Raw genomic sequence first — 55288 nt, forward strand, 5'->3', positions numbered from 1 at the left:
TCGGTGTCTATCCAGGCACGTTCGATCCGATCACGAAAGGGCATGCCGATATCATCCGGCGCGGTGCCAAGCTGGTTGACCGGCTGATCATCGGCGTCACCACCAATCCGTCGAAAAACCCGCTGTTCACCCCGGCCGAACGCATCGCCATGGTCGAGCGCGAGGTTGCCGAAATGGGCATCGAAAACGTCGGCGTGGTCGGCTTCAACGCGCTGCTGATGAAGTTCGCGGAAAAGCAGGGCGCGAACGTGATCGTGCGCGGCCTGCGCGCGGTCGCGGACTTCGAATACGAATACCAGATGGCCGGCATGAACCAGCAGCTCAACCCCAAGATCGAGACCGTGTTCCTGATGGCCGACGTCAGCCTGCAGCCGATCGCGTCCAAGCTGGTCAAGGAAATCGCCATGTTCGGCGGCGATATCACCCGCTTCGTCAGCGCCGAGGTCCGCAAGGACGTGGTCGAGCGGGTGGAGGCCAACGGCCTGATGGGCGATTACTGAGCGGCGGCCTGCCGAAACACCTTAATGAATCCGTTCATTGTCACGTCAGCGCCTTGGCTCTATCTGCGCTGCGATCAAGATGCGCACCATGGTTGAGAGAAGCAGATGAAATTTCGCCTGATTGCCGCTGCTGCCCTGTTTGCCTCGACCGGTTTGATGGCCCCGGCGCTGGCCGCCAAGGACAAGACGCCGGCCCCGGTCACCCCCGCCGCGCCCGCCTTGCCGACGGTGGTGGACACGGACCAGTCGCACCAGCCCGAGAACGTGCTGATCCTCGATCTGTCGAACGGCGGCCGGGTGGCGATCCGGCTGATGCCGGAATGGGCCCCCCACCATGTCGAGCGGATCAAGACGCTGGTGTCGCAAGGGTTCTACAACGGCCAGATCTTCCACCGCGTGATCGACGGCTTCATGGCGCAGACCGGCGACCCCACCGGCACCGGGCAGGGCGGTTCGCCGCTGCCCGATCTCCAGGCCGAATTCAACGCCATGCCGCACTTGCGCGGCACGGTTTCGATGGCGCGCACGGCGGAACCGAACAGCGCGAACAGCCAGTTCTTCATCGTATTCTATCCGCGCTTCGCGCTCGATCACAAATATACCGTGTTCGGCCGGGTGATCGCGGGCATGCAATACGTCGATGCCATCCATCGCGGCGAACCGCCGGCGGACCCCACGAAGATCGTCCAGGCCTCGCTCGCTTCGCAGAACCTGGCGGCTCCCCCGGCGCAGACCGCTCCGGTCGCTCCGGCGGCTCCGGTCACCGCCAGCCAGCTCAGCAATTCCAGGTCGGACTGAACCGGACCTTCCGCTGATGCGGGTTGACCTGTTCGACTTCGACCTGCCGCCAGAGCGCATCGCCTTGCGCCCGGTGCGCCCGCGCGATGCCGCGCGCATGCTGGTGGCCGCCGGCGATGCCCCCTTGCGCGATGCCCACGTCCGCGATCTGCCCGCGCTGCTGCGCGCAGGCGATGTGCTGGTGTTCAACGATACTCGGGTCATCCCCGCCCAGCTTGAGGGCACGCGCGGCCAGGCGCGGATCGGGGCCACGCTACACAAGCGGCTGGACCTGCGCCGCTGGCAGGCATTCGTGCGCAACGCCAAGCGGCTGAAGGAGGGTGACGAGATCGCCTTTCCCGCCGGCGTCACCGCCACCGCCGAAGCGCGGCACGAAGACGGCAGCATCACCCTCGCGTTCCACGGTGAAGAGCCGGTCGAAGTCCTGCTCGAACGCGCCGGGCGCATGCCGCTGCCCCCCTACATCGCCGGCAAGCGCGCGACCGACGAGGCCGACCGCAGCGATTACCAGACCATGTTCGCCGCCCGCGACGGCGCGGTGGCCGCGCCCACCGCCTCGCTCCATTTCACCCCGGACCTCATCGCCGCGCTCGACGCGGCGGGCATCGGCCGCGAGACGCTGACCCTCCATGTCGGTGCCGGCACCTTCCTGCCGGTCAAGGCCGAGGATACCGCCGAACACAAAATGCACGCCGAATGGGGCCGGATCGACGCCGATACCGCCCAGCGCCTCAACGCCGCCCGCGCCGCCGGCGGCCGCATCATCGCCGCCGGCACCACCGCCCTGCGCCTCCTCGAAAGCGCCGCCACCCCGGACGGCACCATCGCCCCCTTCGAAGGCGACACCGCGATCTTCATCACCCCCGGCTACCGCTTCCGCGCGATCGACGGCCTAATGACCAACTTCCACCTGCCGAAATCGACGCTGTTCATGCTGGTGAGCGCGCTGATGGGGCTGGAGCGGATGCAGGCGGTCTATGCCCATGCGATCGGGGAGGGATATCGGTTCTACAGCTATGGGGACAGTTCGCTGCTGTTGCCGTGAAGGCGGAGCCGATAACGAACTTTGCTAAATATCGTTATCAGGGTACCATGGCTGGCGATCATGCCGGAGCTCTGCCGTGAATGTCAGCCTGACACCTGAACTCGAATCGCTGATCCACCAGAAGGTGAGTGCAGGGCGCTACACGTCGGCGAGCGAGGTCGTGCGCGAGGCGCTGCGGTTGATGGACGAGCGCGACCAGATGCAGGAACTCTACAAGGCATCGCTGCGCGACAAGATCGCGGCCGGAATGGCCTCGCTGCGCGCCGGGCAGGGCAGCGATGGCGAAGCCTTCATGGCGCGGCTCGACGCCGATCTGGCGGCGATCGAGGCGCAGGAGCGGGAGTGACCCGCCGCTATATTCTCTCGGCCGCATCATCGCCGCCGGCACCACCGCCCAGGGCCTCCTCGAAAGCGCCGCCGCCCCGGACGGCACGATCGAACCCTTCGAAGGCGACACCGCGATCTTCATCACCCCCCGCTACCGCTTCTGCGCGATCGACGGCCTGATGACCACTTCCGCCTGCCGAAATCGACGCTGTTCATGCTGGTGAGCGCGCTGATGGGGCTGGAACGGCTGCAGGCGGTTTACGCGCACGCGATCGGCGAGGGGTACCGGTTCTACAGCTATGGGGATTCGAATTTGTTGCGGCCGGAGGTATAATCCATATGCCTCCTAGGTAGCAGGATTGGCCTAGGCTGGTTTACAGGGTTTAATAATCAAGCCCGACTTTTCTAAGTTGCGAAGAGCAGCCTGACGATGATCTTGGGCAAGCCCTGAAGGGGGCGCTTCAACTGGCTTCACTGTTCCAGACGGCACCGAACGTGCTCCCCCAGGAATTGGTAACAGCATAGAAAACTGGCCAGAATTCTGACTTCTGAGTTTATTTTTTGCCATGCTATCCCTCTTGCAACTGGGTCAACTCCTGAATCACCAGTTCCTCGCTCGACATATATGAATCAAGTGGGTGGAGGAAGAGCGGTTCGGCATCACGACGACCTTTTTCGATGAACTTGCCTGCATCGTCCTTCCGCTCTCTCCCAAGGCTCGAAAATACCCGCATTGATGCACGAGGGGCGAAACCCTCATATTGTATGAAATGGACCTTCCTAGGTTCATCTGTCAGCGTGATGGAGTCCCAATGGAGATCGAGGGCCAAACTCTTGCTGTATGGTTCGATAAAAACAACCCGAGTGATGCCTGCCGCAACTATGTGTCGGGCACAATTATGGCAGGGGAAGGTAGTCGTATACAGCGTACTTTCAACAGTTGATCCTTTCCCGATTCTTGCAACTGATACTATTGCCTCCATCTCTGCGTGAACGGATCTTGAAAATTCAATAAGATTTCGAGCGTCAGAACCTGAAACTTTCGCTACTATATCACGCACGCCGCTTTCGTTAGAGCCATCCGATGTCAATGATTTTGCAATAGAGGTGGCTAGTTTATGCTTTCGAGCATCGTTATGACAAATTTTTCCGCCCCATTTATAGCATCTTTTATCGTCAGATTCTTCTAGATCAGAAGAATATAGGCCCCCACCGGAGCGAGGGACGTCATTCCATCCAACACCAATTAACTCATGCGACTTATTGTAGATTGACGCCCCAACTTGCCGTGACATGCAGGCTGACTTCGTGGCGGCGGAGGCAGCCTTCATCATACCTGTTTCGTCATGAGTTGGAGTGTGAAGTTTGGTTCCAAATATGACATCAAGGAAGCGTTTAATCGCTGGCTTAACATTATCAACGACGTCGGTATGATTTCTAATGAAATAATCTGCTAGGTGAGCGGTTTTGCTGACCTGCTGTCCATTTTTTGGCCCTTCATACTCATCCCGATTCATAATATACTTAACAGAATTTTGATCTATGGCCCCATCGACTAAGCGTTTTTCTCTAATATTTTCCGGAGCGAACACGGAAATATGCCAGAAAAGGTCGCCATATATTTGTCGAAGCCGCTTGACCTCAGCGGGATTCTTCAATGAATCCACTATATAGACAATTCTTTTTCTGACCGCAATATCGGGCGCATTTTCTTGAACCAAGACCCCGCCACTATCTCTACGAAATAAATTTATCGTTTCAATAACGCGATCTGCGAGGTAAGATATCTTTTTATTACGGAGTTTATTTCCTGCGCTCTGGTATTGGTCGACGCGTTCGGTGGGGCTATTAACGTCTGACAGATTCATCCCTATTTCGTGCGCATGATCCCTAATTATATCACTGACCTTGATATATTTTGTTTCGTATCCGAATTCGGAAATCAGCAAATTGCTCAATTGATCACATACTGTTGACACCCCCGACCCGACGGGCCCGCTAAACGCGATGACCAACTCCAAGCTTCCTCGATCATCCGCTCTAAAGGTCTTAAATTCCATCGAACCAGCTGATGCTTCATTGGCATGCTCGGGTGTGCCCACCGCCTTCGTAGCCATGCTTTTAATCTCTCATTGCTCCATGACGGCCTTATCTATAATCAATTTTCGGCGGTTCATACAACTGATCCGAGTAGTAAAATTTCTTTAATTCCTTTTCAGCCTTTTGGCTGTTGCGGGCTTGACTAATCATCGCTTTGTTTGACGCGTGGGCATGGACTTTGAGTTCAGATTTACGGCTGCAGTTTATCGAACCCCCTTATGACTTCCGCCCAAAAAGGGTGTCCGAGGTGAGTGCCGGGCTACGGTGGCAGTTTACTCAACCCCTAAACCGCCCGCCAACTTTCCTACACGCCCACCTTTGCGATATCGTGGCCTTGCGTCAAAGCAATGCTCTTTCCCATCGTCTTCCGCCCGATCACGTGAATTTCCACCGACAAGTGTAACTTTCGCAAAACCTTATCAAATCGTTGATTTTAAATCATAAATCGCCATTTTCGAAAGTTACACGGTGTAACCTTTGTAAACTTCGCCGCTCCGACACGCTTATACCGACATACGCTGAATGTGACTCATCTCCCCTCCCCGACGGCGGGGCAATCGCATAGGAAATTGCCTTTCCGTATTGGTCACCCTGAACTTGTTTCAGGGTCCATCGTGCCTCAGACCGGGACGTTGAAAGGCGCTGGACGCTGGGACCATGCCCTATTCGACGGTGGGGCAAACCGCGCCATGGATGCTGAAACAAAGTTCAGCATGACGAAGCTGCGGGTAAACTCGTCCTATGCGATTGCCCTGGCCCCGACGGGGGAGCGAGGCGAAGCTGAGCGTCTGCCTTGGCGTCGGTACACCCCCACCCGACCTCCCCCTCAAGGGGGAGGAGTAGGGCATGATCATTCCGGCTTGGTATCAGCGCGCCAGCAGTGAACGATAGGCTTCCAGCACGCTGTGCGAGGCGGCGTCCCAGGTGTAGCGGCGGCTCGTTGCCAGTGCCGCCTGCGCCATGGCGGCGCGGCGTGGCGGGTCGGTGATCAGCGCGGCGGTGGCGTCGGCGAAGGCTGCCGCGTCGCCGGCCGGGCAGATCAGGCCGTCGTGGCTCGGCGTCACTATCGCCCGCGCGCTTTGCGCTTCGGCGCAGACCGGGACCAGCCCGCAGGCCATCGCCTCGGTCACCACGTTGCCGAACGCTTCGGTGGTGCTGGGGTGGATCAGCAGGTCGGCGCTCGCCACCGCGCGGGCCAGCGGTTCGCCGTCGAGGTGGCCGGTCAGCACCGCGCCCGGCAGGTCGGCGAACAGCGCGCGCGCCGGTCCTTCGCCGATCGCCAGCGCGCGAACCTTGTGCCCGGCCCGCGTCAGCCGCGCGACAGTATCGACATACGTGGCGATGCCCTTTTCCAGCACCAGCCGCCCGAAGAACAGCGCCACCGTCTCGTCATCGGCGATCCCCAGTGCGCGGCGCCAGTCCATGTCGCGGCGACCGGGATGGAACAGCGCCGTGTCGATGCCCCGGCTCCACACCGAAACCCGGCGGTCGCCCCGCAGGTGCGCCATATCCTCGGCCAGCGCGGCGGTCGGCACCAGCACGTGGTCGCAGCGGCGGTAAAAGCGCCGCAGGTGCCTTTCCAGCAGCGGCCGCAAGGCCTCCAGCCGGTAGTAGGCGAGGTACGTCTCGAACCGGGTGTGCTGGCTGGCGACGACCGGGACGCCAAGGCCGAGCGCGAAGGTCTGGGCGCGGGTGCCGAGGATGTCGGGCGTGGAGAGGTGCACCAAGTCGGGCGCGAAGGCGCGCAGGTCCTGCCGGATCGCGCGGGGCAGGCCCAGCGCCAGCCGGAACTCGCTGCGCACCGGCAAGGGCACGGAAGCGACCGGGATCAGCGTCCCCGCCGGTTCGAACGCCGGGGTGGCGGTGACCGGCGAATAGACCCGGACCGTGCAGCCGCTATCCTCCAGATAGCGCACCAGCCGGTTCAGCGCCATGTTGGCACCTTCGCGCAGGTAGTTGTAATTGCCGGAAAACAGCGCGATCCGCATGATCGGTTCGGCTCAGACGCGGCGGAAGTTGACCGTGGCGTTGAGGAGGAACATGACCAGCCCCGCCACCACCGAAACCAGCACCCGCGCCACCAGGTAATTCACCCCCGCCCCTTCCACCATCAGCGCGAACAGCGCCAGCGTGATTGCCAGCCCGATGCCCGAATTGACGAGGAACAGCGCATACCCCGTATGCAGCGCGCGCTGGGTCCCGGCGAAGATCCAGCTCCGCCCCAGCGCATAGTGCAGGGTGTTGGCGGTGACGAAGCTGACCCCGGCTGAAACCACCTTGTCGGCCCGCGCCAGGTGAACCAGCACCCACAGCACGGCCAGACCGACGATGAAGGCAAAGGTGCTGACCACGGTGTTGCGGGCCAGCATCGCGCCGACCGGGCGGCTCCATACCCGGCGCAGCAGGCCGGCGGCCGGTTCTGCATCCCCCCCGTTGGCCATGGTCAGCCGGGAAAGGCCGCAGGCATCAGGTCTGCAGGCTGGGTTTCCCCGGCATCGGCCCAGTCCTCGCGCCGGGCGATCCACGGGTTGAGGAACAGGAACGGCAGCTTCAGGAACAGCAGTTCGGAATGGACGAACCCGTCGATCGCGCGCTCCCACCAGCGGGTAGGCCGCCGGCCGTGATCGCGCAGCCAGCCTTCATAAGGGGCCCAGTGGCTGGGTTCGTCGCGATGGATGACCTCGAAGATGCGGGTCAGCGTGCTGTCGGACCGGACCATGGCGTTGCCCAGAAGGATTTCTACCTGGCGATACCCGCGCTGCTCGGTCAGCGAGATGACGCGGCACAGGCGCTCGAAAAGATCGTCGCGATCGACCACCGCCTGCGTGTCGAGGCGGTCGATGGTGCGGCGGAACATGATCTCGATGAACCGGTCGATATGGCCGAAGGTGCGGTCAAGCTTCATCGGCATGGTCCCGCGCCGTTCAAACCAGCGCTTGAACATCACGTAATGCTTGCGTTCGTCGGCACGATGGCGGGCGATCAGGCCGATCAGGTGGGCATCGTCCGGCGACCGACGGCGCACGGCATCGAGCACGCGATCGAGCGCGGTATAGCCGCGATGTTCGTTATAGATGTAGATGCTGCCCAGGACGTCCAGGTAGCGGCTGCGAAACCAGCGAAGCATGCGTGTCTATCCCCGCGAGTTCAGCCTGCAAAGGCGCGTTGTCGTATGAACGGAAGCTGACGAAGGTGGTTGCGCCGATCAGCCGGTTGCCGGTGAAATTTCGTCCCACTGGCCGGGTGGGATCCCGTCCAGTGTCCAGTTGCCCACGCTCCAGCGGACCAGGCGCAGCGTCGGGTGGCCGATGGCGGCAGTCATCCGCCGGACCTGGCGGTTGCGGCCTTCGCTGATCGTCAGGCGCACCCAGCAATCGGGCACTGACTTGCGGAACCGCACCGGCGGCTGGCGCGGCCACAGCGCGGGCGGATCGATCCGTTCGGCGCGGGCAGGGCGTGTCAGGCCGTCGTTCAACCGGACGCCCTTGCGCAGCGCCGCCAGCGCAGCCTCGTCCGGCTCGCCTTCGACCTGGACAAGATAGCATTTCGGCAGTTTGAAGCGTGGATCGGCGATGCGCGCCTGCAGCCGCCCGTCATCGGTCAGGAGCAGGAGCCCTTCGCTGTCCCGGTCGAGCCGGCCGGCGGGGTAGACGCCGGGCCGGTCGATATAGTCGGATAACGTCGCGCGCGGGCTGGGCGAGCGGACGTCGGTGAACTGCGACAGGACGTCGTAGGGCTTGTTGAACAGGATGAGCGCCATCGCCTCATCCCTGCGCACAACATGGCCCGCCGGGCAAGCGCCTCGCGCCGGTCAGGCGGCTACCCGCAGTTCCATCCGGTCCCAGATTTCCACCAGCGCGCGCGTCAGGTCGCGCATCATCTCTTCGGTGTGGGCGGGACCGGGAGTGAAACGCAGACGCTCGGTCCCGCGCGGGACGGTGGGGAAGTTGATCGGCTGCACATAGGCACCGTATTCGGCGAGCAGAATGTCGCTGATCTTCTTCGCCTTGACCGGATCGCCCACCATCAGCGGCACGATATGCGTGGTCGAATCCATCACCGGCAGCCCGGCCTCGCGGAACAGGCGCTTGAGCAGGGCGGCGGAGGCCTGCTGGCCCTCACGTTCGACGCTGGATGCCTTAAGGTGCTTGACCGAGGCGAGCACGCCCGCGACCAGCACCGGCGAAAGCGAGGTGGTGAAGATGAAGCCGGGGGCATAGGACCGGATGCAGTCGATGATCCGGGTGTCGGCGGCGATGTACCCGCCCATCACCCCGAAAGCCTTGCCCAGCGTGCCTTCGATGATGTCGATGCGGTGGGCCGCTTCGTCACGATCGGTGATGCCGCCGCCGCGCGGGCCGTACATGCCGACCGCGTGGACTTCATCGATATAGGTCAGCGCGTTGTACTTGTCCGCCAGGTCGCAGATCGCATGGATCGGGGCGACATCGCCGTCCATCGAATAGACCGATTCGAATGCGATGAGCTTGGGCAGCGCCGGGTCTGCGGCCGCCAGCAGCTCTTCGAGATGGTCGAGATCGTTGTGGCGGAACACCAGCTTGTCGCAGCCCGAATTGCGGATGCCGGCAATCATCGAGGCGTGGTTGAGTTCGTCCGAGAAGATGATGCAGCCGGGCAGCAGCTTGGCCAGCGTCGACAGCGTGGCGTCGTTCGAGACATACCCGGAGGTGAACAGCAGCGCGCCATCCTTGCCGTGCAGATCGGCCAGTTCGCGTTCCAGTTCGAGGTGATAGTGCGTGTTGCCGCCGATATTGCGGGTGCCGCCCGAACCCGCGCCGACATCGTGCAACGCCGATTCCATCGCCTCGATCACCTTGGGATGCTGGCCCATCGCCAGGTAATCGTTCGAGCACCATACCGTGATCGGCTTCGGCCCGTTATGGCCGGCGAAGCAGCGCGCGTTAGGGTAGGCACCCTTGTTGCGCAGGATGTCGATGAATACGCGGTAGCGCCCTTCGGAATGAAGCCGCTCGATCGCCTGGTCAAATATCTGGTCGTACTTCACGAAAGGCTCTGTCCTGCGCTGCCTGTCCCGTATGGGGCCGGGTTGATCCAAACGTCTCGCCTTGCCCGAACCGGTCGGGGGGCCTCTACAGTATCAGGCGTTTCATTGCCAGCTACTAGTCATTGGTATGACTACGGAGCAAAGCCCCTTTACGGAGCAAAGCCTCTGGGTGCCTGGGGAATCACGCTGGGGTCGCGTCCTTCCACGATGGTCATGTGGGGGGCTTCGCGGTGCAGTGCATTGATCGTCATCAACCAACCGATCTGCGCATCACGATTGAAATCGTGCACGGTCGCGGTCGCATAGCGCGCCGGGGGCCGCAGATCGCGCCAGTTAGCCCGTACCGGCGCAACATCGCCGGTCAGCAGGAATTCGCGCTGATCGGCCATCCGCAGATAGACCATCGCCATGCCGGGCGCGACATCGTCGAGCGGGATCACCACCACGCCGGGCGCGATAGCCCGGGGGAAAGGGGCGTCGCGCGGTTCGTCCGGCCGGTCGCCCTCGCTTTCGGGGGCGGGGGAGAGCAGCAAGTGGATGCTGGCACGGCGGACCGCTTCATCCACCCGATGCTGTGCGTCGGGATCATAGCCGAGGAGATCGGTCTTGCGGGCGCGCTTGGCACCGATGCCGCGCCCGATGGCGATGGTCCGGCCATCGGTCAGCCTGACCTGGTACGCGCGCAGTGAGGTGCGCGTATCGCGGACGCCACCGCCGGCCTCGGTCAGGTTGCGCATCGTCAGCCGATAGCCGAGCATTTCGTGTCGCAGTTCCAGCGGCGGTTCGCCCGGCAGCGATGCCGCCAGTTCGCGCAACTGCGCCATGGTCAGCGGCCGCGGGTGTGCCGTGCCGAGGCCGTTGTCCAGGAAGTACCAGTAGAACGGAAATCCGATTGTCGCGATAAAGACCAGCAGCAGCAGATTAAGCCGTCGCGTCAAAACACCTCGCCCTTTGCAAAACCGTAACGCCGCAATGCTTTAGCGTAGGCGTCCGGTGCGTTCCCGGACCCGGTAAATAGCGCGAGGTCATCGCTCTGGCGAGCATATTCCTGTCCCGCTGTGAGACGGGCGATCTGGCGCGCGATCCCTGCCGCGCCGTGGACGAAGCGGACATCGGGCCCGAATGCCTGCGCCAGTTCCGGCTCCAGCAGCGGGAAGTGGGTGCAGGCGAGGACCACCGTGTCGATCCTGTCACCATCGGGCATCGAGCGCAGCGCTTCGGCGGCGCGGACCACGGCACCGGCATCGAACGGTTGGCCGCGCAGCTTCGCCTCCGCCGCTTCCACCAGTTCGGGCGCGCCGTGGCGCAGCAGGCGCTTGCCGGCGGCGAATTCGTGCTCCAGCCGATCGACATAGGCCTGGCGGATAGTTGCCTCGGTGCCGAGCAGGCCGATCACGCCGCTACGGGTCAGCGCCGCTGCCGGCTTGATAGCCGGGACGGTGCCGACGATAGGCACCTCCAGCACTTCGCGCACCATGCCCAGCGCGATGGTCGAGGCGGTGTTGCAGGCGATGCATACCAACCGGGGCCGATAGCGTTCGGTCAGCCGCCCCAGCAGCCCGGCAACCCGCGCGGCGATCTGCGCCTCGGTCTTGGCACCATAGGGCAGCCCGGCGGTGTCGGCGGCATAGAGGATCGGGGCATCGGGCAGAACCTTGCGCACTTCCTCCAGCACCGTGAACCCGCCCACGCCCGAATCGAATAGCAGGATCGGTGCCGCCGGATCGACTGCGTGAGCGAGGGTTTGGGCGGGGTCGGGGGCGCTGGTCATGCTCGAAATCCTGAACTGTCCTTGCGTTAGCGGGGGCGGCGGGGCTTGGGCAACCATCATCGGCGAGGAAAGGCGCGGAGATGGCGGTAAACGTGCTTCGCGTCGCTGCAGGAAGCCGCTAAGGCCTTTGGCGATGGACTGGATATTCGCCCTGATGGCCGGCTATGCGCTGGGTTCCGTGCCCTTCGGCATCATTCTTACCCGGATCGCCGGCGCGGGCGATCTGCGCACGATCGGCTCGGGCAATATCGGGGCCACCAATGTGCTGCGCACCGGGCGCAAGGGGCTCGCCGCCGCCACGCTGCTGCTCGATCTGGCCAAGGGCCTGGTCGCGGTGGTGCTGGCAGATGCGATCTGGCCCGGCCTTGGCGTCTATGGCGCGCTCGGTGCGGTGATCGGCCACTGCTACCCGGTGTGGCTCAAGTTTCGCGGCGGCAAGGGCGTGGCGACGCTGGCGGGGGTGTGCTTTGGCCTCGCCTGGCCGGTGGGGCTGGTCTACGCCGTATTGTGGATCGGCGTGCTGGCGATCAGCCGGATATCCTCGCTCGGCGGGATGAGCGCGGCGATCGGCGCGCCGCTGGCCGCCTTCGCCTTTGGCCTGCCGATCGAAGCAGTCGCGCTCACCATCCTCGCGGCGCTGGTCGTCTTCAAGCACCGTGAAAACATCGCCCGGCTGCGCAACGGTACGGAGCCGCGCATCGGCGGCAAGGGCTGAAGCGGCTCATGGGCAGCGGGGCAGCGGCAGACCTTTCGCAGGCGGAAGCCTTCGCCCGCATCCGCCTACTGCGCTCGCCGAACATCGGCCCGGTATCGTACCGCCAGTTGCTGGCCCGGTTCGGTACCGCAATTGCCGCGCTCGATGCGCTGCCCGATCTGGCCGGGCGGGGTGGCAAGCCTTACCGGATCGCCGCCGAAGGCCGCGTGCACGATGAAATCGCGGCGCTGCGCAAGACCGGCGCGCGTTACCTGTTTCACGATTCGGCAGACTATCCGGCCCTGCTGCGCGGCGCGGAAGGCGCACCGCCGATCCTGACGATGCGGGGCGATCCGGCGCTGGCGGTACGGCCGTGCCTCGCCATGGTCGGCGCGCGCAACGCCTCGGCAGCGGCGGTGCGGCTGGCGCGCGATTTCGCGCACGCACTGGCGGCAGAGGGCTACACCGTGGTCTCGGGCCTGGCGCGGGGGATCGACGGCGCGGCGCACGAAGGTGCGCTGGCGGGCGGTGGCGGCACGATCGGCGTGATCGCCAGCGGGATCGACATCGCCTATCCCCCCGAACACGCCGCCCTGCAGGAGCGCGTGGCGCAGGAGGGCCTGCTGTTCGCCGAACAGCCCCCCGGAACCGAGCCGCTGGCCCGCCACTTCCCGGCGCGCAACCGCATCATCGCCGGGCTGGCGGCCGGAACGCTGGTGGTCGAGGCAGCGCCGCGCTCCGGATCGCTGATCACCGCAAGGCTGGCGGGGGAGATGGGGCGCGAAGTCATGGCGGTCCCCGGCAGCCCGCTCGATCCGCGCTCGCACGGCTGCAATCAGTTGATCCGTGACGGTGCCGTGCTGGTGCAGAGCCCGGCCGATGTGATCGAACTGCTGTGCGGGTTTGACGGCGTTCCGCGATCCACCTTCCGCGAGGAAGCGCCGCTCTGGGATGCGGCGGAAATGGAGGAGGCCGAACCGGCCGATATCGCCGCGTTGCTCACCACCGCCCCGGTATCGGTGGACGAACTGATCCGCCAATCGGGCAGCGGCGCGGCGGCGGTGCAACTGGCCTTGCTGGAACTGGAACTGGCGGGCAGAGTGGTGCGCCATGCCGGGGGCAGGGTAAGCCTTTCGGGCTAGGGCAGCAGCAAAGGGGACGGGCATGGAAGACAACGCACGGCAGATCGAGATCGGCCCGCTGATCACGGATTTCATTGAACTGTTCGGCCGCTATGCGGGGATCGTGCTGGGCGCGGCGGCCGGTCTGGCCGTGGCCGGTGTCGGACTGGTCCTGATCTCGACCGATCGGGCCACGCAATCGGTCACCAACATCGCGGCGTTCTTTGTGACTTTCGCCGTACTGCGCCACATCCTACGGGGGGAGAACCTGATCGAGGAGGAAGGCACGCTTGGCGCTTATTTCCGCTCATCGATCCTCAACGGGCTGGGGGTGCTGCTGGGGCTTGTCTTGCTGATCGTGCCCGGACTGTTCCTCATGTCATGCTGGTCGATGGCGGGTTGTCTCGTCCTGACCCGCAACCTGCGCGCGCGCGAAGCCTTGGGCGCGAGCTGGGAAGCGACGCGCAAATGCGGCTGGATGCTGGTTCTGGTCTACACCCTGGCAATCCTCGCAGTGGTTCTTGCCGTAGTGGCACTTGGCGCTGTGGGAGGCGTCCTGTTCGGCACGGAATCGATCGCGCAGACGGTCATCACCGAATGCGTCGGCGATCTCGTCACGACCGTCTCGGCCGTACTTTCCGTCGCCATCTATCGCCAGTTGATCGGCTCCATGGGCCCATTGCGCACGATCTTCGCCTGAGCCGATCCCTCTTGACGCCATCCGCCGCTACCGCCCACCCTGTGCGTATGTGTATGCGTGCGTGCACGCGAGAGGACAGATTTTACACCAATGCAACTCGTCATCGTCGAATCTCCGGCCAAGGCCAAGACCATCGAGAAATACCTGGGCAAGGACTACAAGGTCCTCGCCAGCTATGGCCACGTGCGCGATCTGCCGCCCAAGGACGGGTCCGTCCGCCCGGACGAGGATTTCGCGATGGACTGGGAGCTGTACGGCGACAAGCAGCGCCAGGTGAAGGCGATCGCCGATGCCGCCAAGGATGCCGATCGCCTGATCCTCGCCACTGACCCTGATCGCGAGGGTGAGGCGATTTCGTGGCATGTGCAGGAACTGCTGCGCAAGCGCCGGGCGCTGCCCAAGGACGTCCAGCGGGTCACCTTCAACGCCATCACCAAGGATACGGTGACCAAGGCGATGCAGGCCCCGCGCGAGCTGGATCAGGACCTGATCGACGCCTATCTGGCGCGCCGCGCGCTCGATTACCTGTTCGGCTTTACGCTGTCGCCGGTGCTCTGGCGCAAGCTCCCAGGTGCCAAGTCGGCCGGACGGGTGCAGTCGGTGGCGCTGCGCCTGATCGTCGATCGCGAGCGTGAGATCGAAGCGTTCCGGCCGCAGGAATACTGGTCCGTGGCCGCCCAGATGGCGCATGACGGTACCGATTTCACCGCCCGCCTCGTCACCTTCGAAGGCTCCAAGCTCGATAAGCTGAGCCTGGGTGAGGAAGGCGTGGCCATGCGCGCCAAGGCGGCGGTGGAGCAGGGCGCGTTCCGGGTCGAAGGCGTCGAGACCAAGCCGCATCGCCGCAACCCGCAACCGCCGTTCACCACCTCGACCCTGCAGCAGGAAGCCGCGCGAAAGCTTGGTTTTTCCGCCAGCCAGACGATGCGCGTGGCGCAGACCCTGTATGAGGCGGGGGCGATCACCTACATGCGCACGGACGGCGTCCAGATGGACCCCAGCGCCGTCTCCGCCTGTCGCGTCGCGATCACCGAGCGGTTCTCGGGCCACTACCTGCCCGAAAAGCCCCGCCACTACGAAACCAAAGCGAAGAACGCGCAGGAAGCGCACGAGGCGATCCGGCCGACCGAGTTCAGCCGTGATCACTTCGGCTCGGGCGACGAGGCCCGGCTGTACGATCTGGTGTTCAAGCGGGCGATGGCCAGCCAGATGGCCTCTGCCGCGCTGGAGCGCACGACCGTGACTTTGCGCGATGCGACCGGGCGCAACGAACTGCGCGCCACCGGGCAGGTGGTGAAGTTCCCCGGCTTCCTCGCGGTCTATGAGGAAGGGCGGGATAACAAGGGCGATGAAGAGGACGGCGGCCTGCTGCCGGCGATGAAGGCGGGCGACATGCCTGCCAAGAAGGCGGTTACGGCTGAGCAGCACTTCACCCAGCCGCCGCCGCGCTATTCCGAGGCGAGTCTGGTCAAGCGGCTGGAGGAGCTGGGTATCGGCCGGCCTTCGACGTATGCCGCGACGATCCAGGTCCTGAAGGACCGCAACTATGTGCGGACGGAAAAAAATCGTTTTTTTGCAGAAGAATCTGGGCGGCTTTTGACATCGTTTCTGGAACGGTTCTTCGACCGCTATGTGGCTTACGAGTTCACCGCCGGGATGGAGGACGAGCTGGATGACGTCTCCGGCGGGCGGGCGGCTTGGAAGGCAGTGCTCGAGGCGTTCTGGCGCGATTTCAAGCCCAAGTCCGACGAGGTGATGGAGAAGAAGCCTTCGGAAGTGACCGAGGCGCTGGACGAATTCCTGTCTGATTACCTATTTCCGGCCAAGGCCGACGGCACCGATCCGCGCGTCTGCCCGAAGTGCCAGGCGGGGCGGCTGTCGCTGCGCGGCGGGCGCTATGGCGCGTTCGTGGCGTGTTCCAACTATCCCGAGTGCAAATACACCCGCAAGTTCGCGCAGCCCGGCGGCGAGAATGGCGAGGGCAGCGAGGACGAGGGACTGGGCAAGGACCCGGCCACCGGTCTGGAAATCACCCGCAAGGCCGGGCGTTTCGGCCCTTACGTGCAACTGGGCGAAGGCAAGGATGCCAAGCGCGCGTCGATCCCCAAGGACATCGGGGACCTGACGCTGGAATGGGCGATCAAGCTGCTAGGCCTGCCCCGGGCGGTTGGCGTCCACCCCGAAACCGGGCTTGAAATCGTATCGAACATCGGGCGTTACGGCCCGTACCTCATGCACGATGGCAAGTATGCGCGGCTGCGCACCACCGCGGACGTGTTCGAAACCGGCATGAACGCGGCGGTATCGCTGCTGGCCGAGGCGGCAAACGGCGGCGGGCGCGGGGCTCGGGCCAAGGCCGAGCCGATCAAGGTGCTGGGCGCGCATCCCACCAGCGGGGCGGAGATGAAGGTCATGGCCGGCCGGTTCGGCCCTTATGTGACTGACGGCACCACGAACGCCACCCTCCCGCGTGCGGTCAAGCCCGAGGACCTGAGCGCAGAGGAAGCGATCCGCCTGATCGACGAGAAGGCGGCCAAGGGCCCGGCAAAGGGCAAGAAGAAGGCTCCGGCCAAGAAGGCTCCGGTGAAGAAGGATGCCGCCCCGAAGAAGGCTGCGGCGAAGAAGCCTGCTGCGAAGAAAGCGGTGAAAGCCGCCGAAGTCAGCGAAGACGAGGTCCCGTTCTGATGAGCGACAAGGTCGCCAAGCACAAGCAGCCGTGGAAGTCCGACGAGCTGCAAAAGCTTCAGGCCCTTGCCGCCAAAGGCAAGGGGCTGAAGGAGATCGCCAAGGCGCTCAACCGCACCGAGGAATCCACCAAGGACGCGGCGCGCCAGCACGGGATGGCGATCGCCAAGGTCCGCTGAGACGCCGCAGCACTATCGCGCCCTGGCACCAGCGGCCCGCGCCCGTCAGTGGTAGCGGCGCAGGAGACCGGCCAGCTTGCCCTGAACTTCCACCTCGTCAGCGCCGTAGAACTGCGGTTCGTAAGCGGCGTTGGCGGGGTCCAGACGAATCATGCCGTCTTCGCGGCGCAGGTATTTTAGCGTGGCTTCCTCGCCGCGCACCAGCGCTACGACGATTTCGCCGTCGCGGGCGGTGCTGGTGCGTTTCACGAGGGCGAAATCGCCGTCCAGAATGCCCGCTTCGATCATCGAATCGCCGGAAACTTCGAGCGCATAGTGTTCGCCCGAGCCAAGCAGCGCAGCGGGAACGGGCAAAGTGGACTGGCCTTCCAGCGCTTCGATCGGGACGCCGGCGGCGATGCGGCCGTGGAGCGGCAGTTCGATCACGTCGTTCGCGGGGGCGGGCGGGGCACCGGCAGGGGCACGCAATGCGGCGGGGGCCGTTGCGGCGACGGCGGGCGCGGGCCGCGGGTCCGCATCTTCGGGCTGGCGCAACACTTCGAGTGCGCGCGCGCGGTTGGGCAGGCGGCGGATGAAGCCGCGTTCTTCCAGCGCCGAAATCAGCCGGTGGACGCCGGACTTGCTCTTGAGATCGAGCGCTTCCTTCATCTCTTCGAAACTGGGCGAGATGCCGCTGTCTTCAAGCCGGACCTGAATGAACCGGAGCAATTCGTGCTGCTTGCGCGTCAACATCTTCGCCGCCCTTCCTGGTACCGTTCGCCGCCATGTTCCATGTGGAGCGAACATTGCCAGAACAATTAGGCAACGAACAAGCTAAGGTCAAGCAATACCGCCATTTTGAAGCAGGAATATCCTGACCGGGTCTCCGACGAGGATGGCGGGGGCATGCGCCGGGCGATCGATCAGCGCATTGCTGGCCGAGAGCGCGGCCAGCGCGCCGCTGTCCTGGACGTTGACCGGGGTGGCGCTGTCCCCGTCCCAGACCGCACGAACAAATTCGCGGCGGCTGCCGGTTGCCGGCATCGGCGCGGCGGCGCGGGTGGCGATCGTGCGCGGCAGCGGTTGCGCCGCCCCCATCAGCTTGCGCAGTAGCGGCAGCAGGAACAGGTAGCCGGTGACGAAGCCGGACACCGGGTTGCCCGGCAGGCCCACCACAAGCTGCCGATGCCCGCCCACCGCGCGTTCGGCGACAAGGATCGGCTTGCCCGGCTTGATGCCGACCCGCCAGAAACCGAGCGTTGCGCCCCAGGCTTCAAGCGCGGGGCGGATAAGGTCGTGATCGCCCACTGAAGCACCGCCGCTGGTGACGATGACATCGACGTCCGCCGCCGCCTCGAACGCCGCGATCAGCGTATCAAGCCGGTCGGGGACCGGGCCGAGCCGCCGCGTGTCGACCGGCAGCGAGCGCACCAGCGCATCGAGCATCGGCCCGTTGCTGGCGGGGATCTGGTGGCGGGCGCAGCTTTCCGGATCGACGGCCAGTTCGTCCCCGCTATCGACGATGGCCAGCGTCGGCCGGCGCGTCACCGGGATGTGGCGGTGTCCGGCCGACAGCGCGAGCGCGATCTGGGCCGGGCCGACCGGCGTGCCGGCGTCCAGCACCGCGTCACCGGCGCAGAAGTCCATCCCGCAGCGGCGGATATGGCGATGCGGGGGGTCCGGCGGCGTCCCGGTCAGGCGGACGGTCTCGTCCTCGCGCGAAAGGTCTTCCTGGAGGACCACAGCGCCCGCGCCTTCCGGGATCAGCGCACCGGTTGATATGCGCACCGCCTGTCCGGGTTCGACGCTGTGCGGAAAGGGGTGGCCGGCGGCGCTTTCGCCGATCACACGCCATGGGCCTGCCATGTCGTGCCGGGTTACCGCATAGCCGTCCATGGCAGACAGGTCGGCGGCAGGCTGGGTCCGGCGCGCCAGCAGCGGTTCGGCGAGGAACCGGCCGAGCGCGCTGTCGACATCCACCCGCTCGATCTGCAGCGGCGCGGCCAGCGCCAGCAGGCGGGCTTGCGCCTCCTCCAGCGCCAGCAGCGGCGATCGCGCCATCAGGCCGCGTCTCCGGCGCGCCAGTGGCCGGATTTGCCGCCGCGCTTTTCGATCAGCCGGACCTGGTTGATGACCATGCCCTTGTCGAGCGCCTTGGCCATGTCATAAATTGTCAAAAGGGCGATGGAAGTTGCTGTCAATGCTTCCATTTCCACACCGGTCTTGCCGTTCAGCGAGGCGGTGGCGGTAACCCGGATGCCGTCATCCTCGAAGGCAAATTCCACGTTGATCGCATCGATAGGCAGCGGGTGGCACATCGGGATGAGATCGGCGGTGCGCTTGCCGCCCATGATGCCGGCGATGCGCGCCGTGCCCAGCACATCGCCCTTGGGGGCATCGCCGGCGCGCACGGCGGCCAGCGCGGCGGCGGACATCGTGATCCGGCCGCTCGCCACCGCCACGCGCTGCGTCTGCGCCTTTTCGCCAACGTCGACCATGCGGGCAGTGCCCTGCGCATCGATATGGGTGAGGGACGGCGTCATGCCTGGCGACTCTCGGCCGAGGCATCGAGCGCGGCGCGCAAGTGGGCAATGCGCTGCGGATAATAGCCGCGCAGGAACTCTTCGAGCCCTTCGGGTGCTGGGTTGGGCAGCCAGGCGGTCCAAGTGAAGGTGCAGCGATCGGGGCCTGCCGCATCCAGCTTCATCCGGCCGCGCACGCCGATGAGGATCGTCCTGGCGCAATCGGTCATCAGGTATTCGAGCATGTGGGCATCGGGATCGAGCGCTTCCAGACGCTCCACCGCGTGCCAGTCGCCCAGCGTCACCCGCCGTTCGCTGCCGATGCCGTCACCGATCACCTCGCACGCGGTCACCAGCGGGTGCCAGCGGCCGAGCGCACCAAAGGTACCGATCAGCGCCCAGGCATCAGCAATCGGCCAGTCGATCGGCTCGACCACGGTGATATCCGGGGCGCGGGAGGCGGGCGCGCTCATGCCCCGGTCAGCAGCCGGCGGGTGGCAGCTTCGACATCGGCTTCGCGCATCAGGCCTTCGCCGACCAGGAACGTGCGCGCGCCGCAGGCGGACAGGCGGACCAGATCAGCGTGGGAATTGATCCCGCTTTCGCTGACCAGCAGCGTGCCTTCGGGAGCCAGCGGGGCCAGCCGCTCGGTCGTGCCGATATCGGTAACGAAGCGCTTGAGATCACGGTTGTTGACTCCGATCAGCCGGGATTTGAGGCGCGCGGCCCGCTCCATCTCGGCTTCATTGTGGACTTCCACGAGGCAGTCCATGCCGCGTTCGAGCGCCGCCGCTTCGATCTCGGCCATTTGCGCATCGTCGAGAGCGGCGACGATGATGAGAATCGCATCGGCCCCGATCGCGCGCGCTTCGGCGACCTGCCAGGGATCGATCATGAAGTCCTTGCGGATCACCGGCAGCGAACAGGCGGCGCGGGCATCCATCAGGAAATCTTCGTGCCCCTGGAAATAGGGCGCATCGGTGAGGACAGAGAGGCAGGTCGCTCCGCCGTGCTGATAAGCAACGGCATGTTCGGCAGGCCGGAAATCTGGGCGGATCAGCCCCTTGGACGGCGAAGCCTTCTTGATTTCGGCGATCAGCGCGTAACCGTCGCCCGCCGCGCGGCGCAGCGCCGTTTCGAACCCGCGCGGGGCATCGTGCCGGGCGGCTTCCGCATCCAGATCGGCGATGGTGGCCAGCCCCATCCGGGCGGTCACTTCGGCGCGCTTGGTTTCGCAGATTTCGGTGAGCTTGTCGGTCATCGTCAGGGTTCCGGTCATGCGGTCGCGCGCGTCGTCGCGATCCAGCAGTCGAGCAGGGTATTGGCAAGTCCCTTGTCGATCGCTTCGGCCGCTTCCTCAACCCCTTCCGCCCAGCTTTCGGCGGCTCCGGCCACCATCAGCGCGGCGGCGGCGTTGAACAGCACGGCGTCACGGTAGGGGCCATGTTCGCCCAGCAGCAGGCGGCGCAGCGCGGCGGCGTTCCAGGCGGGATCGCCGCCCCGGATCGCCTCCACCGGATGAAACGGCAGGCCGGCGTCCGCCGGGGTGACGCGGCGCAACGACAGTTCGCGCCCGCGCACTTCGGTCATTTCGTTGCCGCCGGCGAGGCTCAGCTCGTCCAGCCCTTCGTCCCCCGATACCACCATCGCATGGTCGGTCCCCAGCCGCGCCAGGGCATCGGCATAGATCGGGACATAGGCCGGGCGGGCGATGCCGACCAACTGGCGGCGCACTCCGGCGGGATTGGCGAGGGGGCCCATGAGGTTGAAGATCGTGCGCCGGCCGATCGCCCTGCGCACCGGCATCAGCCGCCCCATCGCCGGGTGATGCCGGGCCGCGAACAGGAAGCAGATGCCGAGATCGCCCAGCGTCGCTTCCGCCGTTTCGGCGGCGCGATCGAGGTTCAGGCCCAGCGCTTCGAGGGTATCGGCCGCGCCCGCCTTGGAACTGGCGGCGCGGTTGCCGTGCTTGGCGACGGGCACCTCGCATGCCGCGACGACCAGGCTGACGGCGGTGGAGACGTTCAGCGTATGGTGGCCATCGCCGCCGGTGCCGCACACGTCGATCGCGCCCGACGGTGCGGTGATCGGGATCATCCGCGCGCGCATGGCCCGCGCCGCGCCGGCGATTTCGCCCGCCGTCTCTCCCCGGTCGGACAGGCCGATCAGGAACGATTTGATCGATTCTTCGCCCACCTTGCCGTCAAGGATCGCGCCGAACAGGAATTCGGCCTCGTCCTCTTCCAGCGGGTGCAGCGGATCGGGCAGCACCGTCATGCGCGCAGCCGTTCGGGCAGCCTCGCATCGATGCCGCACAGCGTCAGCCAGTTGGCCAGCATAGCGTGGCCGTGCTCGGTGGCGATGCTTTCCGGGTGGAACTGGACGCCGTGGATCGGCAGGCTGGCGTGACGAAAGCCCATCACATGGCCATCGTCCGACCGGGCGTTGACCACCAGCGCATCGGGAATATCCTCGACGATCAGCGAGTGATAGCGGGTGGCAGTGAAGGGGGAGGGCAGCCCCGCGAACACGCCGGTGCTGTCATGCGTGACCGGGCTGGTCTTGCCGTGCATCAGCCCGCCGCGCACCACCTTGCCGCCGAAATGCTGGCCGATCGACTGGTGGCCCAGGCACACGCCCAGCAAAGGCTTGCCCGCATCCGCCGCCGCGCCGACCAAGTCAAGGCTGATCCCGGCTTCGTTCGGCGTGCACGGCCCGGGCGAAAGCAGGAAGCCTTGCGCCCCGCTGGCAATCGCCTGCGCGGCCGAAAGCGCATCGTTGCGCACCACTTCCACCTCGGCCCCCAGTTCCATCACGTAATGGACGAGGTTCCAGGTGAAGCTGTCGTAATTGTCGATGACGAGGATCATGGGACGCCTTTCGTCGCTTTCTCGACTACGATCAAGGGGCCGAGTGGAAACTGGGCATCCAGGCGCCCTGTCGCTGGGTCCCAGAGCGAAGACACCGTGCCGTCAAGAAACAGCGCATTGGGCGTCTTGCAGTGATCGCGCATCATTCTTGCCAGTAGTCCGAAAGAAACCGGCTCGTCCGAGATGACGAAGTGGGCCTGGCCACGGTCATCCACCCCAACGGCGTTGCGGATCTTTTCGGAGGTACCTGACTGAGAGATATGAGGATTGAACTTCCCGTCGATGAGCAGCATGGGGCCTGATTGCGTTCCGAGTTCCGGACGCTTTGAGACCTGCTTCGTGAAGTCATCGCTCGACAGTACCGCCCACGGCCCTTTCGTAGCGCCGTAGAAAACGCCATTTGGCTTCAGATAAAAATTGCCCTTCCCATCGCGCCGGTTAATTTGGTGCAGCCGGTTTTTGTTCTCTACATAGTATCCGATAGGCTGGCTGGATGTATCGTACATACCGCCATTAACGGCGAAAGCTACGCGGTCGGGTTTTATATCCCGGGAAAGCGGAGCAAATCCGCGATAGATAACCCCGTTTTTACCGGTTATTCTGGTGGTTATGATATGTCGGCCCGGTTTGGCGACGCACTGGGTGAACCGCCTGTTTTCGAACAGAACCGCGCTGCATGCGGGAGTGGCGGGAAGCCGTGCAGAAGACGCGCGAGGGACCCAATGAAAATATCCGTAGCCGAGTGAAATTACTCCGACGCTCAATCCAAGCGCCAGTGCTTTCCTCACTGCCCGAACCCCGGTTCCCCCGCGACCCGGACCGCTTCGCGCGCGGCGGCGAACAGGGCGCCCGACTTGGCTTCGCATTCGCGCTGTTCGTATTCGGGGACGCTGTCCGATACGATCCCCGCGCCCGCTTGGACGTGGAGCACCCCGTCCTTGAGCACGCCGGTTCTGAGGACAATGCAGCTATCGACCGACCCGTCCGGCGCGAAATAGCCGACGCCGCCGGCATAGGCGCCGCGCGTTTCGGGTTCCAGTTCGGCAATGATCTCGCACGCGCGCACTTTGGGCGCACCCGACACGGTACCGGCTGGGAAACCGGCGAACAGCGCATCGATGGCGTCGTGGCGGGCTGTGTCCAGCTTGCCGACCACGTTCGAGACGATGTGCATGACGTGGCTGTAGCGCTCGATCGTGTAGCTGCCGGTCACCTCCACGGTGCCGGCTGCGGCGACCCGGCCGACATCGTTGCGGCCCAGGTCGAGCAGCATCAGGTGTTCGGCGCGTTCCTTGGGATCGGCGAGCAGGCTTTCCTCGTTCGCCTTGTCCTCTGCCGGCGTCTTGCCGCGCGGGCGGGTGCCGGCGATCGGGCGGATGGTCACTTCGCCGTCGCGGACGCGCACCAGGATTTCCGGGCTCGATCCGATCAGCGCAAAACCCGGCAGGTCCAGGAAATAGAGGAACGGCGACGGGTTCACCCGGCGCAGCGCGCGATAGAGCGAAAGCGGCGGCAGCGTGAATTCGCAGGTAAAGCGCTGCGCCAGGACCACCTGGAAGATGTCGCCCGCCTCGATGTAGTCCTTGGCGCGCAGCACCATGGCCTTGTAATCTTCGGGCGCCATGACCGGCGCGGGCTGGGGCACCGGCAAATCCGCTGCGCGCTGTTCGGCCGGGATCGGCAGGGCAAGACGGCGCAGCGCTTCCTCGATCCGCTCGGCCGCGCTTTCAAGCTGCACCTCGGCATTGCCATTGCCGGGCCACACCGGGGCGACGCAGAACAGTTCATCGCCCAGCCGATCGAACACCAGGATCAGCGAGGGGCGGACGAACAGCATGTCGGGCAGGTCGAGCACGCTTTGCGGGGCACGCGGCAGCTTTTCGACGAGGCCGATCGTCTCGTAACCGAAATAGCCGACAAGGCACGCCAGCGCCTTGGGCAGTTCGGCGGGAACCTCGAAGCGGCAGGCTTCCACCAGCGCGCGCAGTTCCGCCAGCGCATCGCCAGGGAGCGGTTCGAACGCCTCGCGATCGTGCTGCCACTGGCGGTTGATCGCGCATTCGTGGCCCTTGCCCCGAAAAACCAGATCGGGGGCCAGCCCGATCAGGCTGTAGCGCCCGCGCGTTTCGCCGCCTTCCACCGATTCCAGCAGGAAATCGCCCCGTCCCGGCTCGAACAGCCGCAGCGCTGCCGCCACCGGCGTTTCGGTATCGGCGACGAGGCGACGCCACAGCAGCGCCGGCTGTCCGGCGGCGAGCCGGGCGGCGGCGGCGTCACGGGTGGATTGCATGGCCGAAATACTCATGGAACCGCGTTCATTCCGTCGCGGCTGACAGCGAGCCGCCAAGCTGCTGGCGTAGCGCCTTGAGCGCGGCGGGGTCCTTCTTGACGCCGACGTCCTTGCGGATCGCCGTGCTCAGCGCCTCGGCATAGGCCTGGCCAAGCTGGCCGCTCAGTTCCTTCTGCGCGGCGTCCAGAACGGCAGCGTTGTCCGCCTTGCCGGGCGTGACGTCATTGAGGGTGACGACGAACCAGCCGCGCTTGCCATCCGCCGTCTGCACCTTGGTGGTGCCCTTGGCCATGCGGAACAGCAGCGTCACCGGCGGCGGCAACTGCTTGCCTTCCTGCAGCGCCATCGTCAGTTGGCGACGGGCCATCGCGATCGACTGCGGCGGGGGCAGCGGCTTGCCGGCGGCGGCAACCGCCTGCTGCAGGCTCTTCCCAGCACGCAGGGCTGCCTGCACCTTGAGCGCGGCGGCCTTGGCACCGGCGGATCCGGTTTCCAGCGCCCAGGCCTGCAGCACGTCCTGATGGATTTCCTCGAACGGGGCGGGGGCGGATGCGGCGATCGCGGTCACGTCATAAAGGGCCAGCACTTCGGCGGGCTGGGTTTCGGCTACCTGCGGTTTTTCCTGCTCCATCGCAAAGGCGGTGGCGATCACCGGCTTGAGTTCCGCCGGGGCCGACTGGCCGGGATTGAGATAGACCGCGCCGTCCGCCGTGAGTGGCGGGGTGGTCTGGACCTGCGCCCCGACGACCTTGGCCACTTCGGGGAGGCTGGCACCGTTATCGAACTGTTCCTCGATCCGCGCGGCGAGATCGGCGAAGGCCTTGCGGCGCTTTTCCATGGTCAGCGCGGTGACGATCTCGCCGCGCACCTGATCCAGCGTCTTGCCGGCGGTGTCCTGCACCTGCTCGACCCGGACGATGTGCCAGCCGAGCGGGCCCTTGACGACGGGGGCGAGCTTGCCCTGCGCGGTGGCGAACACGGCGCGGGCGACATCGGCGGAAGACTGCGCGGCATAGGTTTGCTGGTTGAGCAGCGGGATTTCGGCCGTGGCCAGCCCCTTTTCTTTGGCCGCCGCTTCCAGCGACTTGCCCCCGGACACCTCCGCCACCACGGCATCGGCGGCGGATTTGGTCGGCACGATCAGTTGCAGCAGGCGGCGGTTGTGCTGGGGGGCATAGTCCGTGGTGTTGCTCGCATAACGGGCGCGGATTTCCTGGTCGGTCGGCGCAGGAATATTCTTGAGCCCGGCAGCGGTGATCAGCGCATAGCGGATCGTGCGCCTTTCAGGGCGGATGAAGGCTTCGGAATGCGCCTTGTAGAACGCGCGGAGCTGCTGCCCGCTCGGTTTGTCCTTGGGCAGGAACAGCAGCGAGGGCAGGGCGACGGCGGTGCCCTTGCGGGTTTCGTCGAGCATGCCGGCGTAGCGCTTCGTCAGGTCGGCCGGCATCGTCGCGCCGATGGCGGCGGGGGCGAGCAACTGGCGCGAGATCAGGCCCTGGCGCAAGTCATCGCGCAGTTCCTTCTCGGAAATGCCGCGCTGTTGCAGCGCTTGCCGGAACACTTCCTGGCTGAACTGGTCGTCCACCCCGCGAAACGCCGGGATCCGGGCGATTTCGCTATCGACCAGACGATCGCCGGCGATCACGCCGTGGCTTTCGCCGAACACCGTCTGGGCGGTGCGATCGATCAGTTCGTCCTCGATCTCTTCCAACCCGCCTTGCAGCACCAGCATCTTCATGGTCGCCTTGGGGTCATTGGCGCGGGCGCGTTCGAGCGCGCTCTTCGCGGCTTGGGTGACCGCAGCGGCAGTAACCGGCTTGCCGCCGACATCGGCGAGGTCCGCGTCCGCTCCGCCGGTCGCCTGTCGCCCGAAATTGGCGATATCGCCGCCGGCAAAGGCCAGCGCCATGAGAAAGACGAAAAGAAGGGCGATGGCCGCTCCCACTTTGGAGTGGATGACCTTGCGGAAAATGGAAATCATGGCCGGTCGCTCAGCGGTTACCTTAGGGGCGCGGGCGCGGGACCCGCTTGCAAGGCGCTGGCTTTAGGGGGCTGCGGCATTTCCTGCAATGGGCGTTCTGACCGCGCCGGGGTGCCCGATGGCAGTTAGATATCCCGGAGTCGCGGCAGTCCGTTTTGACAAATCGGGCTGCTCTGGCCTAGCAGCGCGCCAGGTCGCGACCGTCGATTCACAACATCGGCCGGATTCGCGGGCAACTGGGGTTTTCAGATCGGGGTTCTCATGGCTGGCTTGCCTTACATTGTCGGAAACTGGAAAATGAACGGGACACGCGCGATGCTGAACGAGGCGCGGGCGATGGACCGTGCTGCCGGGCGGTTTCCGAAGGTCCAGGTAGCGGTCGCCCCGCCGGCGACGCTGCTCTGGCGCACCCGCGAGGCGGTGGAACTGATCGGGGTCGGCGGGCAGGATTGCCACGCCAAGGACAGCGGCGCGTTCACCGGGGACATTTCGGCCACGATGCTCAAGGACGCCGGGGCGGATTTCACCATCACCGGCCATTCCGAACGGCGCACCCTGCACGGCGAAACCGATGCCGACGTCAAGGCCAAGTCCGAATCGGCGCTCGCCGCCGGCCTTTCGGTCATCCTGTGCGTCGGCGAAACCGAAGCCGAGCGCGATGCCGGCCGTGCGGTCGATGTGGTGAGCGGCCAGCTCGAAGGTTCTTGCCCCACGGTGGACGGTGCGGCCGAGAAGCTCTCGATCGCTTACGAGCCGGTCTGGGCGATCGGCACCGGCCGCGTCCCCTCGATCGACGATGTCGCCGCCATGCATGCCGCGATCCGCGAACGGCTGGTGGCGATCTACGGCGCTGCCGGGGCCGAAGTGCGCATCCTCTACGGCGGCTCGGTCAAGGCGGACAATGCCGCCGAACTGCTGGCGGTGCCCGAAGTGGGCGGCGCGCTGGTCGGCGGGGCCAGCCTGACGGCGGAAAGCTTCCTGGCGATCGTCGGCGCGGCGGCTTCGCTCAACGCCGACTGACAGGCGGGGCAGGCCCGTCGGCGCGTCCGACGGGTTGCTTCCGAGGCGGGTTGCGCCTATCTGCGCGGCAAGGATCGCGGCTTCGGCGCGCGGCCATGATGGTTTGAACCTCCCGAAAGGTTGCGAGGCGAGATGTTTCTTTTCCTGACCGTGTTGCAGGCACTTGTCGCTGCGGCGCTTGTCGGCGTCGTGCTGATGCAGAAGTCGGAAGGCGGCGGCCTGGGCATGGGCGGCAGCCCGTCCGGCCTGATGTCGGCGCGTGGCGCGGCGAACTTTCTCACCCGGGCCACCGGCATCCTGGCGACGCTGTTCGTGGTGCTCAGCATCGTGCTGGCGGCGATGGCGGTCGAGGTGACCAGCGGCCGCGAGATCGACACCTCGCTGCAGCGTGACACCGGCACGGCCCCGGCTGCGGCCGGTCAGCCCGCTCCGGCGGCGCAGCCTGCGGCTCCAGCCGGCCAGGCCGATCCGCTTTCGGGCGCAGCCAAGCAGTAACCTCCCGCGCCTATCGCGTCTCCGATCCCGCAGCCTGGCCGGTTACCCGGCCGGGCCGCCCAACATTAGTTTTGTGGATTGAGCCTCTGGGTGCTTGCCCAAGGGGCCCCACCCCATTTAAGGCCCGACTCCCATGGCGCGGCACATTTTCATCACCGGCGGCGTGGTCTCCTCGCTCGGAAAAGGCCTCATGGCGGCCAGTCTTGCGGCCCTTTTGCAGGCGCGCGGCTTCCGGGTGAAGATCCGCAAGTTCGACCCCTATCTCAACGTCGATCCGGGCACGATGAGCCCTTATCAGCACGGCGAGGTCTTCGTGACCGACGACGGGGCCGAGACCGACCTTGATCTGGGCCACTACGAACGCTTTACCGGCGTGTCGGCCAGCCAGGCCGATAACATCACTTCCGGGCGCATCTATCGCGATATCATCGCGAAGGAGCGTCGCGGCGATTACCTGGGCGCAACCGTGCAGGTGATCCCGCACGTCACCGATGCGATCAAGGATTTCGCCCAGGCGGATACCGATGATCTCGATTTCGTGCTGTGCGAAATCGGCGGCACCGTTGGCGATATTGAAGGTCTGCCGTTCATCGAGGCGCTGCGCCAGCTTCGCAATGAACTGGGCCGCGAAAGCACCTGCTTCGTGCATGTCACCCTGGTTCCGTACATCGCGGCGGCGGGCGAACTCAAGACCAAGCCCACGCAGCACTCGGTCCGCGAGCTGACCGGCCTTGGCATCCAGCCCGATATCCTGCTGTGCCGCTGCGACCGCGAGCTGCCCGAAGGCGAACGCCGCAAGATCGCGCTGTTCTGCAACGTGCGCCCGCAGGCGGTGATCCAGGCGCTCGATGCGCCCAACATCTACGCCGTACCGCTGCAGTACCATGCCGAAGGGCTGGACGCCGAAGTCCTCCACCACTTCGGGCTGAGCAGCCCCGTACCCGAACTGGCGCGCTGGGCCGATATCGTCGACCGCTATCAGCATCCTGAAGGCGAAGTGACGATCGGCGTGGTCGGCAAGTATGTCGGCCTGCCCGATGCCTACAAGTCGCTGAACGAGGCGCTGGTCCATGGCGGGATGGCCAACAGGGTCAAGGTCAACATCCGCTGGATCGATGCGGAAGTCTTCGAGAAGGAAGATTCCGAGATCGCCGCCGCGCTCGAACCGATGCACGGCATCCTCGTCCCCGGCGGCTTTGGCGAACGCGGGACAGAGGGCAAGATCGCCTCGGTGCGTTTCGCGCGTGAACGCAATTATCCGTTCTTCGGCATTTGTCTGGGCATGCAGATGGCCTGCATCGAAAGCGCCCGCGCCGCCGGAATTGCCAAGGCATCGTCCACCGAATTCGGCCCGACCGAAGATCCGGTGGTCGGCATCATCACCGAATGGATGGGCAAGGACGGGCTGGAAAAGCGCGCCGAAGGCGGCGATCTGGGCGGCACCATGCGGGTCGGGGCCTATCAGGCCAAGCTGTCCGCCAACAGCCACGTCGCGGCGATCTATGGCGGCGTGACCGACATTTCCGAACGCCACCGCCACCGCTACGAAGTCAACGCCGGCTATCGCGATGCGCTGGAAGGGCAGGGGCTGATCTTCTCGGGCATGTCGCCCGATGGCCTGCTGCCCGAAATCGTCGAGCGCCCGGATCATCCGTGGTTCGTGGGTGTCCAGTTCCACCCCGAACTGAAATCGCGCCCGTTCGATCCGCACCCGCTGTTCGCCGGCTTCATCGCCGCCGCGTTGCGCCAGTCGCGCCTGGTCTGACAATAAACGGAAGGGCGCGGCTGCCTCGGCAACCGCGCCCCTTTCTTGTTCGTCGCTCGCAGAAAATCAGGCGGCGGCGCTGTCCTTGCCGTCCTCGACGATCTTGAGCGTGCTGCCGCCCACCGCGATCTTCTTGGGCTTCATCGCTTCGGGCACTTCGCGCACGAGATCGATCACCAGCAGGCCGTCGGCAAGATCGGCGTTTTGGACGCGAACGTAGTCAGCCAGTTCGAACCGCCGTTCGAACCCGCGCTGAGCGATGCCCACATGCAGGTATTCGCCTTCCAGTTCCTCGTCCGGCTTGTGGCCCTTGACGACAAGAAGGTTGGCCTGCGCGGTGATGTCGATATCGGCGGGCTTGAAGCCGGCCACGGCGAGCGTGATGCGATAGGCGTCAGGCCCGCGACGTTCGATGTTGAAGGGCGGGTACTTGTCACCCTGGTTCGTGCGCGCCTGGTTTTCGATCATGTCGAACAAGCGGTCGAAACCGACCATGGTGCGGCGATAGGGCGTGAAATCGATACGGTTCATGACAAAAATCCTCCTATGAGCAATCTTCGCAAATCTGAGGCCCGGCGATTCCGGCACCTCGGTTTTCAGGACGTGCCCATGGCGGGCCACGTCCTGAGCACCTAGATATGCTGCGGGCGTTGCCTTTCAAGAGGGTGGCGGCCGCGCAATTCCCGCCGGTACTGCCGGCCGCACGCAAGAGGAACACCGCCGCATGAGTCAGCCCAAGGTCGAAATCTACACCAAGTGGGGTTGCCCCTACTGCGTCGCCGCCAAGGCCCTGCTCGACAAGAAGGGCGTCAGCTATGACGAGATCGACGTGACGATGGGCGGTGCGAAGCGCGCCGAAATGGTAGAGCGCGTGCCCGGGGCGAGCACGGTGCCACAGGTTCTGATCGACGGCACGCCGTTTGGCGGGTTCGACGATATCAACGCGCTGGACCGGCAGGGCAAGCTCAACCCGGTGCTGGGCCTCTGACCGCTCCCGCAACGATGCGCATCGGCATCCTGCAGATGACCACCGGCATAGACCCGGCAGTCAACGCGCGCGTCATCTCGTCTGCCATCGCCGACGCGCGCGCGGGCGGGGCAGCGATGCTGTTTACGCCGGAAATGTGCGGCCTGCTCGATCGCAACCGCCAGCGCGCCGCCGAGCATATCGTGGCCGAGGAGGACAACCCGGTCCTTGCCGCCGCGCGCGAGGCGGCGGCCGCCGCCGGGATCTGGGTGCACCTGGGCTCGCTGGCGATCCGGCGTGCGGACGGACGATGGGCCAATCGGTGCTTTGTAATCGACGATACCGGGGCCATCGCGGCCCGCTACGACAAGATCCACATGTTCGATGTCGATCTGGCAAGCGGCGAATCATGGCGGGAATCGAACGCTTATGAGGCCGGCGATGCCGTCGTCACGGTGGAGACCCCGCTGGGCCGGCTCGGGCTCGCGATCTGCTACGATATCCGCTTCCCCGCGCTGTTCGAGGCACTGGGCCGACGCGGGTGCGATCTGATCGCCATCCCCGCCGCCTTCACCGTGCCCACCGGGCGCGATCATTGGCACTTGCTGCAACGCGCCCGCGCCGTGGAAGCCAGCGCCTTCGTTATCGCCCCGGCACAAGTGGGCCACCATGAAGACGGACGTCAGACCTACGGCCACTCGCTGGCGATCGATCCCTGGGGCAAGGTCCTGCTCGACATGGGCGGGGCGGATGATGGCGGCCACGCCGGGCTTGGCTTCGTCGATCTTGATCCGGGCCGCATCGCTGAAGTGCGCGCGCAATTGCCCAGTCTTGCCAACCGGCGCGATTTCGCCAAATAGCCCGATCATGATTGTTTACGATCTCGCCTGTGCCCACGGTTGCCCCCGCTTCGAAGGGTGGTTCCGGTCCTCGGACGATTTCGATCGCCAGCTTGTCGCGGGCCTGCTGTGCTGCCCCGCTTGCGGCTCCGCCAGCGTCAGCAAGGCGTTGCAGGCTCCGCGCCTCGCACGCAAGGGCAACCAGCTCCAGCCGGTCAGCACTCCCGCCACCACGCCGACCACATCCGCGCCCGAGAAGCTGCCCGCCGCCCCTGTCAGCGGCGCAGCGCCGGTGGCCTCAGGGCCGCTGCCGGCGCAAGCGGTAGAGATGCTGCACAAGCTGGCGACGATGCAGGCCGAAATCCTCAAGCATTCGCGCGATGCCGGCCCCCGCTTCGCGGAAGATGCCCGCGCCATGCATTACGGCGAGAAGGAAGCCGCGCCGATCCACGGCCAGGCCACGATCGAGGAAGCGCGCGAGCTGATCGAGGAGGGCATCGAGGTCATGCCGCTGCCCTTTCCGCTCGTCGCCCCCGACAAGGCGAACTGATCGCGCCAGACCGCAGCAGCCCCGCGTTGCCAAGCGGCAAAGGTCACGCTAGGACCCACCTCGCGATGCGCCCGTAGCTCAGCAGGATAGAGCATCAGATTCCTAATCTGGGGGCCACAGGTTCGAATCCTGTCGGGCGCACCACAAAACCTGCCGTTTGCGCAGGCTCCGCAGCAACACGAAGGACTGGCGCGAAGCTTGCGTTCGTTCGCGATGCGGGATGGCGCATCCGGTGGGAGAGGCGCGGCCGTTTTCGACAATCCGGCGGAATCGCGAGAGCGGCGATGCCGGGAGGCATCACGTCGCGGTCAGTTGTCTTTGCTGATTTCGCTCAGGCGCAATTGCTCGGCCTCGGCTTCAGCTTTGACGATGCAGGCATCCTGGGTTTTCTGCGCCCGGTCGGCGAGTTCTTCCCAGGCCGCTGCGGCCCTGAGGCATCGGTCGCGTACCAGCGGCAAAGTGGCAGCATCGGCAGCGACGTTCTGGATTTCGGCTTGCTCGCGGTAGAACATAAGCGATGACATGTGGATCGCTCCTGGTCCCGGCAAAAGTGGGTCGGCGGACCTTTCCGGAAAAAGGTCCGCCGGGTCGGCCCGATCAGGCCGTCTGGAGGTTGACAGCCGAGGTCTTGCCGCGACGGTCGGTTTCCAGTTCGTAGGAAACGCGCTGATCCTTGTTCAGGGTGCGCATGCCGGCGCGCTCGACCGCGCTGATGTGAACGAAAGCATCGTCGCCACCGGTTTCGGGAGCGATGAAGCCATAGCCCTTGTCGGCATTGAAGAATTTGACGGTGCCGGTAATCATATGGGTATCCTTTGCCCAATGCAGGTATGACGGGCATGCACCAACCGCGGCGCATCCCGGCTTCGTGAGGCTAGTAAGGGACAAAGGGGAGCCATGGCGGCCCAATATCCGTCGCAGGCGACGTGTCAGCCCCGCCCGCCTACAGGTTATCGCAGCAAATAGATAGGCGAATTCGGTATTTTTTGGCGTCATCACGATGCGCCGGACTTTCCGGTAAACAGAAAGTGGCTCCCCGAGTAGGATTCGAACCTACGGCCATTCGATTAACAGTCGAATGCTCTACCGCTGAGCTATCGGGGAGCAGCCCGTTGGTTTCTCCACCGCCGGGCAGGGGTGCGCCTATAACAGCGCCGTCGGGATTGGCAAGCCCATGGTGCAGGAAAATGCGGCCAAATCTTCAGACCTGGAACTGCTCGGCGAAAATGCGTTCTTCCAGCGTGTAGCCGGGATCGAACAGCAAGGTCAGTTCCTTGTCGCACGCGGCCGAAATGTGGACATGCTTGACGTCGCGCACTTCCTTCTGGTCGGCGACAGCGGCGACGGGGCGCTTGGCGGCTTCGCGCACGCGGAACTCGATCACCGCGCTTTCGGGGATGATCGCCCCTTTCCAGCGGCGCGGGCGGAACGGGCTGATCGGGGTCAGCGCCAGCATCCGCGCGCCCAGCGGCAGGATCGGGCCGTTGGCAGACAGGTTGTAGGCGGTCGATCCGATCGAGGTGGCGACGAGCACGCCGTCGCCGGCCAGCTCCTCCATGCGGACCTGACCGTTGACGGTCACCTCCAGCTTGGCAGTCTGCCGGGTTTCGCGCAGCAGCGAGACTTCGTTGATGGCATAATAGCTGAATTCCGCGCCGCCTTGCGTGATCGCGCGCATTTCCAGCGGGTGGATCGGCACGCGATGCGCTTCGGCCACGCGCCTGGCGATCGGCATCTCGTCGTGCTGGCCGTTCATCAGGAACCCGACCGTGCCCAGATTCAGGCCGTAACAGGGTTTCACCTGATTGCGGGCCAGCATTTCGTGGAGCACGTGAAGCAGGAAGCCATCGCCGCCCAGCACCACCAAGACATCCGCCGCTTTCGGATCGACCCATTCGTGCGCATGCCGCAAGGCGGCGGCACCGGCTTGCGCCTGGAGGCTGTCTGAAACCACCAGCGCCAGCTTCATCGTCTCGGCCACGTCAATCCCCCGCGAGTTGGTTCAGCCGGTCGCGACACGGCGATCCCGGTCTGATACAGCTTGCCGTGCAGGGCTCTGAAATTTTGAGCCCTTTGGCAAGGCCTTTGCGGCTATGCATCCCGGCGAAGGGCGCGAGACGACATGAACTATCACGGGGGGGCCGCGCACACGCAGGCCAGGGCTATCGAGGATCGGCTGACCGGGGTTCCGGGTATCAATACCGTGCACGAGCGGATCGCCGCCTGGCGTCTCGATCCCGACCTGCAGCAGGCCGGTGGCCACGTCCACGCGATGCTGCTGGGCCTGCGCCGGCTCGATACAATCAACATCGCCTATGGGGCTGCCGCCGGTGACGGCGCGCTCGAAGAAGTGGCGGCGCGGATCGGCCATTTTGCTGAAGAGGAACTGGATGGTCCTTGGGTGCTGGCGCGGGCCGGCGGCGGAACATTCGTGCTGGTCGCGAACGAGGCCTGCAGCCGTGAGCGCTGGCAGCTTGTCGCCGAACAACTGGCCGACGCAATCACCCGGCCGATCGCCGTGCCCACCGGCATCCTGCGGCTGTCCCCCCGCGTCGCGCTGATGCGGGCGCTCACCGGAGAAAGCCTGGAATCGATGCTGGACCGGCTGAGCCAGGCGCTGGATGCGGCGCACGAACAGTCGGGCAACCTCCTGTGCTGGGCGCGGGGCGAGGTGACCCCGCCCGGGCGCAGCGCGGCGCAGCTTGAAGCCGACGTTCTCGGCGCGATCGACCGCGACGAGATCGAGGTGCTGTTCCAGCCGCAGTTCAGCCTTGCTGACGATGCGCTGAGCGGTGCCGAGGCACTGGCGCGCTGGAACCATCCGCAGCTTGGCCGGATCGGTGCCGGCGCGCTGTTCGCGATTGCCGAGCGGGCGGACCACGTCGCGCCGCTTTCGCGCCACATCGCCCGCAAGGCGATGGAGACGGCGGTGACCTGGCCCGCGCCGCTCAGGCTGTCGATCAACGTGACGCCTGCCGACCTCGCCTTTGGCAGCTACGCCCGCCACATGCTCGATCTCGTGCGCGAAAGCGGCTTCCCGCCGCGCCGCCTGACGCTGGAAGTGACCGAGCAGGCACTGATCGGCGATGTTGCCCTGGCAGCGCAGGTGATGGCCGAATTCTCGGCCCAGGGCATCCGCATCGCGCTTGACGATTTCGGCGCGGGGTTCTGCAACTTCCGCTATCTCAAGGTGCTGCCGCTGCACTACCTCAAGCTTGACCGTGCGATGGTCGAAGGCATCGCCACCGACAGCCGCGACCTTGCGGTGCTGCGCGGCATCGTGGCGATGGCCAAGGCGCTCGATCTCGAAGTGATTGCCGAAGGTATCGAGGACGAAGCCCAGCGCGCCGCCGTCGCCCGCGAACATTGTGCCTACTACCAGGGCTTCCTGCGCGCCCAGCCGATGAAGGCCGCCACCTTCGAGAAGCTGGCGCGGGGAATCTGATCCTTCGTCATCCCGGACGAGCCGGACCCGTCCGGCGCTACGGGTGAGCGTGAGGCTCTCGCCCTCAGCCCTTCTTCACCCGCGCTGCCTGGCTCAGCCCCTTGGTCAGTTGCAGCAGCCCGTGCAGCCGCGCCTTGGGGTCGGCCCAGGCGCGTTGCACCACCAGCTTGTTGTCGGGACGCAGCTTGATCGTGCCGGCGAGCCGTTCGGCATAGGCGATGAGGCCCGGCGGGTTGGGGAAACTGTCGTTGTGGAAGCTGACCAGCGTGCCGCGCGGGCCCACGTCGATCTTGGCGATGTGCGCCTCGATCGCCTGACGCTTGATCTGGATGAGCTGGACGAGGTTGGCGGTCGGCTGGGGCAGGGTGCCGAAGCGGTCGATCATCTCGGCGGACAGGCTCTCGATCTCGTCCTGGCTTTCGGCCTCGTTGAGGCGGCGGTACAGCGCCATGCGCACCGCCAGATCGGGGACGTAATCGTCCGGGATCATGATCGGCGCATCGACGGTGATCTGTGGTGACAGGCCCGAGGTGTCCTTTTCCAGCCCGACGCCGCCCGCCCGCGCGGCCAGGATCGCGTCTTCCAGCATCGACTGGTACAGCTCGAAGCCGACCTCGCGGATATGGCCCGATTGCTCGTCGCCCAGTAGGTTGCCGGCACCGCGAATATCGAGATCGTGGCTGGCGAGCTGGAACCCGGCCCCCAGCGTATCGAGATCGCCCAGCACTTTCAGGCGCTTTTCCGCCACTTCGGAAAGAGCCTGGTTGGCCGGCGTGGTCAGATAGGCATAGGCGCGCAGCTTTGACCGGCCGACGCGGCCGCGAAGCTGGTAGAGCTGGGCCAGGCCGAAACGGTCGGCGCGGTGGATGATGATCGTGTTGGCGCGCGGAATATCCAGCCCGCTCTCGACGATGGTGGTGCTTAGCAGCACCTCGTACTTGCCCTCGTAGAAGGCGCTCATCCGCTCTTCCACCTCGCCCGCGCTCATCTGGCCGTGCGCAGTGATGCATTTCACTTCGGGGACATGCTTGTGCAGCCAGTCCTCCACCTCGGGCATGTCGGAAATGCGCGGCACGACGATGAAGCTCTGGCCGCCGCGATGGTGTTCGCGCAGCAGTGCCTCGCGCATCACCATGTCGTCCCATTCCATGACGTAGGTGCGCACCGCCAGCCGGTCTACCGGCGGGGTCTGGATGGTGGAGAGTTCGCGCAACCCGCTCATCGCCATCTGCAGCGTGCGCGGGATCGGCGTGGCGGTGAGCGTCAGCACGTGGACGTCGCTGCGAAGCTGCTTGAGGCGTTCCTTGTGGTTCACCCCGAAGCGCTGCTCCTCGTCGACGATGACGAGGCCGAGACGCTTGAAGCTGACCGATTTGGACAGGATGGCATGCGTGCCGCAAACCACGTCCATCGTGCCGTCCGCCAGCCCTTCGCGCGTGGCCCTGGCCTCCTTCTCGGGCACCAGTCGCGACAGGCGGCCGACGTTGAGCGGGAAACCGGCAAAGCGTTCGGCGAACCCGGCATAGTGCTGGCGGGCGAGGAGGGTGGTCGGCGCGACGACCGCGACCTGCTGCCCCGCCATCGCCGCCACGAACGCGGCGCGCAAGGCAACCTCGGTCTTGCCGAAGCCGACGTCGCCGCACACCAGCCGGTCCATCGGCTTGCCCGCCGCCAGATCGTCGAGCGTGTCGGTGATCGCGGCGTCCTGATCCTCGGTCTCGGCCCAGGGAAAGCGATCGACGAACTGGTTGTAGGCGTGCGCTTCCGCCACCAGCGCCGGGGCATGGCGCAGCGCGCGCGCCGCGGCGGTCTTCATCAGCTCGGCGGCGATGAGGCCGATGCGTTCCTTCAGCTTGGCCCGGCGCTTCTGCCACGCTTCGCCGCCCAGCTTGTCGAGCGCGACGCCTTCGCTCTCGCTGCCGTAGCGCGACAGGACGTCGAGGTTTTCGACCGGGATGTAGAGCTTGTCGCCGCCCGCATAGGTCAGCATCACGCAATCGTGCGGCGACTGGCCGACCGGGATCGACTGCAGCCCTTCGTAGCGGCCGATGCCGTGGTCCATATGGACCACCAGATCGCCCGGGGTCAGCGCCGCCAGCTCGGCCAGGAAGGCATCGGCATCCTTCTTGCGTTTCTTCCGCCGCACCAGCCGGTCGCCGAGGATATCCTGCTCGGTGATGACTTCGAGGACATCGTTGGCGAACCCGGTCTCCAGCGGCAGCACCAGCGCGGCAGTGCGGCCCTGCACCGCAAGGCCCAGCGCTTCCTGCCAGCTATCCGCAGGCCGGGGCTCGGCAACACCGCCGGTTTCGCCCAGGATCGAGGCGAGGCGGGCGCGGCTGCCGGTGGAATAGGCGGCCAGGATCGCCTTGCGGCCCGACTTGGCGACTGCCTGCATGTGCTTCGCGGCGGCTTCGTAGGCATTGTCGCCCCGGGCCCGTTCGGGCGCGAAATCGCGGGCATTGCCAAAGCCGAAGTCGATCACCTTGCCACCTTCGGGCTTGGCGAAGGGATCGGCACGGTGGACCGGGGTGCTTTCCAGCGCCTGCGCCAGTTCGTCGGCCGTCAGGTACAGCGCCGCCGGATCGAGCGGACGGTAGGAGCCCGCTTTCTGGCCAGAGGTTTCGAGCCGCGCCTTGTGATAGTCGGCCACGTCGGTCAGCCGCTCTTCGGCGGCACCGACGGCGGCGGTATCGATCACCAGCACATCGCCCATGTCGAGATGGTCGAACAGCGTGGTCAGCCGGTCTTCGAACAGCGGCAGCCAGTGCTCCATGCCCGCCAGCCTGCGCCCGTCGCTGACCGCCTGGTACAGCGGATCGCCGGTCGCCCCGGCGCCGAAGCGTTCACGATAGCGCGCGCGGAACCGCTTGATCGTCTCGTCGTCGAGCAGCCCTTCGTCGGCGGGGAGCAGGAGGAACTGGTCCAGCGTCCCCGTGGAGCGTTGGGTCGAGGTATCGAACTGGCGCAGGGTCTCCAGCTCATCACCGAAGAAATCGAGCCGCAGGCCGCCGTCGAGCCCGCTGGGGACGATATCGAAGATCGACCCGCGCACTGCGTATTCGCCCGCATCGATCGCGGTATCGCTGCGCTGGTATCCCTGCCGGCGCAGCAGCGCGATCAGGCTTTCGTGGCCGATCTCCATGCCCGGCTTGAGCAGGCGCACCGATTCGCGAACACGGAACGGAGTGAGCACCCGCTGGGTCAGCGCATTGGCAGTGGTGACCAGCAGTTGGGGGCCGGAACGCTTGCGCTGCAACCGGTGCAGCGCGGCCAGCCGGCGCGCGCTGACCGACAGGGCTGGACTGGCCCGGTCATAGGGCAGGCAGTCCCATGCGGGAAATTCGATGACGTCCAGCTCGGGCGCGAAGAACTGCGCCGCGTCGCCGATCGCGCTCATCGCCGCGTCGCTATCGACGATGAACACCACCCGCGCGTCGTTGGTCGCCGCGGCCCGGGCAAGATCGGCCATCACCAGCGGCTGGCTGCCACGAGCGATCGACGAGAGGGTGAGCGGCGTTGTCGCCGAAAGGATTTTCTGGAAATCTGTCATGACGGGGATGGCTGGGCAGATATGCGGGACTTGGCGGAAATTCAATCGCGTTAAGACGAAAGCGCACGCCCGATCAGCATTCCCCTATCAACGCGGAATGTCGACGTAGTCCAGCTTCATCATGCGATCGACCAGCGCGCCGCGATATTCTTCGGGGATGGAAAGGGTGCCGAGCGCCCAGCCCATGATATCGACGTCTTCTTCCTCGATCATCCGTTCGAACAGATCGATCTCGGCCTCGCTCCACTGATCGTGGAAGCGGTCGAAGAAGCAGCCGATCATATAGTCGGCCTCACGCGTGCCGCGATGCCAGGAACGGAACTTCAGGCGGGCCAGGCGGGGTGAAAGCGCGGTCATGGCCGCGCCGATACACGTCGGCGCGGCCCGTTTCAATCCGCGCCTATCGTTGCACGGCGCGGATGATGTCCTGCGCCGGACGGCCGGTCAGCGTCTTGGGCACCTCGCGCAGTAGCGCCGAGCGCAGTTCCTTGTGATAGTGACGGCGCATCTCACCCAGCGAGCGCGGATCGGCAACGACCACCAATTGATCGATTTCGCGTTCCAGCACCTGCCGGTTGAGCCACTGCGTCACCGCCACCGCATGGGCGCTTTCGTCGATACTGTCGTCGCTGCCGTCGCCGGTGCGGGCCTGGTGGCGGCTGGGTCCGTCACTGCGCCGTGCTCCGGCGCTGAAGTTGGTGGCTTCCAGTTCGGGGGTGTCCAGAGAGACAAGGCGGGGGGCGGCCTCCTTGCCGGAATTGCGGTAAAGCTCGAAGTTCTCGCCATCGACGATGGCGAACACGGTGCCGTGCGGCAGGATCATATCTGTCTCCCGGTTGTCTGGTAGGGACTTTGCGAAAGCCCATTGCGCAGGTCCGGTTCCGCCGCCTCTGGCGAAGCGGTATGAAAGCGCGCTAGGAAGCGCCGGACCATGCGGCCCGAAGAACTCAACTGCCTGTTCGTGGAAACCGACGCGCTTGACGGCGTGGGCCCGAAGCTGCGCCGGCCGCTCGAAAAGCTCGGCCTGACGCGGCTGCGCGATCTGGCCTATCACTTGCCCGATCGCTTTGTGGAACGACGGGTGGTCAGCGATCTGGACCAGGCGGGCACCGGGGAGAACATCCTCGTGCGTCTGACCGTGCGCGAACATCGCGCGTCATCGGGCCGAGGCCCCTACCGGGTTTTGGCGGCGGACGATGTCGGCAACATATGCGCGCTCACCTATTTCGGCCGTGCCTCCTATTCGGCGAAGAAGCAGTTGCCGATGGGCGAGGCGCGCTGGGTGGCCGGGCGGCTCGACCAGTACGGGCAGATGCTCCAGATCGTCCACCCGGAGCACGTTTCCGAAACCTCCGCCACGCCTGTCGGCCAGTTGTGCGAGCCGGTCTATCCGCTGTCCGAAGGGTTGACCCAAGGGCGAATGGCGGCGCTCGTCGCGCAGGCGCTCACGGTGCTGCCGGAACTGCCCGAATGGATCGAGCCGGGCCTGCTGGCGAAGCAAGGCTGGCCCGCCTGGCGCGCGGCCGTGCTGGCCGCCCACAAGGGCGCGGATGGCGCAGCACGCGATCGGCTGGCCTATGACGAACTGCTCGCCAATTCGCTCGCGCTCATGCTGGTGCGCGAGAGCAACCGGGCCCAGCGCGGCACGGCGCTGGCGGGCGACGGGCACTTGCGCGCCAAACTGCGGCTGCCCTTCGCGCTGACCGGGGCGCAGCGCCGCTCGCTCGCCGAGATCGAGGGCGACATGGCGCAGGCGGTGCCGATGCTGCGCCTGCTCCAGGGCGATGTCGGCTCGGGCAAGACGGTGGTCGCGCTGTCGTCGATGCTGGTGGCGGTCGAGGCGGGGGCGCAAGCGGCCCTGCTGGCCCCGACCGAGATTCTTGCCCGGCAGCATTACGAAACCTTGCGCAAGCTGCTCGAAGGAACCGGCGTGGAGATCGCGCTGCTGACCGGGCGCGACAAGGGCAAGGCGCGCGAGGCGATCCTGATGGGGCTGGTCGATGGCTCGATCCCGCTGGTGGTCGGCACGCACGCGATCTTTCAGGATTCGGTCGCCTATCGCAACCTGGCGCTGGCGGTGATCGACGAGCAGCACCGCTTTGGTGTCGGCCAGCGACTGATGCTGGCGCGCAAGGGCCGGCGCACGCCGCACACGCTGGCGATGACGGCTACACCCATTCCGCGCACGCTGACGCTGGCACAATATGGCGAGATGGACGTCTCGCGGCTCGATGAACTGCCCCCCGGCCGCCAGCCGATCGATACCCGCGTGTTCCCGGCCGAGCGGATGGATGAGGTTGCCGCCGCGCTCGGCCGTCATATCGAGACCGGTCAGCAGGCCTACTGGGTCTGCCCGATGGTCAACGAAAGCGAGACAGACGACATCGCCGCCGCCGAAGCGCGCTATGCCCTGCTGCGCGAGCGGTTTGGCGATGCCGTGGTACTGGTACACGGCCAGCAGCGGCCCGAAGTCAAGGATGCCGGGATGGAGCGCTTCGCAGCGGGCCAGGCCAGCCTTCTGGTGGCGACCACCGTGATCGAAGTGGGCGTGGACGTGCCGAACGCCACGCTGATGGTGATCGAGCAGGCCGAACGCTTCGGGCTGGCCCAGTTGCACCAGTTGCGCGGCCGGGTCGGCCGGGGCAGCGGCAAGTCCACCTGCCTGCTGCTGCGCGGCGGCGCGCTGTCGGAAACCGCACGGGCGCGGCTGGCGCTGATGCGCGAGACGCAGGACGGGTTCCGGCTTGCCGAGGAAGACCTGAAGCTGCGCGGTGGCGGCGAACTGCTCGGCACCCGCCAGTCCGGCGACACGCCGTTCCGCATCGCCTCGCTGGAACAGATCCAGCGGCTGCTGCCGATGGCCCACGATGATGCGCGGCTGCTGATGGAGCACGAAGGCGGCCTCACCACCCCGCGCGGTGCGGCGGCGCGCCTGCTGCTATACCTGTTCGAACGCGACTGGGGCGTGCAACTGCTGCGCGGCGGGTAAGCTCCGGCCCGCAATCGCGCTTCACCCGCGCCGGGGTTGGGCGCATAGTCCGCCGAACGAGGCAGCGGGGGAGCGGCGCGAGATGGGTGAAGACGGTCAGGCTGGCAGCGGGGCAATTGATCCGGCGCGGTTCGATGCAGGGACCTATTCGGTCCACGCGATCCATATGGTCCGCACCTGCCAGACCAACCACATGGCGCTCAGCCAGATGGCCGACAACAAGGCCAATATCCTGATGGGGATGACCTTCCTGCTGTTCTCGCTGTCGCTGTCCGAAGTGGGGCGCGGCGATGTCAGGACCTCGCTGGTCGTCCTGCTGGTCACCTCGTTCGTGTCCTCGCTGCTGGCGATGGTCGCGGTCATGCCCAAGATCACCTCGCCGCACCGGCCCGATGAGCCGGAGGCCAACCTGCTGTTCTTCGGCGTGTTCACCGGCCTCGATCAGGAGGAGTTCGTCGATCGTCTGATGGCGCGGTCGCAGACCGACGGTCAGGTGCTGAGCACGATGCTGCGCGATATCCACCAGAACGGGTCGGTGCTCCAGCATCGCAAGTACCGTTACCTCGCCTATGCCTTCCGCACGCTGCGACTGGGGCTGATCCTCGCCTTCGCGGTGTTCCTGATCGAAAGCCGGGTAACCCTGCTCGGCTGGCTGGGCGGGGTCTAGGCGATAGGCAGCAATTCTTGTCATGCTGAACTTGTTTCAGCATCCATCAGGCAGCACGCGCCACAGCCTGTTGGCAAGGGCAACAGCGCCCAAAGCGCCCTTCCACCCCCTCCGGTGGAAACCGTGGGATGGGCCCTGAAACAAGTTCAAGGAGACGAGGGTTCGACGTCGTGAACTTCGGTTCTGGCATCTTGGAGGGCCAAAAACGGTGGCCGCTTTCCACCCGGCCTTGGAACTGGCCGTTGCAGACCCCATTGAGGGCACATGCAATCCATTCTCGAAATCGCGGGGCTGACCAAGACCTATCGCGGCGGCTTCACCGCGCTGAACGGCGTCGATCTCACCATCAACAAGGGCGAAATCTTTGCGTTGCTGGGGCCGAACGGGGCCGGCAAGACGACCCTGATCGGCGCGGTCTGCGGGCTGGTGGAGCCGAGCGCGGGCTCGATCACCGCGTTCGGCAAGGACATGAAGCACCACTGGCGCAGCCTGCGGGCCCGCATCGGCCTGGTTCCGCAGGAACTGACCACCGACATGTTCGAAACGGTGTGGCGCACGGTCAACTATTCGCGCGGCCTGTTCGGGCTCGCCCCTGACAAGGGCAAGGTGGAGGCGATCCTGCGCTCGCTCAGCCTGTGGGACAAGCGCGACAATCAGGTCCGCGCGCTGTCGGGCGGAATGAAACGGCGGGTGATGATCGCCAAGGCGCTGGCCCACGAACCCGAACTGCTGTTTCTGGACGAGCCCACCGCCGGCGTCGATGTCGAGCTGCGGCGTGACATGTGGGAGAATATCGCCCGCCTGCGCGATGGTGGCACCACCATCATCCTCACCACGCACTATATCGAAGAAGCGGAAGAGATGGCCGATCGCATCGGCATCATCCAGTCCGGCCGCATTCGCATGGTTGACGAAACGCAGCGGATCATGCGCCAGCTCGGCCGCATCGAAGCCGATTTCGCGCTGGTCGATCCGCTGCCCGCGCTACCGCCCGAACTGGCGCAGCCGGGCCTGTCGCTGTCAGCCGATGGTGCCACCATTCACTTTCGCGACGCCGAAGGGGCAGGGGGCAGCGGCGGGGAGGGCAAGGCCCACGTCGCCGCCATTGCCCAGAAGCTGGCCGGGCTGGGCTACGTTTACCGTTCGATCGATATGCGCGAATCGAGCCTTGAAGACATTTTCGTCCACCTGCTCGGGGAGCCGCAATCGTGATCGCCTTCAACCCCCGCAGCACCTGGACGATCTATCGCAACGAAGTGCAACGCGCGCTGCGCACCGCCGGGCAGTCGATCCTCGCCCCGGTACTGACCACTTCGCTCTATTTCGTGGTGTTCGGATCGGCGATCGGTTCGCACATGGATCGATCGGTGGTGGGCATGAACTATGCCGCCTTCATCGTGCCCGGCCTGCTGATGCTGACGCTGCTGAGCGAGAGCACCCAGAACGCCAGCTTCGGCATCTACATGCCGCGTTTCACCGGCGCGATCTACGAGCTGCTGTCCGCACCGGTGGGCGTCGCCGAGACGCTGCTGGGCTTCGTCGGCGCGGCGGCCACCAAGTCGCTGGTGCTGGCCGCGATCATCCTCACCGTCTCGCGGTTTTTCGTCGATTATTCGATCGCGCACCCGGTCTATGTCCTGCTCTTCATCATCCTCATCTCGGCCAGTTTCTCGCTGTTCGGGTTCATCATCGGCGTCTGGGCCGACAGCTTCGACAAGCTGGGCGCGATCCCGATGCTGTTCCTGATGCCGCTGACGTTCCTGGGCGGCACCTTCTATTCGGTCGATAATCTGGCCGAGCCCTGGCGTTCGGTGGCGATGGCCAACCCGGTGGTTTACCTCGTCAACGGCTTGCGCTGGTGTTTCTACGGCACGTCGGACTTTCCGATCGGTCTGTCGCTGGGGATCGCCTGTGGCTTCGTCGCACTGTGCGTCCTTGTCATCGCGCGAATTTTCGCCACGGGCTGGCGTATTCGCACCTGAGCCGGTACGCCCCGGCTATGGTGCATCGCAGCGTTCCGGTCTTCACCTGTGCCCTCGGCGCAATCATCGCGCCCTTGCCCGCGCCGGCGCAAGAGCCGGCCGCAGTGGTTGCCGTGCCGGCGGTGGTCCTCGATCTGCCGCCTTATCCGCCACCGTTGCTGGTCGTCGCCGCCCGCCCGCCGGTGCTGGCCGAGCCGGTGCGCGATATGCTGAAGGCGATCATGAAGACCGAGGATACCAAGGCGGTCGAGACTGTGGTCAACCTCGCGGTTCAGACCAATCCCTATGACAAGGACGAGATCCGGGCGATGCACCGCGCCTATCTCGATCGTAGTGCGCAGCTTCTGGCCGCGCGCAGCAAGGCTGACAAGGAGCGTATCCGCAGTTCCGGGGTGCTGGAGCTGTGGAAGGGCCAGATCGAGCTGGGAGCCTTTCGCGGCACTGGCAATACCGACAACTTCGGTTTCACCGGGGCGATCAAGCTGGAACGCAAGGGCATCGACTGGGAGCATACCGTCGAACTCAGGGCGGATTACCAGAAAGACCGCGACACGATCACCCGCGAGCAGTATTTCGCTGCTTATCAGCCCCGCTACACACTGGGCGATGGCATCTTCACCTATGCCCGCGCGCAGTTCGAAAAGGACCGTATCCAGGGTTATAACGGGCGCTCCACGCTTTCCGGCGGCTTCGGCTACCGGGCGATCGCCCGCAAGCGGGTGACGCTGTCGATCGAGGCGGGCCCAGCGGTGCGGCGCACCAATTACGTCAACCAGGCTGACGAGACGACGTGGTCGGCGCTTGGCGCGCTCGATTTTGACTGGATCGTCAGCCCGACGCTCAAGATCACGCAGGACGCTTCGGCCTATGTCGGATCCGACAACAACACCTTCACCTCGCTGACCGGACTGGAAGCAGGGATGGCGCGTGGTCTCAAGGCCCGGCTGTCCTACGCCATCGAGCATGAGACCTCGCCGCCCGCAGGCGCGCTCAAGACCGATACGATTTCGCGCTTCTCTCTGGTCTACGGGTTCTAGTCCGGCTAACGGCGGGCGGATGAACCCGCGCTTCCAGTTCACGCTCCACGCCACCGATGGCAAGGCCCGCACCGGCACGATCCGGATGCGGCGCGGCGATATCCGCACGCCCGCGTTCATGCCGGTCGGCACCGCCGCCACGGTCAAGGCCATGAAGCCCGAGACGGTGCGCCAGACCGGTGCGGACATTATCCTCGGCAATACCTACCATCTGATGCTGCGGCCCGGTGCGGAACGAGTGGCGCGGCTGGGTGGCCTGCACAAGTTCATGAACTGGGACCGCCCGATCCTGACCGACAGCGGCGGCTATCAGGTGATGAGCCTGTCGGACTTGCGCAAGATCACGGAAGAAGGCGTGACCTTCGCCAGCCACCTCGATGGCTCGCGGCACCTGCTGACGCCCGAACGCTCCATGGAGATCCAGCGGCTGCTGGGGTCTGATATCGTTATGGCCTTTGACGAATGCCCCAAGATCGATCAGCCGCGCGACAAGATCGCCCGATCCATGGCGATGTCGATGCGCTGGGCCCGGCGCAGCCGCGACGGTTTCGATGCGGGTGGCGATCATGCCGAAAACGCGGCGCTGTTCGGCATCCAGCAGGGCGCGCTGGACGAGGGCCTGCGGCAGGAAAGCGCCGATGCCCTGCGTGATATCGGTTTCGACGGCTATGCCATCGGCGGGCTGGCGGTGGGCGAGGGGCAGGAAGCGATGTTCGCCACGCTCGAATTCGCACCCGGCCAACTGCCGCCCGATCGCCCGCGCTACCTGATGGGCGTGGGCAAGCCCGACGATCTGGTCGGCGCGGTGGAGCGCGGGGTCGACATGTTCGATTGCGTGCTGCCCACCCGTTCGGGCCGTAACGGGCAGGCGTTCACCTGGTCCGGCCCGCTCAACTTGCGCAACGCCCGCCATGCCGAGGATAGCGCGCCGCTGCACGCCCGCTGCACCTGCCCGGTCTGCGCCACCTATTCGCGGGCATACCTGCACCACCTGATCCGGTCCGGCGAAATGCTGGGCGCGATGCTGCTGACCGAGCACAACCTGTCGTTCTACCAGCAGCTCATGCAAGGCATGCGCGATGCCATCGCCGGCCAGCGCTTCGCCGCTTTCGCCGCCGATTTCCGCCGCGACTATCTGGCCCGGTAGCGGGGCAGCCGCACGACGGGCGCTTGCGGGTGGACTTTCAGCCTGCGACAGGCGAATTTCGCAAGTGCAGCATTGCTGCGCGATTCGTTTTCGCAAAGGTGCCCAGCCATGCCGACCATCGCCATCGTCAGCCAGAAGGGTGGCTCGGGCAAGACCACCATGGCGACCCACCTTGCCACTTGCGCAGCCTATGCCGGTTCGAAGTCCTGCGTGATCGATATGGACCCCCAGGCCACGGCTGCCGCCTGGGGTGACTGGCGCGGCGATTTCCTGCCGGAAGTCATCACCTGCCCGCCGGTGCGGCTGATCAGCGCGATCGGCAAGGCCACCCGCGACGGGACCGAAGTGATCGTCCTCGATACCCCGCCGCACGGCGATCTCGCCTCGCGCGAGGCTGTCCGCGCCGCCGATCTGATCCTGATCCCCACCCGGGCGCGGGCGTTCGACCTCCATTCGCTGGAGGCTACGGCGCAACTGGTGGCTTACGCCAGGAAGCCCGCCTTCGTGGTGTTGAACGCCGTACCTTCGCGCGCGACCCGGATGCTGGCCGAAACTGCCGAGCAGGTGGAGAACCTCGGCCTTGCCGTGTGCCCGATCCATTTCGGTGAACGCGCCGCGTTCCACAAGGCATCGGGGGCCGGTGAAGTGGCGGCCGAAAGCGAGCCTGAGGGCAAGGCGGCGGCGGAAGTGTCCGCCTTGTGGGCCTGGGTGAAAGAGCAGTTGCCGCCGGGTAAGTGAGCGGCGGGGGTACGGTGCGCAGGCGGCCGCAGACTTGTCAGCGAGACTTGCGAGCTTGCCCGCCAGTCGCAGCGGGGTGGGCCCGGCGTGACCGCCCGAAGAAAGAAAAAAGATGGTTCGCGCGAAGGCGCAGAGGTGTTGCGGGAGGGCGCAGCCTTTCTCCCTGTTTCAACGGTGAGGGAAACGCGCTGCCGAACAGGATAGCCGAGGTGCGGCAAGCAGGACACCTTTGCGCCTTCGCGGCTCCGCGTGAACCCGTTTTCCTCGTTTGCGAAGGTGACAAAGGTTACACCTTGTAACTTTCGGATCTGTAAATTTATATATTAACATCAATGTGTTGTGAGGAAAATCTCACGAAGGTTACACTTTCGGGAATGGCGAGAAGTGTCGCCTTCTGACGATGGGAAAGAGCAGGGCGCAGGGGCACCTTTGCGGATTATGCCGCAGGTGGCCGGTGTAGGAAAGCGCTGAGGCGGGAACGGCCCGGTTGACCTCGAAGCACCACAAGTTCCGTTCGACACGAACGGGAAGTGATCCGGATTTGATCCGCTCGGCTCTAAACCGCCATCGGTTCCGGTGCCGAATCGATCAGCATCTTTTCAAGCCGTGTGTGGGCGTAGGCGACGAAGCGGCCGGTGCGTTCTTCCAGAAAACCGGCCCCGATAGTGCAGGCCTGGCGCATCGCCGTCCTGAGATCGGGGTACCATTTTCCGGTGCGGTGGGGGGTTACGAAACGGTAGCGTGTCATGGCACGGCGATAATGCCGGCATGGGCCGCTCGGTTCCCCTAACCATCGCATTGCAAACGGTTTTTGCGACGAAGCGAGAGGCCGGCCGCAACGAAGAAGGGCGGCACCTTGCGGCACCGCCCTGAAACTTCGCAATCCGAAGGAAAGACCGATCAGCGCGAGTAGAACTCGACGACCAGGTTCGGTTCCATCTTCACCGGATAGGGCACCTCGTCGAGCGTCGGGACGCGCACGAAGGTCACCTTGTCAGTGCCGTCCTGAGCGACGTAGTCGGGGACTTCACGCTCGGGCAGGGCTTGCGCTTCGGCGATCAGGGCCATTTCCTTGGCCTTGTTGCCCAGGCTGATGACGTCGCCCAGCTTGATGCGGCGGCTGGCGATGTTGCACTTCACGCCGTTGACGCGAATGTGGCCGTGCGAGACGATCTGGCGAGCGGCAAAGATGGTCGGCGCGAACTTGGCGCGATAGACCACCATGTCGAGGCGCTGTTCGAGCAGGCCGATCAGGTTCTGGCCGGTATCGCCCTTCATGCGGGCGGCTTCCTGGTAAGTGGCCTTGAACTGCTTCTCGGTCACGTCGCCGTAGTAGCCCTTGAGCTTCTGCTTGGCGCGGAGCTGCAGACCGAAGTCCGAGATCTTGCTCTTGCGGCGCTGGCCGTGCTGGCCGGGGCCGTAGCTGCGGCGGTTGACCGAGCTCTTCGGGCGGCCCCAGATATTCTCGCCCATGCGGCGATCAAGTTTGTACTTGGCGCTTTTGCGCTTCGACATAAGTCGTCCTTCGTCTTCTGCTCGGCACCCGCCCCATCGGCAGATGCTCCATGGTTTTTCCGGAGCGCACCACCCGACCAGAATGCCGGACGCGGCCGCCGCTTCACCGGAAGTGCGGGGCCGAAGGAAAACGACCTGTCGCCCCATGCGCTGGGGGGCAGGCGTCCCGTGAAGCGGTGGCCCTTAGCGGGCAGGGCGGGAGAGTCAAGGTTTATGCGGCAGATGCCGCCGACGCCCACCCCTTCCGGCCCGGCGGCAAGCCGCCAAACCTGCGGGGGGCAGCGAGATTTACGTGCGCAGCAGGTTGGTCGAAGCGGGGTACGCCCGGCGAGACCGCCCGATGAAAGAAAAAGGGTGGTTCACGCGGAGGCGCGAAGGCGCAGAGGTGTTGCGGGAGGGCGCAGCCTTCCTTCCTGTTCCGACGGTGAGGGAAACGCGCCGCTGAAAAGGATAGCCGCGCTGCGGCAGACAGGACACCTTTGTGCCTTTGTGCCTTTGTGCCTTTGCGCCTTTGCGCCTTTGCGCCTTTGCGTGAATCTCTTTTCTACTCGCCGTTCTGGCCCACCCCGTCCGGCCAGGTGATAAATCACCAAGCCTGCCGGCCCTCCCGTGAACGGGGGGGCGAACGGGAATATCCACGCCCGTTTACGGGAGGGGCAGCGACGCTTAGGCCGCAGGCTTTGGCCGCAGCGGGGTGGGCCCTGCGCCGCGCGCCCTCACTCACCAGTCGGCCGCCGCTTCTCCAGCGTGGACAGCACGCCGCGCAGGGTGCGGACTTCCAGGTGGTTCCAGCCCGGCTTGGTCAGCAGGTTGCGCAGCGTCAGCCGGTTCGTTTCGGCGCGCGCTTCGGGCCAGAAGTAGTTGCGCGGCGTCAGGGCGGTTTCGAAGTGGCCGATCAGGCCTTCGAGTTCTTCCTGCGATGCGGGCGGCAGCAGCTCTTCGGCCGTCGGCTGGGCAAGGCTTGCGCCTTTTGACCATTCATAGGCGCACAGGACCACCGCCTGCGCCAGGTTGAGCGAAGCGAATTCGGGGTTGATCGGCACGGTCAGGATGGCGCGGGCCAGCGCCACGTCCTCGGTCTCCAGCCCGGCACGTTCGGGGCCGAACACATAGGCGCAGCGGCCGACCGCCGCGTGCACTTCGCGTGCCGCCTGTTCGGGGGTGACCACCGGTTTGGTGACGCCGCGCTTGCGCACGGTGGTGGCATAGACATGGGCGCAGTCCGCCACCGCTTCGGCCAGCGTCGGGAACACTTGCGCGCGTTCCAGCACGATGTCGGCCCCGGCGGCTGCCGGGCCCGCGCTCGGATTGGGCCAGCCGTCACGCGGGGTGACCAGCCGCAACTCGACCAGCCCGAAGTTCAGCATGGCGCGCGCCGCCTTGCCGATGTTCTCGCCCAGTTGCGGGCGCACCAGCACGATGACGGGGGCACGGGGCAGGGCGGGCTCAGTCACCCGGAGCCTCCTGACCCACTTCGCGCACGGTGCCGGCGAATTCCTCGAAGTCCCGCGCCTCCGAAAAATCCCGATAGACCGAGGCGAAGCGGATGTAGGCGACCGAATCGAGCTGCCGCAGCCCCTCCATCACCATTTCGCCGATCACCAGCGAGGGTATCTCGCTTTCGCCGGAAATCTCCACCTGCCGCTGCACACCCGAAACGAGCTGGTCGATCCGTTCCCGGTCGATCCCGCGCTTGCGGCAGGCAAGCACCACCGATTGCTCGATCTTGGAGCGGTTGAACGGCTCCCGGCCGTCGTCGCTCTTGACCACCATGATCTCGCGCAGTTGCACCCGTTCGAACGTGGTGAACCGCGCGCCGCAGTTGGAGCACTGCCGACGACGACGGATCGCGGTGTTATCCTCGGTCGGGCGGCTGTCCTTGACCTGGGAATCGTCGTGGGCGCAAAACGGACAGCGCATTCAGGCGGGGACTTTCAATCGGGGCGCAGGCGCTTGTAGAACTTGTATCCGGCCCCCGCCGCAAAACCAAGCGGGACGCCGACGAACGGCAGCACCACCGCCGCGACCGCGCCCAGCGCTCCATAAGCCAGGACCGGCTTGGTGGAGGGGTGGGACAGGCCTTCTTCCAGCATGCCGGCCAGTTCGTGGCGGGCATCGTAGATGAAGTCAGAGCCCTGGGGCTTCTTGCGGTCGGCCATGGCGGAGGTCCTTATAGGCGGGGTTGGTCCGGGTGCGGGTCAGCCCTCGTAGATCGGGAAGCGATCGCACAGCGCTTCAACGCGCGCGCGCACGTTCTGCTCCACCTGTGCGTCACCCGCCTCGCCACAACGCTTGAGGCCGTCCAGCACGTCAGCGACGAGGTGGCCGATCTCGCGGAACTCCTCGGCGCCGAAGCCGCGCGTGGTGCCCGCCGGGCTGCCCACACGGATGCCGCTGGTCTTCATCGGCGGCAGCGGATCGAACGGGATGCCGTTCTTGTTGCAGGTGATGCCGGCACGCTCCAGCGCTTCGTCAGCGTCCTTGCCGGTGATGCCCAGCGGCGACAGGTCGATCAGCGCCAGATGGGTGTCGGTCCCGCCCGAAACGATCGCCGCGCCGCGTTCCTTGAGGGTGTCCGCCAGCACCTTGGCGTTTTCGATCACCTTCCTGGCATAGTCCTTGAACTCGGGGCGCAGCGCTTCGCCGAAAGCCACGGCCTTGCCGGCGATCACGTGCATCAGCGGGCCGCCCTGAAGGCCGGGGAACACCGCCGAGTTGATCTTCTTGGCCAGCGCCTCGTCGTTCGTCAGGATCATGCCGCCACGCGGACCGCGCAGCGTCTTGTGCGTGGTGGTGGTGGCGATGTGGGCGTGCGGGAACGGCGAGGGGTGCTCGCCGGCGGCGACGAGCCCGGCGAAGTGGGCCATATCGACCTGGAACAGCGCGCCCACGGCATCGGCGATTTCGCGCATGCGCTTGAAATCGATCACGCGCGGATAGGCGGAGCCGCCGGCGATGATCAGCTTGGGGTTGTGCTCGCGTGCCAGCGCCTCGACCTGATCGTAATCGATGAGGTGGCTGTCAGGCGTCACGCCATACTGGACGGCATTGAACCACTTGCCCGAAAGCGCAGCGCGCGCGCCGTGCGTCAGGTGGCCGCCGGCGTCGAGGCTCATGCCCATCACGGTATCGCCCGGCTTGACCGTGGCCAGCAGCACCGCGCCGTTGGCCTGCGCCCCGGAATGCGGCTGGACGTTGGCGAAGCCGCAGTCGAACAACTGCTTGGCGCGTTCGATCGCCAGCGTTTCAACCTCGTCCGAAGGCTCGCAGCCCTGGTAATAGCGCTTGCCGGGATACCCTTCGGCATACTTGTTGGTCAGCACCGAGCCTTGCGCTTCCAGAACGGCGCGCGAGACGATGTTCTCCGACGCGATCAGCTCGATCTGCTTGCGCTCGCGGCTCAATTCCTTGCCGATCGCCTTGGCGACGGCGGGATCGCTCTGCGCGATCGTGTCGGTGAAGAAGCCGGGGGAGCGGATGAGGGTTTCGGTGGTCATGGTCGTCCGGGCCTTTTCGATCAGAACGCGGGATTGGAAAGCTTGTCGACGCGCGGGCCGTGGCGGCCGCCGCCGAATTCGTTGCCAAGGAACGCATCAATGCAGGCCTTGGCCATGTCGATGCCGGTGAGCCTGGCCCCCATCGCGATCACATTGGCATTGTTGTGCTCGCGCGCAAGTGCGGCCGAGAGCGGCTCGGACACCAGCGCGGCGCGGCATGCCGGGTTGCGGTTGACCGCAATCGAGATGCCGATCCCCGATCCGCACAGCGCCACCCCATACTGGGCGGTGCCGTCTGCGACGACCGAGGCGAGCTTGTAGCCATAGTCGGGATAGTCCACCCGGTCAGCCGTTTCCGGGCCGAGATCGGCGACTTCGTGGCCCAGTTCGATAAGGTACTCGCGCAAGTCGGCCTTGAGGTCGACGGCGGCGTGGTCGGAAGCGATGGCAATACGCAAGGCGGCGTGATCCTGTGCGGCGGGACTCGTTCGCGCCCCCTTAGTCGCGACAGGGTTGCAAAGCGAGTCTTGAGGTAAGTCGCCCGTTTTCGCTGCGGTGCAAAAGCGCAAGCCAAATCGTATCAAGCCATGTATAGGCCCGCCTGCGCGCCGCGATGGCAGGGAGAGTCGCTCCTGCCTGTTGGATGGCGCTTCCGGCTTCCTGAGCCCTTCCTTGTGCCGAACGCGATGGCGTGCCGGTGCCATTCGGTGTTGCGAGTTTTATGCCTTTTTCCAATCTTCCCCCGGTCCTTGCCCAAGCCCTCTCGCAGCGCGGTTACGACGCGCCAACGCCGATTCAGGCCGCCGTTCTGGAGGCGCAGGCGCATGGGCGCGACCTGATCGTCTCGGCCCAGACGGGATCGGGCAAGACCGTGGCGTTCGGCCTTGCCATGGCCGGCGAACTGCTGGGCGAGGACGGCCGACTGATTTCGGGCCGCCTGCCGGTCGCGCTGGTGATCGCGCCGACGCGCGAACTGGCGCTGCAGGTCAGCCGCGAACTGGAATGGCTTTACCAGAGCGCCGGGGCCCGCCTTGCGACCTGCGTCGGCGGCATGGACCCCGGCCGCGAGCGGCGGGCGCTGGGCATGGGCGTCGATATCGTCGTCGGCACGCCGGGCCGCCTGCGCGATCACCTCGAACGCGGCGCGCTCGACCTGTCGGCGCTGCGCGTGGTGGTCCTCGATGAGGCCGACGAAATGCTCGACATGGGCTTTCGCGAAGACCTTGAGGAAATCCTCGACGCGACTGCACCCGAACGTCGCACGCTGCTGTTCTCGGCGACGATGCCGACGCCGATCGCGGCGCTGGCGCGGCGTTACCAGCGCGATGCGCTGCATATCTCGACCGTCACCCATGATCGCGGCCATGGCGATATCAGTTATCAGGCCATGGCGGTCGCCCCGGCCGATATCGAGCATGCGGTGGTCAACCTCCTGCGCTTCCACGAAGCCGAAACGGCGATGCTGTTCTGCGCCACCCGCGAGGCGGTGCGCCGGCTTCACGCCAGCCTGATCGAGCGCGGCTTTGCCGCCGTCGCGCTGTCGGGCGAGCATAGCCAGAACGAACGCAACCACGCGCTTCAGGCCCTGCGCGACCAGCGCGCACGCGTGTGTGTCGCCACCGACGTGGCTGCGCGCGGCATCGATCTGCCCAGCCTCAGTCTGGTCGTCCATGTGGAGATCCCGCGCGACGGCGAAACGCTGCAGCACCGTTCGGGCCGCACCGGCCGCGCCGGGCGCAAGGGTACCGCCGTCCTGATCGTCCCGTATCCCCGCCGCCGCCGCGTCGAATCGATGCTGCGCGACGCGCGCGTGACGGCCGAATGGATCGCGCCGCCTTCGGCGCAGGACATCCGCGAGGCGGATAGCGAACGGCTGCTCGCCGCCCTGCTCGCGCCGGTCGAATTCAGCGAACTGGATCAGGAGATCGCCCGCCGCCTGATCGAACAGCGCAGCGTCGAGGAGATCGCCGCCGCGCTGGTCCAGGTCCATCGCGCGCGCCTCCCCGAGCCTGAAGACCTGCTTGGCAACGAAGCACCGGCACCGCGCGGGCCGCGCGCCGGGTTCGAGGACACCCGCTGGTTCCGCCTCAACATCGGCCGCCGCCAGAACGCCGATCCGCGCTGGATCCTGCCGCTGTTGTGCCGTCGCGGCCACGTGGGGCGTGGCGAGATCGGCGCGATTCGCATCGGCCAGCACGAGACCCTGTTCGAAGTGCCCAGCGCGCTCGCCGCGCGCTTCGTTGATGCGGTACGCCGCACCGCCGAGGGGGATGAGGACGGCGTCGATATCCAGCCGATGGAAGGCAAGCCCCGCGAAGAGCCCGGCCACCAGCGCCGCCGCGAGAACCACGGCGGCCCCCATGCCCCCAAGCCCTTCAAGAAGCGCGCCGGCCCCGGCCACGGACACGAAGGTCGCCCCGGTCCCGCGCACAAGAAGCCGTGGAAGAACAAGAAGCCCGGCGGCGAACGCTGAGGGTTATTCGCGGGCGTAAGC

56 protein-coding genes, 2 tRNA genes and 1 pseudogene (1 of these 59 running past the window's edge) are annotated in these 55288 nt (G+C 65.6%); 26 read left to right on the forward strand and 33 right to left on the reverse strand.

The genetic code is table 11. The annotated features are described in order from the left end of the window. From coaD to IE122_RS13625, 5 genes and pseudogenes are all read left to right on the forward strand, one after another. A protein-coding gene (gene coaD / locus IE122_RS13605; RefSeq protein WP_189621719.1) for a pantetheine-phosphate adenylyltransferase crosses the window boundary here: on the forward strand, positions 1–500 show its 3' portion. 25 nt of this gene lie to the left of the window's left edge; the window shows 500 of its 525 coding nt (coding positions 26–525); its start codon lies off the left edge, out of view; it ends in the stop codon at positions 498–500. 105 nt (positions 501–605) lie between these two features. Continuing rightward, positions 606–1298 carry a peptidylprolyl isomerase gene (locus tag IE122_RS13610; RefSeq protein ID WP_189621720.1) on the forward strand — a complete coding sequence of 231 codons (693 nt, stop codon included), beginning with the start codon at positions 606–608 and terminating at the stop codon, positions 1296–1298. 16 nt (positions 1299–1314) lie between these two features. Beyond that, the gene (gene queA / locus IE122_RS13615) at positions 1315–2343 is read left to right on the forward strand and encodes a tRNA preQ1(34) S-adenosylmethionine ribosyltransferase-isomerase QueA (RefSeq protein ID WP_189621721.1); all 1029 of its coding nucleotides are present in this window, start codon (positions 1315–1317) and stop codon (positions 2341–2343) included. A gap of 76 nt (positions 2344–2419) precedes the next feature. Beyond that, positions 2420–2689: a type II toxin-antitoxin system ParD family antitoxin gene (locus IE122_RS13620; protein WP_189621722.1), complete on the forward strand. Its 270-nt coding sequence runs from the start codon at positions 2420–2422 to the stop codon at positions 2687–2689. A 19-nt stretch (positions 2690–2708) separates the two neighbouring features. Continuing rightward, positions 2709–3004 (forward strand): annotated as a pseudogene (locus IE122_RS13625) (S-adenosylmethionine:tRNA ribosyltransferase-isomerase); the annotation flags it as partial. 235 nt (positions 3005–3239) lie between these two features. Here IE122_RS13625 and IE122_RS13630 read toward each other — a convergent pair. The 8 genes from IE122_RS13630 to murI form a co-directional block, all read right to left on the reverse strand. Further along, complete coding sequence (locus tag IE122_RS13630; RefSeq protein ID WP_189621723.1) at positions 3240–4787, reverse strand: anti-phage dCTP deaminase; 1548 nt, start codon at positions 4785–4787, stop codon at positions 3240–3242. 849 nt (positions 4788–5636) lie between these two features. Beyond that, complete coding sequence (locus tag IE122_RS13635) at positions 5637–6758, reverse strand: glycosyltransferase family 4 protein (protein WP_189621724.1); 1122 nt, start codon at positions 6756–6758, stop codon at positions 5637–5639. A 12-nt stretch (positions 6759–6770) separates the two neighbouring features. Continuing rightward, the gene (locus IE122_RS13640) at positions 6771–7211 is read right to left on the reverse strand and encodes a GtrA family protein (protein ID WP_189621725.1); all 441 of its coding nucleotides are present in this window, start codon (positions 7209–7211) and stop codon (positions 6771–6773) included. A 2-nt stretch (positions 7212–7213) separates the two neighbouring features. Next, positions 7214–7897: a ferritin-like domain-containing protein gene (locus tag IE122_RS13645; RefSeq protein ID WP_189621726.1), complete on the reverse strand. Its 684-nt coding sequence runs from the start codon at positions 7895–7897 to the stop codon at positions 7214–7216. A gap of 78 nt (positions 7898–7975) precedes the next feature. Continuing rightward, a complete protein-coding gene (locus IE122_RS13650; RefSeq protein ID WP_189621727.1) occupies positions 7976–8530 on the reverse strand; it encodes a pseudouridine synthase in 555 nt (184 codons plus the stop codon). 51 nt (positions 8531–8581) lie between these two features. Next, positions 8582–9796, reverse strand: a complete 1215-nt coding sequence (hemA, locus tag IE122_RS13655; RefSeq protein ID WP_189621728.1) for a 5-aminolevulinate synthase — start codon at positions 9794–9796, stop codon at positions 8582–8584. 149 nt (positions 9797–9945) lie between these two features. Continuing rightward, positions 9946–10734 (reverse strand): hypothetical protein, encoded by a 789-nt coding sequence (locus IE122_RS13660; RefSeq protein ID WP_189621729.1) that lies wholly within the window; start codon positions 10732–10734, stop codon positions 9946–9948. Continuing rightward, entirely contained in the window at positions 10731–11567 is an 837-nt protein-coding gene (gene murI, locus IE122_RS13665) for a glutamate racemase (RefSeq protein WP_189621730.1), read from the reverse strand. The genes IE122_RS13660 and murI overlap by 4 nt, the downstream gene beginning before the upstream one ends. A 133-nt stretch (positions 11568–11700) precedes the next feature. Here murI and plsY point away from each other — a divergent pair, with 133 nt between their 5' ends. From plsY to IE122_RS13690, 5 genes are all read left to right on the forward strand, one after another. Next, positions 11701–12282 carry a glycerol-3-phosphate 1-O-acyltransferase PlsY gene (plsY, locus tag IE122_RS13670; protein ID WP_189621731.1) on the forward strand — a complete coding sequence of 194 codons (582 nt, stop codon included), beginning with the start codon at positions 11701–11703 and terminating at the stop codon, positions 12280–12282. An 8-nt stretch (positions 12283–12290) separates the two neighbouring features. Beyond that, positions 12291–13403 (forward strand): DNA-processing protein DprA, encoded by a 1113-nt coding sequence (gene dprA, locus IE122_RS13675; protein WP_189621732.1) that lies wholly within the window; start codon positions 12291–12293, stop codon positions 13401–13403. A gap of 22 nt (positions 13404–13425) precedes the next feature. Then, the gene (locus IE122_RS13680; RefSeq protein WP_189621733.1) at positions 13426–14082 is read left to right on the forward strand and encodes a hypothetical protein; all 657 of its coding nucleotides are present in this window, start codon (positions 13426–13428) and stop codon (positions 14080–14082) included. A gap of 90 nt (positions 14083–14172) precedes the next feature. After that, positions 14173–16767 carry a type I DNA topoisomerase gene (gene topA / locus IE122_RS13685; protein WP_189621734.1) on the forward strand — a complete coding sequence of 865 codons (2595 nt, stop codon included), beginning with the start codon at positions 14173–14175 and terminating at the stop codon, positions 16765–16767. Then, positions 16767–16946: a hypothetical protein gene (locus IE122_RS13690; RefSeq protein ID WP_189621735.1), complete on the forward strand. Its 180-nt coding sequence runs from the start codon at positions 16767–16769 to the stop codon at positions 16944–16946. Before topA ends, IE122_RS13690 begins: the two co-directional genes overlap by 1 nt. Positions 16947–16991: 45 nt before the next feature. Here the strand turns inward: IE122_RS13690 and lexA are convergent, their stop codons facing one another. The 10 genes from lexA to IE122_RS13740 form a co-directional block, all read right to left on the reverse strand. Then, complete coding sequence (gene lexA, locus IE122_RS13695) at positions 16992–17678, reverse strand: transcriptional repressor LexA (protein WP_189621736.1); 687 nt, start codon at positions 17676–17678, stop codon at positions 16992–16994. Positions 17679–17765: 87 nt separating this feature from the next. After that, a complete protein-coding gene (locus tag IE122_RS13700) occupies positions 17766–18986 on the reverse strand; it encodes a molybdopterin molybdotransferase MoeA (RefSeq protein WP_189621737.1) in 1221 nt (406 codons plus the stop codon). Beyond that, positions 18986–19468 (reverse strand): cyclic pyranopterin monophosphate synthase MoaC, encoded by a 483-nt coding sequence (moaC, locus tag IE122_RS13705; protein ID WP_189621738.1) that lies wholly within the window; start codon positions 19466–19468, stop codon positions 18986–18988. Before moaC ends, IE122_RS13700 begins: the two co-directional genes overlap by 1 nt. Continuing rightward, positions 19465–19920 (reverse strand): SRPBCC family protein, encoded by a 456-nt coding sequence (locus tag IE122_RS13710; RefSeq protein WP_189621739.1) that lies wholly within the window; start codon positions 19918–19920, stop codon positions 19465–19467. Before IE122_RS13710 ends, moaC begins: the two co-directional genes overlap by 4 nt. Continuing rightward, a complete protein-coding gene (gene trpC / locus IE122_RS13715; protein ID WP_189621794.1) occupies positions 19917–20708 on the reverse strand; it encodes an indole-3-glycerol phosphate synthase TrpC in 792 nt (263 codons plus the stop codon). Before trpC ends, IE122_RS13710 begins: the two co-directional genes overlap by 4 nt. Before the next feature lie 14 nt (positions 20709–20722). Further along, a complete protein-coding gene (gene trpD / locus IE122_RS13720) occupies positions 20723–21724 on the reverse strand; it encodes an anthranilate phosphoribosyltransferase (protein ID WP_189621740.1) in 1002 nt (333 codons plus the stop codon). Next, positions 21721–22317: an anthranilate synthase component II gene (locus IE122_RS13725; RefSeq protein WP_189621741.1), complete on the reverse strand. Its 597-nt coding sequence runs from the start codon at positions 22315–22317 to the stop codon at positions 21721–21723. The genes trpD and IE122_RS13725 overlap by 4 nt, the downstream gene beginning before the upstream one ends. Next, positions 22314–23183: a phosphodiester glycosidase family protein gene (locus IE122_RS18500; RefSeq protein ID WP_189621742.1), complete on the reverse strand. Its 870-nt coding sequence runs from the start codon at positions 23181–23183 to the stop codon at positions 22314–22316. The genes IE122_RS13725 and IE122_RS18500 overlap by 4 nt, the downstream gene beginning before the upstream one ends. Continuing rightward, a complete protein-coding gene (gene trpE / locus IE122_RS13735; RefSeq protein WP_373299138.1) occupies positions 23102–24622 on the reverse strand; it encodes an anthranilate synthase component I in 1521 nt (506 codons plus the stop codon). The genes IE122_RS18500 and trpE overlap by 82 nt, the downstream gene beginning before the upstream one ends. Before the next feature lie 10 nt (positions 24623–24632). Continuing rightward, positions 24633–26588, reverse strand: coding sequence for a peptidylprolyl isomerase (locus IE122_RS13740; protein ID WP_189621743.1), 1956 nt, complete (start codon positions 26586–26588; stop codon positions 24633–24635). 261 nt (positions 26589–26849) lie between these two features. Between IE122_RS13740 and tpiA the strand changes: the two genes are divergently transcribed. From tpiA to pyrG, 3 genes are all read left to right on the forward strand, one after another. Continuing rightward, positions 26850–27608 carry a triose-phosphate isomerase gene (gene tpiA, locus IE122_RS13745; RefSeq protein ID WP_189621744.1) on the forward strand — a complete coding sequence of 253 codons (759 nt, stop codon included), beginning with the start codon at positions 26850–26852 and terminating at the stop codon, positions 27606–27608. A gap of 132 nt (positions 27609–27740) precedes the next feature. Continuing rightward, on the forward strand, positions 27741–28103 hold the full coding sequence (secG, locus tag IE122_RS13750) for a preprotein translocase subunit SecG (RefSeq protein WP_189621745.1): 363 nt from the start codon (positions 27741–27743) through the stop codon (positions 28101–28103). 133 nt (positions 28104–28236) lie between these two features. Then, on the forward strand, positions 28237–29868 hold the full coding sequence (pyrG, locus tag IE122_RS13755) for a CTP synthase (protein ID WP_189621746.1): 1632 nt from the start codon (positions 28237–28239) through the stop codon (positions 29866–29868). 66 nt (positions 29869–29934) lie between these two features. Here pyrG and IE122_RS13760 read toward each other — a convergent pair whose 3' ends face one another. After that, the gene (locus tag IE122_RS13760; RefSeq protein ID WP_189621747.1) at positions 29935–30399 is read right to left on the reverse strand and encodes an Hsp20 family protein; all 465 of its coding nucleotides are present in this window, start codon (positions 30397–30399) and stop codon (positions 29935–29937) included. A gap of 193 nt (positions 30400–30592) precedes the next feature. Between IE122_RS13760 and grxC the strand changes: the two genes are divergently transcribed. The 4 genes from grxC (at position 30593) to IE122_RS13780 (ending at position 32368) form a co-directional block, all read left to right on the forward strand. Further along, on the forward strand, positions 30593–30856 hold the full coding sequence (grxC, locus tag IE122_RS13765) for a glutaredoxin 3 (protein WP_189621748.1): 264 nt from the start codon (positions 30593–30595) through the stop codon (positions 30854–30856). 14 nt (positions 30857–30870) lie between these two features. Continuing rightward, the gene (locus tag IE122_RS13770; RefSeq protein ID WP_189621749.1) at positions 30871–31695 is read left to right on the forward strand and encodes a carbon-nitrogen hydrolase family protein; all 825 of its coding nucleotides are present in this window, start codon (positions 30871–30873) and stop codon (positions 31693–31695) included. Between the two features lie 7 nt (positions 31696–31702). Next, positions 31703–32224, forward strand: coding sequence for a DUF1178 family protein (locus tag IE122_RS13775; protein ID WP_189621750.1), 522 nt, complete (start codon positions 31703–31705; stop codon positions 32222–32224). 67 nt (positions 32225–32291) lie between these two features. After that, positions 32292–32368: transfer RNA gene (locus IE122_RS13780), tRNA-Arg, on the forward strand. A 164-nt stretch (positions 32369–32532) separates the two neighbouring features. On the opposite strand, the gene IE122_RS13785 is transcribed toward IE122_RS13780, so the two are convergent. From IE122_RS13785 to IE122_RS13800, 4 genes are all read right to left on the reverse strand, one after another. Further along, positions 32533–32736: a hypothetical protein gene (locus IE122_RS13785; RefSeq protein WP_229814169.1), complete on the reverse strand. Its 204-nt coding sequence runs from the start codon at positions 32734–32736 to the stop codon at positions 32533–32535. Between the two features lie 85 nt (positions 32737–32821). Beyond that, positions 32822–33028 (reverse strand): cold-shock protein, encoded by a 207-nt coding sequence (locus IE122_RS13790; RefSeq protein ID WP_189621752.1) that lies wholly within the window; start codon positions 33026–33028, stop codon positions 32822–32824. A 225-nt stretch (positions 33029–33253) separates the two neighbouring features. Beyond that, positions 33254–33328 (reverse strand) — tRNA-Asn (locus IE122_RS13795). Positions 33329–33425: 97 nt separating this feature from the next. Next, positions 33426–34193 (reverse strand): NAD kinase, encoded by a 768-nt coding sequence (locus IE122_RS13800; RefSeq protein ID WP_189621796.1) that lies wholly within the window; start codon positions 34191–34193, stop codon positions 33426–33428. Between the two features lie 153 nt (positions 34194–34346). On the opposite strand from IE122_RS13800, the gene IE122_RS13805 reads away from it, so the two are divergent. After that, on the forward strand, positions 34347–35669 hold the full coding sequence (locus IE122_RS13805; RefSeq protein WP_189621753.1) for a bifunctional diguanylate cyclase/phosphodiesterase: 1323 nt from the start codon (positions 34347–34349) through the stop codon (positions 35667–35669). Between the two features lie 64 nt (positions 35670–35733). Here the strand turns inward: IE122_RS13805 and mfd are convergent, their stop codons facing one another. The 3 genes from mfd to IE122_RS13820 all read right to left on the reverse strand — a co-directional run bounded on the left by mfd (position 35734) and on the right by IE122_RS13820 (position 40045). Then, positions 35734–39222 (reverse strand): transcription-repair coupling factor, encoded by a 3489-nt coding sequence (gene mfd, locus IE122_RS13810; protein ID WP_189621754.1) that lies wholly within the window; start codon positions 39220–39222, stop codon positions 35734–35736. Between the two features lie 87 nt (positions 39223–39309). Continuing rightward, the gene (locus tag IE122_RS13815; protein ID WP_189621755.1) at positions 39310–39579 is read right to left on the reverse strand and encodes an FAD assembly factor SdhE; all 270 of its coding nucleotides are present in this window, start codon (positions 39577–39579) and stop codon (positions 39310–39312) included. A gap of 43 nt (positions 39580–39622) precedes the next feature. Beyond that, positions 39623–40045 (reverse strand): baeRF12 domain-containing protein, encoded by a 423-nt coding sequence (locus tag IE122_RS13820; protein ID WP_189621756.1) that lies wholly within the window; start codon positions 40043–40045, stop codon positions 39623–39625. A 108-nt stretch (positions 40046–40153) separates the two neighbouring features. On the opposite strand from IE122_RS13820, the gene recG reads away from it, so the two are divergent. The 7 genes from recG to IE122_RS13855 all read left to right on the forward strand — a co-directional run bounded on the left by recG (position 40154) and on the right by IE122_RS13855 (position 47782). Then, positions 40154–42211 carry an ATP-dependent DNA helicase RecG gene (recG, locus tag IE122_RS13825; RefSeq protein WP_189621757.1) on the forward strand — a complete coding sequence of 686 codons (2058 nt, stop codon included), beginning with the start codon at positions 40154–40156 and terminating at the stop codon, positions 42209–42211. A gap of 82 nt (positions 42212–42293) precedes the next feature. Next, positions 42294–42878, forward strand: coding sequence for a Pycsar system effector family protein (locus IE122_RS13830; RefSeq protein WP_189621758.1), 585 nt, complete (start codon positions 42294–42296; stop codon positions 42876–42878). 264 nt (positions 42879–43142) lie between these two features. Then, complete coding sequence (locus IE122_RS13835; RefSeq protein ID WP_189621759.1) at positions 43143–44090, forward strand: ABC transporter ATP-binding protein; 948 nt, start codon at positions 43143–43145, stop codon at positions 44088–44090. Next, positions 44087–44860 carry an ABC transporter permease gene (locus IE122_RS13840; protein WP_189621760.1) on the forward strand — a complete coding sequence of 258 codons (774 nt, stop codon included), beginning with the start codon at positions 44087–44089 and terminating at the stop codon, positions 44858–44860. Before IE122_RS13835 ends, IE122_RS13840 begins: the two co-directional genes overlap by 4 nt. A gap of 17 nt (positions 44861–44877) precedes the next feature. Beyond that, a complete protein-coding gene (locus IE122_RS13845) occupies positions 44878–45897 on the forward strand; it encodes a DUF481 domain-containing protein (RefSeq protein ID WP_189621761.1) in 1020 nt (339 codons plus the stop codon). Between the two features lie 19 nt (positions 45898–45916). After that, entirely contained in the window at positions 45917–47044 is a 1128-nt protein-coding gene (gene tgt / locus IE122_RS13850) for a tRNA guanosine(34) transglycosylase Tgt (protein WP_189621762.1), read from the forward strand. Positions 47045–47152: 108 nt separating this feature from the next. Continuing rightward, positions 47153–47782 (forward strand): AAA family ATPase, encoded by a 630-nt coding sequence (locus IE122_RS13855; RefSeq protein ID WP_189621763.1) that lies wholly within the window; start codon positions 47153–47155, stop codon positions 47780–47782. A 556-nt stretch (positions 47783–48338) separates the two neighbouring features. Here the strand turns inward: IE122_RS13855 and IE122_RS13860 are convergent. The 7 genes from IE122_RS13860 to rpiB form a co-directional block, all read right to left on the reverse strand. Next, complete coding sequence (locus tag IE122_RS13860) at positions 48339–48530, reverse strand: hypothetical protein (RefSeq protein ID WP_189621764.1); 192 nt, start codon at positions 48528–48530, stop codon at positions 48339–48341. A gap of 152 nt (positions 48531–48682) precedes the next feature. After that, positions 48683–49297: a 30S ribosomal protein S4 gene (gene rpsD, locus IE122_RS13865; RefSeq protein ID WP_189621765.1), complete on the reverse strand. Its 615-nt coding sequence runs from the start codon at positions 49295–49297 to the stop codon at positions 48683–48685. Between the two features lie 716 nt (positions 49298–50013). After that, on the reverse strand, positions 50014–50751 hold the full coding sequence (locus IE122_RS13870; RefSeq protein WP_189621766.1) for an RNA methyltransferase: 738 nt from the start codon (positions 50749–50751) through the stop codon (positions 50014–50016). Beyond that, entirely contained in the window at positions 50744–51217 is a 474-nt protein-coding gene (nrdR, locus tag IE122_RS13875; RefSeq protein WP_189621767.1) for a transcriptional regulator NrdR, read from the reverse strand. The genes IE122_RS13870 and nrdR overlap by 8 nt, the downstream gene beginning before the upstream one ends. 14 nt (positions 51218–51231) lie before the next feature. Next, positions 51232–51456, reverse strand: coding sequence for a hypothetical protein (locus tag IE122_RS13880; protein ID WP_189621768.1), 225 nt, complete (start codon positions 51454–51456; stop codon positions 51232–51234). A gap of 39 nt (positions 51457–51495) precedes the next feature. Further along, positions 51496–52794, reverse strand: a complete 1299-nt coding sequence (glyA, locus tag IE122_RS13885) for a serine hydroxymethyltransferase (RefSeq protein ID WP_189621769.1) — start codon at positions 52792–52794, stop codon at positions 51496–51498. Between the two features lie 20 nt (positions 52795–52814). Beyond that, on the reverse strand, positions 52815–53252 hold the full coding sequence (rpiB, locus tag IE122_RS13890) for a ribose 5-phosphate isomerase B (protein WP_189621770.1): 438 nt from the start codon (positions 53250–53252) through the stop codon (positions 52815–52817). Between the two features lie 263 nt (positions 53253–53515). On the opposite strand from rpiB, the gene IE122_RS13895 reads away from it, so the two are divergent. Continuing rightward, a complete protein-coding gene (locus IE122_RS13895; protein WP_189621771.1) occupies positions 53516–55267 on the forward strand; it encodes a DEAD/DEAH box helicase in 1752 nt (583 codons plus the stop codon). The last annotated feature ends 21 nt before the right edge of the window (positions 55268–55288 follow it).

Source organism: Novosphingobium colocasiae (assembly GCF_014652555.1).
Lineage (GTDB): Bacteria > Pseudomonadota > Alphaproteobacteria > Sphingomonadales > Sphingomonadaceae > Novosphingobium > Novosphingobium colocasiae.

Excerpts from the sequence above, each read along its gene's own strand:
- glyA (WP_189621769.1), bottom strand. The coding sequence starts at position 52,794 with ATGACCACCGAAACCCTCATCCGCTCCCCCGGCTTCTTCACCGACACG.
- murI (WP_189621730.1), bottom strand. The coding sequence starts at position 11,567 with ATGACCAGCGCCCCCGACCCCGCCCAAACCCTCGCTCACGCAGTCGAT.
- IE122_RS13740 (WP_189621743.1), bottom strand. The coding sequence starts at position 26,588 with ATGATTTCCATTTTCCGCAAGGTCATCCACTCCAAAGTGGGAGCGGCC.
- dprA (WP_189621732.1), top strand. The coding sequence starts at position 12,291 with ATGGGCAGCGGGGCAGCGGCAGACCTTTCGCAGGCGGAAGCCTTCGCC.
- IE122_RS13650 (WP_189621727.1), bottom strand. The coding sequence starts at position 8,530 with ATGGCGCTCATCCTGTTCAACAAGCCCTACGACGTCCTGTCGCAGTTC.
- nrdR (WP_189621767.1), bottom strand. The coding sequence starts at position 51,217 with ATGCGCTGTCCGTTTTGCGCCCACGACGATTCCCAGGTCAAGGACAGC.
- rpsD (WP_189621765.1), bottom strand. The coding sequence starts at position 49,297 with ATGTCGAAGCGCAAAAGCGCCAAGTACAAACTTGATCGCCGCATGGGC.
- IE122_RS13855 (WP_189621763.1), top strand. The coding sequence starts at position 47,153 with ATGCCGACCATCGCCATCGTCAGCCAGAAGGGTGGCTCGGGCAAGACC.
- grxC (WP_189621748.1), top strand. The coding sequence starts at position 30,593 with ATGAGTCAGCCCAAGGTCGAAATCTACACCAAGTGGGGTTGCCCCTAC.
- IE122_RS13760 (WP_189621747.1), bottom strand. The coding sequence starts at position 30,399 with ATGAACCGTATCGATTTCACGCCCTATCGCCGCACCATGGTCGGTTTC.
- IE122_RS13895 (WP_189621771.1), top strand. The coding sequence starts at position 53,516 with ATGCCTTTTTCCAATCTTCCCCCGGTCCTTGCCCAAGCCCTCTCGCAG.
- pyrG (WP_189621746.1), top strand. The coding sequence starts at position 28,237 with ATGGCGCGGCACATTTTCATCACCGGCGGCGTGGTCTCCTCGCTCGGA.
- IE122_RS13805 (WP_189621753.1), top strand. The coding sequence starts at position 34,347 with ATGAACTATCACGGGGGGGCCGCGCACACGCAGGCCAGGGCTATCGAG.
- IE122_RS13880 (WP_189621768.1), bottom strand. The coding sequence starts at position 51,456 with ATGGCCGACCGCAAGAAGCCCCAGGGCTCTGACTTCATCTACGATGCC.
- IE122_RS13640 (WP_189621725.1), bottom strand. The coding sequence starts at position 7,211 with ATGGCCAACGGGGGGGATGCAGAACCGGCCGCCGGCCTGCTGCGCCGG.
- IE122_RS13635 (WP_189621724.1), bottom strand. The coding sequence starts at position 6,758 with ATGCGGATCGCGCTGTTTTCCGGCAATTACAACTACCTGCGCGAAGGT.
- IE122_RS13820 (WP_189621756.1), bottom strand. The coding sequence starts at position 40,045 with ATGATCCTGCCGCACGGCACCGTGTTCGCCATCGTCGATGGCGAGAAC.
- topA (WP_189621734.1), top strand. The coding sequence starts at position 14,173 with ATGCAACTCGTCATCGTCGAATCTCCGGCCAAGGCCAAGACCATCGAG.
- secG (WP_189621745.1), top strand. The coding sequence starts at position 27,741 with ATGTTTCTTTTCCTGACCGTGTTGCAGGCACTTGTCGCTGCGGCGCTT.
- IE122_RS13790 (WP_189621752.1), bottom strand. The coding sequence starts at position 33,028 with ATGATTACCGGCACCGTCAAATTCTTCAATGCCGACAAGGGCTATGGC.
- recG (WP_189621757.1), top strand. The coding sequence starts at position 40,154 with ATGCGGCCCGAAGAACTCAACTGCCTGTTCGTGGAAACCGACGCGCTT.
- moaC (WP_189621738.1), bottom strand. The coding sequence starts at position 19,468 with ATGACGCCGTCCCTCACCCATATCGATGCGCAGGGCACTGCCCGCATG.
- IE122_RS13645 (WP_189621726.1), bottom strand. The coding sequence starts at position 7,897 with ATGCTTCGCTGGTTTCGCAGCCGCTACCTGGACGTCCTGGGCAGCATC.
- mfd (WP_189621754.1), bottom strand. The coding sequence starts at position 39,222 with ATGACAGATTTCCAGAAAATCCTTTCGGCGACAACGCCGCTCACCCTC.
- IE122_RS13845 (WP_189621761.1), top strand. The coding sequence starts at position 44,878 with ATGGTGCATCGCAGCGTTCCGGTCTTCACCTGTGCCCTCGGCGCAATC.
- queA (WP_189621721.1), top strand. The coding sequence starts at position 1,315 with ATGCGGGTTGACCTGTTCGACTTCGACCTGCCGCCAGAGCGCATCGCC.
- trpC (WP_189621794.1), bottom strand. The coding sequence starts at position 20,708 with ATGACCGACAAGCTCACCGAAATCTGCGAAACCAAGCGCGCCGAAGTG.
- IE122_RS13830 (WP_189621758.1), top strand. The coding sequence starts at position 42,294 with ATGGGTGAAGACGGTCAGGCTGGCAGCGGGGCAATTGATCCGGCGCGG.
- IE122_RS13815 (WP_189621755.1), bottom strand. The coding sequence starts at position 39,579 with ATGACCGCGCTTTCACCCCGCCTGGCCCGCCTGAAGTTCCGTTCCTGG.
- IE122_RS13860 (WP_189621764.1), bottom strand. The coding sequence starts at position 48,530 with ATGACACGCTACCGTTTCGTAACCCCCCACCGCACCGGAAAATGGTAC.
- tpiA (WP_189621744.1), top strand. The coding sequence starts at position 26,850 with ATGGCTGGCTTGCCTTACATTGTCGGAAACTGGAAAATGAACGGGACA.
- trpD (WP_189621740.1), bottom strand. The coding sequence starts at position 21,724 with ATGACGGTGCTGCCCGATCCGCTGCACCCGCTGGAAGAGGACGAGGCC.
- plsY (WP_189621731.1), top strand. The coding sequence starts at position 11,701 with ATGGACTGGATATTCGCCCTGATGGCCGGCTATGCGCTGGGTTCCGTG.
- IE122_RS13630 (WP_189621723.1), bottom strand. The coding sequence starts at position 4,787 with ATGGCTACGAAGGCGGTGGGCACACCCGAGCATGCCAATGAAGCATCA.
- IE122_RS13775 (WP_189621750.1), top strand. The coding sequence starts at position 31,703 with ATGATTGTTTACGATCTCGCCTGTGCCCACGGTTGCCCCCGCTTCGAA.
- IE122_RS13770 (WP_189621749.1), top strand. The coding sequence starts at position 30,871 with ATGCGCATCGGCATCCTGCAGATGACCACCGGCATAGACCCGGCAGTC.
- tgt (WP_189621762.1), top strand. The coding sequence starts at position 45,917 with ATGAACCCGCGCTTCCAGTTCACGCTCCACGCCACCGATGGCAAGGCC.
- IE122_RS13710 (WP_189621739.1), bottom strand. The coding sequence starts at position 19,920 with ATGAGCGCGCCCGCCTCCCGCGCCCCGGATATCACCGTGGTCGAGCCG.
- IE122_RS13835 (WP_189621759.1), top strand. The coding sequence starts at position 43,143 with ATGCAATCCATTCTCGAAATCGCGGGGCTGACCAAGACCTATCGCGGC.
- IE122_RS18500 (WP_189621742.1), bottom strand. The coding sequence starts at position 23,183 with ATGCGAAGCCAAGTCGGGCGCCCTGTTCGCCGCCGCGCGCGAAGCGGT.
- IE122_RS13725 (WP_189621741.1), bottom strand. The coding sequence starts at position 22,317 with ATGATCCTCGTCATCGACAATTACGACAGCTTCACCTGGAACCTCGTC.
- IE122_RS13610 (WP_189621720.1), top strand. The coding sequence starts at position 606 with ATGAAATTTCGCCTGATTGCCGCTGCTGCCCTGTTTGCCTCGACCGGT.
- trpE (WP_373299138.1), bottom strand. The coding sequence starts at position 24,622 with ATGAGTATTTCGGCCATGCAATCCACCCGTGACGCCGCCGCCGCCCGG.
- IE122_RS13680 (WP_189621733.1), top strand. The coding sequence starts at position 13,426 with ATGGAAGACAACGCACGGCAGATCGAGATCGGCCCGCTGATCACGGAT.
- IE122_RS13690 (WP_189621735.1), top strand. The coding sequence starts at position 16,767 with ATGAGCGACAAGGTCGCCAAGCACAAGCAGCCGTGGAAGTCCGACGAG.
- IE122_RS13800 (WP_189621796.1), bottom strand. The coding sequence starts at position 34,193 with ATGAAGCTGGCGCTGGTGGTTTCAGACAGCCTCCAGGCGCAAGCCGGT.
- lexA (WP_189621736.1), bottom strand. The coding sequence starts at position 17,678 with ATGTTGACGCGCAAGCAGCACGAATTGCTCCGGTTCATTCAGGTCCGG.
- IE122_RS13700 (WP_189621737.1), bottom strand. The coding sequence starts at position 18,986 with ATGGCGCGATCGCCGCTGCTGGCGCTGGAGGAGGCGCAAGCCCGCCTG.
- IE122_RS13785 (WP_229814169.1), bottom strand. The coding sequence starts at position 32,736 with ATGTTCTACCGCGAGCAAGCCGAAATCCAGAACGTCGCTGCCGATGCT.